General features: G+C 46.1%; 56 protein-coding genes and 5 tRNA genes (1 of these 61 running past the window's edge). 47 read left to right on the plus strand and 14 right to left on the minus strand.

From position 1 onward, the window contains the following. Nucleotides 1–85: 85 nt before the first annotated feature. Nucleotides 86–661 (minus strand): oligoribonuclease, encoded by a 576-nt coding sequence (gene orn / locus AC9UC2_RS03980; RefSeq protein WP_509525472.1) that lies wholly within the window; start codon nt 659–661, stop codon nt 86–88. A gap of 101 nt (nt 662–762) precedes the next feature. On the opposite strand from orn, the gene pstC reads away from it, so the two are divergent. The 4 genes from pstC (at nt 763) to AC9UC2_RS04000 (ending at nt 4,956) form a co-directional block, all read left to right on the plus strand. Continuing rightward, on the plus strand, nt 763–1,755 hold the full coding sequence (gene pstC, locus AC9UC2_RS03985) for a phosphate ABC transporter permease subunit PstC (RefSeq protein WP_509525475.1): 993 nt from the start codon (nt 763–765) through the stop codon (nt 1,753–1,755). Next, entirely contained in the window at nt 1,752–2,801 is a 1,050-nt protein-coding gene (gene pstA, locus AC9UC2_RS03990) for a phosphate ABC transporter permease PstA (RefSeq protein ID WP_509525478.1), read from the plus strand. The genes pstC and pstA overlap by 4 nt, the downstream gene beginning before the upstream one ends. Nucleotide 2,802: 1 nt before the next feature. Further along, nucleotides 2,803–3,693 carry a phosphate ABC transporter ATP-binding protein gene (locus tag AC9UC2_RS03995; protein WP_509525481.1) on the plus strand — a complete coding sequence of 297 codons (891 nt, stop codon included), beginning with the start codon at nt 2,803–2,805 and terminating at the stop codon, nt 3,691–3,693. A gap of 114 nt (nt 3,694–3,807) precedes the next feature. Further along, nucleotides 3,808–4,956 (plus strand): substrate-binding domain-containing protein, encoded by a 1,149-nt coding sequence (locus AC9UC2_RS04000; RefSeq protein ID WP_509525483.1) that lies wholly within the window; start codon nt 3,808–3,810, stop codon nt 4,954–4,956. Between the two features lie 95 nt (nt 4,957–5,051). On the opposite strand, the gene AC9UC2_RS04005 is transcribed toward AC9UC2_RS04000, so the two are convergent. Next, nucleotides 5,052–5,125, minus strand: a tRNA-Arg gene (locus tag AC9UC2_RS04005). 56 nt (nt 5,126–5,181) lie between these two features. Between AC9UC2_RS04005 and ettA the strand changes: the two genes are divergently transcribed. From ettA to AC9UC2_RS04030, 5 genes are read left to right on the plus strand one after another with little or no spacing between them, the layout of a single operon-like run. Further along, nucleotides 5,182–6,849, plus strand: coding sequence for an energy-dependent translational throttle protein EttA (ettA, locus tag AC9UC2_RS04010; protein WP_509525485.1), 1,668 nt, complete (start codon nt 5,182–5,184; stop codon nt 6,847–6,849). After that, nucleotides 6,849–7,223, plus strand: a complete 375-nt coding sequence (locus AC9UC2_RS04015; RefSeq protein ID WP_509525487.1) for an acyl-CoA thioesterase — start codon at nt 6,849–6,851, stop codon at nt 7,221–7,223. The genes ettA and AC9UC2_RS04015 overlap by 1 nt, the downstream gene beginning before the upstream one ends. 2 nt (nt 7,224–7,225) lie before the next feature. After that, entirely contained in the window at nt 7,226–8,902 is a 1,677-nt protein-coding gene (locus tag AC9UC2_RS04020; protein WP_509526153.1) for a glycoside hydrolase family 13 protein, read from the plus strand. Beyond that, complete coding sequence (locus AC9UC2_RS04025; RefSeq protein WP_509525489.1) at nt 8,902–10,107, plus strand: MFS transporter; 1,206 nt, start codon at nt 8,902–8,904, stop codon at nt 10,105–10,107. The genes AC9UC2_RS04020 and AC9UC2_RS04025 overlap by 1 nt, the downstream gene beginning before the upstream one ends. 9 nt (nt 10,108–10,116) lie before the next feature. After that, complete coding sequence (locus AC9UC2_RS04030; protein ID WP_509525491.1) at nt 10,117–10,491, plus strand: globin; 375 nt, start codon at nt 10,117–10,119, stop codon at nt 10,489–10,491. On the opposite strand, the gene AC9UC2_RS04035 is transcribed toward AC9UC2_RS04030, so the two are convergent. Next, nucleotides 10,479–11,027 carry a mechanosensitive ion channel family protein gene (locus AC9UC2_RS04035; RefSeq protein ID WP_509525494.1) on the minus strand — a complete coding sequence of 183 codons (549 nt, stop codon included), beginning with the start codon at nt 11,025–11,027 and terminating at the stop codon, nt 10,479–10,481. The two genes, AC9UC2_RS04030 and AC9UC2_RS04035, sit on opposite strands and share 13 nt — an antisense overlap. A 120-nt stretch (nt 11,028–11,147) precedes the next feature. Here AC9UC2_RS04035 and AC9UC2_RS04040 point away from each other — a divergent pair, with 120 nt between their 5' ends. Further along, on the plus strand, nt 11,148–11,663 hold the full coding sequence (locus tag AC9UC2_RS04040; RefSeq protein ID WP_509525496.1) for an HNH endonuclease: 516 nt from the start codon (nt 11,148–11,150) through the stop codon (nt 11,661–11,663). An 18-nt stretch (nt 11,664–11,681) separates the two neighbouring features. Continuing rightward, nucleotides 11,682–11,852, plus strand: coding sequence for a hypothetical protein (locus AC9UC2_RS04045; RefSeq protein ID WP_509525498.1), 171 nt, complete (start codon nt 11,682–11,684; stop codon nt 11,850–11,852). 14 nt (nt 11,853–11,866) lie between these two features. Here AC9UC2_RS04045 and pepN read toward each other — a convergent pair whose 3' ends face one another. Continuing rightward, nucleotides 11,867–14,404, minus strand: coding sequence for an aminopeptidase N (gene pepN / locus AC9UC2_RS04050; protein WP_509525501.1), 2,538 nt, complete (start codon nt 14,402–14,404; stop codon nt 11,867–11,869). 56 nt (nt 14,405–14,460) lie between these two features. Between pepN and trmB the strand changes: the two genes are divergently transcribed. Beyond that, a complete protein-coding gene (gene trmB / locus AC9UC2_RS04055) occupies nt 14,461–15,120 on the plus strand; it encodes a tRNA (guanosine(46)-N7)-methyltransferase TrmB (RefSeq protein ID WP_509525503.1) in 660 nt (219 codons plus the stop codon). Here the strand turns inward: trmB and AC9UC2_RS04060 are convergent. Beyond that, a complete protein-coding gene (locus AC9UC2_RS04060; protein ID WP_509525506.1) occupies nt 15,117–15,572 on the minus strand; it encodes a ribose-5-phosphate isomerase in 456 nt (151 codons plus the stop codon). The genes trmB and AC9UC2_RS04060 overlap by 4 nt on opposite strands. Before the next feature lie 90 nt (nt 15,573–15,662). Next, a complete protein-coding gene (locus AC9UC2_RS04065) occupies nt 15,663–15,953 on the minus strand; it encodes a hypothetical protein (RefSeq protein WP_509525509.1) in 291 nt (96 codons plus the stop codon). Nucleotides 15,954–16,188: 235 nt separating this feature from the next. On the opposite strand from AC9UC2_RS04065, the gene AC9UC2_RS04070 reads away from it, so the two are divergent. Further along, nucleotides 16,189–17,286, plus strand: a complete 1,098-nt coding sequence (locus AC9UC2_RS04070) for a hypothetical protein (protein ID WP_509525511.1) — start codon at nt 16,189–16,191, stop codon at nt 17,284–17,286. 6 nt (nt 17,287–17,292) lie between these two features. Here the strand turns inward: AC9UC2_RS04070 and AC9UC2_RS04075 are convergent. After that, nucleotides 17,293–17,366 (minus strand) — tRNA-Gly (locus AC9UC2_RS04075). 72 nt (nt 17,367–17,438) lie between these two features. Here AC9UC2_RS04075 and AC9UC2_RS04080 point away from each other — a divergent pair. The 31 genes from AC9UC2_RS04080 (at nt 17,439) to AC9UC2_RS04230 (ending at nt 48,420) form a co-directional block, all read left to right on the plus strand. Beyond that, nucleotides 17,439–17,514 (plus strand) — tRNA-Pro (locus AC9UC2_RS04080). 40 nt (nt 17,515–17,554) lie between these two features. Continuing rightward, entirely contained in the window at nt 17,555–18,850 is a 1,296-nt protein-coding gene (gene tig / locus AC9UC2_RS04085) for a trigger factor (protein ID WP_509525513.1), read from the plus strand. A 128-nt stretch (nt 18,851–18,978) separates the two neighbouring features. After that, nucleotides 18,979–19,575: an ATP-dependent Clp protease proteolytic subunit gene (locus tag AC9UC2_RS04090; RefSeq protein ID WP_509526155.1), complete on the plus strand. Its 597-nt coding sequence runs from the start codon at nt 18,979–18,981 to the stop codon at nt 19,573–19,575. Next, nucleotides 19,575–20,195 carry an ATP-dependent Clp protease proteolytic subunit gene (locus AC9UC2_RS04095; RefSeq protein ID WP_509525516.1) on the plus strand — a complete coding sequence of 207 codons (621 nt, stop codon included), beginning with the start codon at nt 19,575–19,577 and terminating at the stop codon, nt 20,193–20,195. Before AC9UC2_RS04090 ends, AC9UC2_RS04095 begins: the two co-directional genes overlap by 1 nt. A 16-nt stretch (nt 20,196–20,211) precedes the next feature. Further along, nucleotides 20,212–21,465: an MFS transporter gene (locus tag AC9UC2_RS04100; protein ID WP_509525518.1), complete on the plus strand. Its 1,254-nt coding sequence runs from the start codon at nt 20,212–20,214 to the stop codon at nt 21,463–21,465. Between the two features lie 47 nt (nt 21,466–21,512). Further along, nucleotides 21,513–22,799 (plus strand): ATP-dependent Clp protease ATP-binding subunit ClpX, encoded by a 1,287-nt coding sequence (gene clpX / locus AC9UC2_RS04105; RefSeq protein ID WP_509525521.1) that lies wholly within the window; start codon nt 21,513–21,515, stop codon nt 22,797–22,799. A gap of 15 nt (nt 22,800–22,814) precedes the next feature. Beyond that, the gene (locus AC9UC2_RS04110; protein WP_509525524.1) at nt 22,815–25,397 is read left to right on the plus strand and encodes a valine--tRNA ligase; all 2,583 of its coding nucleotides are present in this window, start codon (nt 22,815–22,817) and stop codon (nt 25,395–25,397) included. Then, nucleotides 25,394–26,740 (plus strand): bifunctional folylpolyglutamate synthase/dihydrofolate synthase, encoded by a 1,347-nt coding sequence (locus tag AC9UC2_RS04115; protein WP_509525526.1) that lies wholly within the window; start codon nt 25,394–25,396, stop codon nt 26,738–26,740. Before AC9UC2_RS04110 ends, AC9UC2_RS04115 begins: the two co-directional genes overlap by 4 nt. Next, the gene (locus tag AC9UC2_RS04120; RefSeq protein WP_509525529.1) at nt 26,737–27,072 is read left to right on the plus strand and encodes a DUF4233 domain-containing protein; all 336 of its coding nucleotides are present in this window, start codon (nt 26,737–26,739) and stop codon (nt 27,070–27,072) included. The genes AC9UC2_RS04115 and AC9UC2_RS04120 overlap by 4 nt, the downstream gene beginning before the upstream one ends. 12 nt (nt 27,073–27,084) lie before the next feature. Further along, on the plus strand, nt 27,085–27,504 hold the full coding sequence (gene ndk / locus AC9UC2_RS04125; protein ID WP_509525532.1) for a nucleoside-diphosphate kinase: 420 nt from the start codon (nt 27,085–27,087) through the stop codon (nt 27,502–27,504). A 36-nt stretch (nt 27,505–27,540) separates the two neighbouring features. Next, nucleotides 27,541–28,578, plus strand: a complete 1,038-nt coding sequence (locus AC9UC2_RS04130) for a rod shape-determining protein (RefSeq protein ID WP_445822159.1) — start codon at nt 27,541–27,543, stop codon at nt 28,576–28,578. 12 nt (nt 28,579–28,590) lie between these two features. Then, nucleotides 28,591–29,514 (plus strand): rod shape-determining protein MreC, encoded by a 924-nt coding sequence (gene mreC, locus AC9UC2_RS04135; protein WP_509525538.1) that lies wholly within the window; start codon nt 28,591–28,593, stop codon nt 29,512–29,514. 5 nt (nt 29,515–29,519) lie between these two features. Beyond that, a complete protein-coding gene (locus tag AC9UC2_RS04140; RefSeq protein ID WP_509525542.1) occupies nt 29,520–30,041 on the plus strand; it encodes a rod shape-determining protein MreD in 522 nt (173 codons plus the stop codon). 23 nt (nt 30,042–30,064) lie between these two features. Next, a complete protein-coding gene (gene mrdA, locus AC9UC2_RS04145; protein WP_509525545.1) occupies nt 30,065–32,131 on the plus strand; it encodes a penicillin-binding protein 2 in 2,067 nt (688 codons plus the stop codon). Then, entirely contained in the window at nt 32,128–33,288 is a 1,161-nt protein-coding gene (gene rodA / locus AC9UC2_RS04150; RefSeq protein WP_509525547.1) for a rod shape-determining protein RodA, read from the plus strand. The genes mrdA and rodA overlap by 4 nt, the downstream gene beginning before the upstream one ends. A gap of 153 nt (nt 33,289–33,441) precedes the next feature. Further along, nucleotides 33,442–35,622 carry an Rne/Rng family ribonuclease gene (locus tag AC9UC2_RS04155; protein ID WP_509525549.1) on the plus strand — a complete coding sequence of 727 codons (2,181 nt, stop codon included), beginning with the start codon at nt 33,442–33,444 and terminating at the stop codon, nt 35,620–35,622. 75 nt (nt 35,623–35,697) lie between these two features. Beyond that, entirely contained in the window at nt 35,698–35,967 is a 270-nt protein-coding gene (gene rpsT / locus AC9UC2_RS04160; RefSeq protein ID WP_509525551.1) for a 30S ribosomal protein S20, read from the plus strand. A 32-nt stretch (nt 35,968–35,999) separates the two neighbouring features. After that, nucleotides 36,000–37,880, plus strand: a complete 1,881-nt coding sequence (gene lepA / locus AC9UC2_RS04165) for a translation elongation factor 4 (protein WP_509525553.1) — start codon at nt 36,000–36,002, stop codon at nt 37,878–37,880. Beyond that, nucleotides 37,880–38,998: a radical SAM family heme chaperone HemW gene (gene hemW, locus AC9UC2_RS04170; RefSeq protein WP_509525556.1), complete on the plus strand. Its 1,119-nt coding sequence runs from the start codon at nt 37,880–37,882 to the stop codon at nt 38,996–38,998. Before lepA ends, hemW begins: the two co-directional genes overlap by 1 nt. Before the next feature lie 14 nt (nt 38,999–39,012). Continuing rightward, nucleotides 39,013–39,747 (plus strand): HrcA family transcriptional regulator, encoded by a 735-nt coding sequence (locus AC9UC2_RS04175; RefSeq protein ID WP_509525558.1) that lies wholly within the window; start codon nt 39,013–39,015, stop codon nt 39,745–39,747. Further along, complete coding sequence (gene dnaJ / locus AC9UC2_RS04180; protein ID WP_509525560.1) at nt 39,748–40,848, plus strand: molecular chaperone DnaJ; 1,101 nt, start codon at nt 39,748–39,750, stop codon at nt 40,846–40,848. It begins immediately after the preceding gene. Next, complete coding sequence (locus tag AC9UC2_RS04185) at nt 40,848–41,558, plus strand: 16S rRNA (uracil(1498)-N(3))-methyltransferase (RefSeq protein WP_509525562.1); 711 nt, start codon at nt 40,848–40,850, stop codon at nt 41,556–41,558. Before dnaJ ends, AC9UC2_RS04185 begins: the two co-directional genes overlap by 1 nt. Before the next feature lie 4 nt (nt 41,559–41,562). Beyond that, a complete protein-coding gene (locus AC9UC2_RS04190; protein ID WP_509525565.1) occupies nt 41,563–41,910 on the plus strand; it encodes a histidine triad nucleotide-binding protein in 348 nt (115 codons plus the stop codon). Nucleotides 41,911–41,928: 18 nt separating this feature from the next. Beyond that, the gene (locus AC9UC2_RS04195) at nt 41,929–42,909 is read left to right on the plus strand and encodes a PhoH family protein (protein WP_509525568.1); all 981 of its coding nucleotides are present in this window, start codon (nt 41,929–41,931) and stop codon (nt 42,907–42,909) included. Continuing rightward, nucleotides 42,910–43,347: an rRNA maturation RNase YbeY gene (gene ybeY, locus AC9UC2_RS04200; RefSeq protein ID WP_509525571.1), complete on the plus strand. Its 438-nt coding sequence runs from the start codon at nt 42,910–42,912 to the stop codon at nt 43,345–43,347. Then, nucleotides 43,344–44,621, plus strand: coding sequence for a hemolysin family protein (locus AC9UC2_RS04205; protein WP_509525574.1), 1,278 nt, complete (start codon nt 43,344–43,346; stop codon nt 44,619–44,621). Before ybeY ends, AC9UC2_RS04205 begins: the two co-directional genes overlap by 4 nt. A gap of 15 nt (nt 44,622–44,636) precedes the next feature. Next, the gene (locus AC9UC2_RS04210; RefSeq protein ID WP_509525576.1) at nt 44,637–45,422 is read left to right on the plus strand and encodes a fumarylacetoacetate hydrolase family protein; all 786 of its coding nucleotides are present in this window, start codon (nt 44,637–44,639) and stop codon (nt 45,420–45,422) included. Beyond that, nucleotides 45,422–46,894 carry a glutamate--tRNA ligase gene (gene gltX, locus AC9UC2_RS04215; protein WP_509525578.1) on the plus strand — a complete coding sequence of 491 codons (1,473 nt, stop codon included), beginning with the start codon at nt 45,422–45,424 and terminating at the stop codon, nt 46,892–46,894. Before AC9UC2_RS04210 ends, gltX begins: the two co-directional genes overlap by 1 nt. Nucleotides 46,895–46,932: 38 nt before the next feature. Further along, nucleotides 46,933–47,004 (plus strand) — tRNA-Gln (locus AC9UC2_RS04220). Between the two features lie 34 nt (nt 47,005–47,038). After that, a tRNA-Glu gene (locus tag AC9UC2_RS04225) sits at nt 47,039–47,114 on the plus strand. A 76-nt stretch (nt 47,115–47,190) separates the two neighbouring features. Next, entirely contained in the window at nt 47,191–48,420 is a 1,230-nt protein-coding gene (locus AC9UC2_RS04230; protein WP_509525580.1) for an acetyl-CoA hydrolase/transferase family protein, read from the plus strand. Here the strand turns inward: AC9UC2_RS04230 and AC9UC2_RS04235 are convergent. The 4 genes from AC9UC2_RS04235 to AC9UC2_RS04250 form a co-directional block, all read right to left on the minus strand. Beyond that, the gene (locus tag AC9UC2_RS04235; protein ID WP_509525582.1) at nt 48,413–49,297 is read right to left on the minus strand and encodes a BadF/BadG/BcrA/BcrD ATPase family protein; all 885 of its coding nucleotides are present in this window, start codon (nt 49,295–49,297) and stop codon (nt 48,413–48,415) included. The genes AC9UC2_RS04230 and AC9UC2_RS04235 overlap by 8 nt on opposite strands. A gap of 2 nt (nt 49,298–49,299) precedes the next feature. Next, nucleotides 49,300–50,115 carry a carbohydrate ABC transporter permease gene (locus AC9UC2_RS04240; protein WP_509525584.1) on the minus strand — a complete coding sequence of 272 codons (816 nt, stop codon included), beginning with the start codon at nt 50,113–50,115 and terminating at the stop codon, nt 49,300–49,302. Further along, nucleotides 50,112–50,987: a carbohydrate ABC transporter permease gene (locus AC9UC2_RS04245; protein ID WP_509526158.1), complete on the minus strand. Its 876-nt coding sequence runs from the start codon at nt 50,985–50,987 to the stop codon at nt 50,112–50,114. The genes AC9UC2_RS04240 and AC9UC2_RS04245 overlap by 4 nt, the downstream gene beginning before the upstream one ends. A 95-nt stretch (nt 50,988–51,082) precedes the next feature. After that, the gene (locus AC9UC2_RS04250) at nt 51,083–52,381 is read right to left on the minus strand and encodes an ABC transporter substrate-binding protein (protein WP_509525586.1); all 1,299 of its coding nucleotides are present in this window, start codon (nt 52,379–52,381) and stop codon (nt 51,083–51,085) included. Between the two features lie 158 nt (nt 52,382–52,539). Here AC9UC2_RS04250 and AC9UC2_RS04255 point away from each other — a divergent pair, with 158 nt between their 5' ends. Beyond that, nucleotides 52,540–53,217, plus strand: a complete 678-nt coding sequence (locus AC9UC2_RS04255; RefSeq protein ID WP_509525588.1) for an N-acetylmannosamine-6-phosphate 2-epimerase — start codon at nt 52,540–52,542, stop codon at nt 53,215–53,217. Here AC9UC2_RS04255 and AC9UC2_RS04260 read toward each other — a convergent pair. Beyond that, nucleotides 53,214–53,936 carry a GntR family transcriptional regulator gene (locus AC9UC2_RS04260; protein WP_509525590.1) on the minus strand — a complete coding sequence of 241 codons (723 nt, stop codon included), beginning with the start codon at nt 53,934–53,936 and terminating at the stop codon, nt 53,214–53,216. The two genes, AC9UC2_RS04255 and AC9UC2_RS04260, sit on opposite strands and share 4 nt — an antisense overlap. Nucleotides 53,937–53,975: 39 nt before the next feature. Between AC9UC2_RS04260 and AC9UC2_RS04265 the strand changes: the two genes are divergently transcribed. Beyond that, on the plus strand, nt 53,976–55,010 hold the full coding sequence (locus AC9UC2_RS04265) for an SIS domain-containing protein (protein ID WP_509525592.1): 1,035 nt from the start codon (nt 53,976–53,978) through the stop codon (nt 55,008–55,010). Here the strand turns inward: AC9UC2_RS04265 and nagA are convergent. Further along, entirely contained in the window at nt 55,003–56,097 is a 1,095-nt protein-coding gene (gene nagA / locus AC9UC2_RS04270; protein WP_509525595.1) for an N-acetylglucosamine-6-phosphate deacetylase, read from the minus strand. The genes AC9UC2_RS04265 and nagA overlap by 8 nt on opposite strands. A gap of 9 nt (nt 56,098–56,106) precedes the next feature. Further along, nucleotides 56,107–57,015: an oxygen-dependent tRNA uridine(34) hydroxylase TrhO gene (gene trhO / locus AC9UC2_RS04275; protein WP_509525598.1), complete on the minus strand. Its 909-nt coding sequence runs from the start codon at nt 57,013–57,015 to the stop codon at nt 56,107–56,109. A 39-nt stretch (nt 57,016–57,054) separates the two neighbouring features. Between trhO and AC9UC2_RS04280 the strand changes: the two genes are divergently transcribed. Beyond that, a protein-coding gene (locus AC9UC2_RS04280; protein ID WP_509525600.1) for a UbiA family prenyltransferase crosses the window boundary here: on the plus strand, nt 57,055–57,671 show its 5' portion. The gene runs 241 nt beyond the window's last position; the window shows 617 of its 858 coding nt (coding positions 1–617); its start codon is at nt 57,055–57,057; its stop codon lies beyond the right edge, outside the window.

Raw genomic sequence — 57,671 nt, forward strand, 5'->3', positions numbered from 1 at the left:
GCTCGAACCCGCGACATCCCGGACCACAACCGGGTGCTCTACCAGCTGAGCTACGTCCACCATGAGTTGCTAAGTCTACCCGCTGTTACGCGGTGGTTGGCTCCTCATTTTGTGCTGAGATAAAGACTGCTTGGCGGTAATAAGCCAACTCTGCGATTGAATCTTGGATGTCACCTAGGGCGCGGTGGTTGCCGGTCTTTGCAGGGGCGGCAAAGTACGCCTTCGGAAACCATCTGCGCGTTAACTCTTTTATTGAAGACACATCAACGGTTCGATAGTGCAGGTAATCATTTAGCAACGGCATATCGCGTGCAATAAATGAGCGGTCAACACTGACCGAATTTCCTGCCAGTGGTGATTTTCCTGGTTGTGTGGATGCACTTTCTAAATATGCAATGACCTTGGCTTCTGCTTCTTGTACTGAAATGCCGTGTGGAATTTCTGTAATCAGGCCAGAAGTGGTGTGCATTTGTGTGACAAATTCATTCATGCCAGCAAGCTGTTCTGGTGTGGCTTTGATGACAACATCGACGCCTTCGCCGATGACATTTAAATCTGAGTCAGTCACAAGGACGGCGATCTCGACCAGGACATCTTTTTCAAGGGAAAGCCCGGTCATTTCGCAGTCGATCCAGATCAGGTTGGCTTGCTCATTGGGCATAGGGGCAACCATAAGGGGAAAGGGGTGATTTCACCTTTTGTTAACCTTCTAGACACCTTCGGTCTATGTAAAAAAACCCAAGTATGTACAAGATTCGGGTCATGACATTGATGGAAAATCGGTCGGCTGCCATCCCCGAGCCACGCGAGGTTACGACTAAGCCTCGACGCTCAGATCAAGTCTTTCGGGCAGTAGTAACAGTCGGTGGAATGTCTTCTCTGGTCATTCTGGGTTTGATCGCACTTTTCTTATCAATCAAAGGTTTCAACGTTCTAAAGGTTGAGCAGCTTTCCTTCATTACCGAATCAAAGTGGGAAGTATTGCAAGATGCTGAAGGCAAAATCGCAGAGAGCACCTTTGGCTTAGCTGCAATGCTCGTTGGAACTTTCCTTTCCGCCTTAATCGCGGTAATCATCGGGGTTCCAATCGCTGTATTAAGCGCTTTGTATTTAACTTTTTATGCTCGTGGTTCGGTAAAGAAATTTCTTGTATCTCTGATCGATCTTATGGCGGCATTTCCTTCGCTGCTGTTTGGTTTCTGGGGCTTCATAGTGTTAATGGGCAGTGCGGAATATTGGGCAAAACTTCTAAACAAGTATCTAGGTTTCATTCCTTTACTCGATGTACCTGCGCCTATCTTTGCGCGTTCGCCATTTATTGCCGGCGTTGTTCTTGCAATCATGATTATTCCAATCGTTACCGCAATTTCGCGCGAAATTTTTGATCAAACTCCATTAGATCGAATTCAAGCGGCTTATGCATTAGGTGCATCAAAATTAGCAATGATTCGCGCAGTGGTCATTCCTTATGGCCGTGGCGGTGTTGTTGGTGGTGCCATGTTGGGACTTGGTCGCGCCATGGGTGAAACCGTTGCTGTGTATACCGTTCTTAATGTTGTGTATCAGATTAACTGGCAAATTTTGTTTGGTGCAGGTGGAAACGTTGCTTCACTGATTTTGTTGAAGTTCGGCGAAGCTGGCCCAGAAGAGGTTGATGCGCTGATGGCTGCAGGTCTAGTCCTGTTCTTGTTAACGCTTGTGGTCAATGCAATCTCCGATATCTTGATCAATACATTTGGGAAAAAAGGACGATGACACAGACAACTATTCCCACCCCTCAAACTCCTTGGGCGACCACAATCCAACAACGGTTAAACACAGCTGGATTGATTTTGTTAGGTGTTGTATTTGCGGGAGTCGCTGTAAAGACCACCGGGCTCAGCGGAAAACTAGGGTTTGCTATTTCATTTTTTGTCATCGCTTCCACGCTCATTTTCCTTCAGCAGCTACGTTTGCGAGATTTAGCAGCAGCTAAGGATTCATTGCTCAGCAGCTTTGCTTCATTAGCAATTGTGCTTACGCTGATCCCAATTGTCAGTATTGTCTCGACAGTTGTTGTACGGGGCTACAAAGGCATCCACTTCGGAATGTTTACTGAGGACATGACAATGGCATCTGTAAATGACCCGGTTACAGCGGGCGGCTTGCTGCATGCCTTGGTCGGCACGATCATTATGGTTGGTGTTGCGCTGTTGATTAGTTTTCCAATCGGTTTGTTAACCGCACTTTATTTAACAGAAATCCGCGGCAAGTTGGCCCGCCCAATCAAGTTCCTTGTTCAAGCAATGAGCGGTGTGCCCTCAATCGTTGCAGGCCTTTTTATTCTCTCAATTCTGGTTATCCCAGTGACACAAGAATTAACCGGCCTCATGGGTTCAATGGCCTTAAGTATTTTGATGATTCCAACAATTGCGCGCACAGCTGAAGAAATGCTTTTGCTAATTCCAAATGAACTTCGCGAAGCTGGTGTTGCACTTGGTGCAACTCAGTGGCGCACAGTCTCTGGCGTAGTTGTTCCTGCAGCCCGTAGCGGATTGGTAACAGCAGTAATTTTGGGTGTAGCCCGAATCATTGGTGAAACCGCTCCAATCTTGCTTGTTTCAGGTGGTGCTGATGCCTTGAACTTCAATCCTGCATCAGGTCCAATGGGCTCCTTACCTTTCTATATCTGGAAGGCGTTTTTAACCGGCGGCACTGAAGAGGCCTATGCAAGAGCATGGGGCGGAATGTTGATCTTGCTAATTTTGATTGTTCTCTTATTTAGCCTTGCACGTTACTTTAGCGGAAGAAAGGTTGGCTGAAATGTCATCTACCGAGAATTCAAATAACGACAACAACATGGAGAAAAAAATGCAAGCAACAACGCCATCATCACTAGCGTCTGTCGCAGGTAACCGCGAACAGCGTGTACCAGGGACTAACTTGCTAGGGACTGGATTAGAGACACGTGGCGTCCATGCGTGGTTCGGCAAGAAGCATGTTCTCTCTGATGTGTCACTTGATTTTGCTGCCGGAACTGTAACTGCGCTGATTGGACCTTCTGGTTGCGGAAAATCAACCTTTATTCGCACTCTAAATCGCATGCATGAATTCATTCCAACCGCAGCTTTAGCAGGCGAAGTTCTCTTGGATGGCCAGGACATTTATGCCCCTGGAACAGATGTTACAAAGATTCGTTTGCGTGTTGGAATGGTGTTTCAGAAGCCAAACCCATTTCCATCTATGACTATTGGTGAGAATGTTTTGTCAGGACTAAAGCTTGCTCAGTTAAAGAGAAGCAATACTGATGATTTGTTGGAATCTTGCCTTGTTCGCGCAGGATTATGGAGTGAAGTTAAAGATCGCTTAGGCGAGCACGGTGGAGCTCTCTCAGGTGGACAGCAGCAACGTTTATGTATTGCTCGTTCATTGGCGGTTGAGCCTCAGGTACTTCTGATGGATGAACCTTGCTCGGCACTAGATCCTGGTTCTACCTTCCGAATCGAAGAAACTATTTCTGAATTAGCAAAAACCATGACCATCGTCATCGTTACCCACAATATGCAGCAGGCCGCACGTGTATCGGACTACACCGCCTTCTTCTTATCTGATGGTGGACCTGGCGTAATGGTTGAAGCTGCGCCAACAAGCAAAATCTTCTCTTCTCCTCAGGATAAGCGCACAGAAGATTACGTAACAGGACGTTTCGGCTAACACCTATTGTTCACATAAGGTAAGGGATTTGTTAACTTGTTCCTTGCTTTCGCTTAACTCTTTCTGACTACTTTCGTAGATGTAAAGGTTTTACCCTCCTACGAAAGGTTGTTCATGAAGTTTTCTAACAAGGTTAAGGCGATTGTCCTTGCCGCAGTAGTTGCAGTTTCTGGCGCAACGCCAGCTCACGCCGTTGATCTTGCGGGATCAGGCGCATCATTTGTTGTTCCTCTAGTCGAAGCTTGCAAGGCAGGCTTTGCTAAGAAGACTGGACATTCATTTGTTTACACATCAACTGGTTCCGGTACAGGTAAGAACAACTCTGACAACGAAATCGGCGATTTCTGGTTTTCAGATTCAGCACACACAGGTGCTAAGAAGCGTTCAACAATTTTCCATGCACCAATCGTTGCTGCTCCAATCGCAGTACTTGTAAACCTTCCAGCAAAGAAAGACATCTATCTTTCTGCTGACACAGTTGCAAAGATCTTCGCTGGTCAAATCACTCAGTGGAATGACCCACAGATTGTTGCGGACAATAACCGCACAGTGAAGTCAGTTATTTACCGCAAGGATGCAAACGGAAATGCTCGTAAGGATTCAAAGGGCAATCCAATCGTCCTTCGCAATGCAACAAAGTCAATCATTTACACACTTCCAAATAAGCCAATCAAGGTTGTGTTCCGTTCAGATACATCAGGAACAACTAACAACTTCACTCGCTGGATGAGCGGCAATGCTGCAACAGTTTGGAACAAGCCAGCTAACGATGCATTTACAACAGCTTTCCCTGGCAACATCAACGACACAAAGAACATCGGTCGCATCGTTGGTGCAAATGGTTCACAAGGTGTAGCAACTCTTGCTTCAAAGACTCCTTACTCAATCACATACGCAGAGAAGCAATGGGGAACTTCATTTGGTCTCCGTGCTGCACACATTGGTAACGCATCAGGAAGTTTCACACTTCCAGATTCAGCTGCTGTATCAGCGTTCTTGGGTGAGGCTAAGCAAGCTGCTGACGGAATCGTTACCTACGACTACGGCACAAAGGTTCCAGGAGCGTACACTCTTGGAATTATTAGTTACATGTTGCTAGAGACCTCATACAAGAACAAGGAAAAGGGCAAGGCTGTAGTTGAGCTTGCTGAGTACTTGCTCTCACCAGAGTGTTCACTAGGTGCAGCCTCAACTGGCTTTGTCGTGGTTGAAGGAACATTCCTAGAAAAAGCGAAGCAATTAATCGCTCGCGCAAACAAGTAATCTAAAACTCAATAAATAAATAAAAGAACCCAGGGCCACGAGGGTAGCCCTGGGTTCTTTTATGCTTCAAAGTTAACAATCACGAACAGAGTGTGCGCGCCTGGCAGGAATCGAACCTGCGACAACCCGCTTAGAAGGCGGGTGCTCTATCCGACTGAGCTACAGGCGCTTGTAGGAGGGTCGTAATGCATAGTCTACCCGCCACTACCACTAAGGTTTCATTCCATGGCTGAGTTCATTTACACGATGAAGAAGGCGCGTAAAGCGCACGGTGACAAGGTCATCCTTGATGACGTCACGATCATGTTTTATCCCGGCGCCAAGATCGGCGTTGTTGGACCCAACGGTGCGGGTAAATCCACCGTCTTACAAATCATGGCCGGATTACAGCAACCATCAAATGGTGAGGCATATCTGACTCCTGGCTACACAGTTGGAATTTTGTTGCAAGAGCCAGTTCTTGATGAGACAAAAAATGTAATTGATAACGTTAAAGAGGGTGTGGCTGAAACTGTTGCGATGCTTGCGCGCTTTGATGAAATCAGCGCCGAGATGGCAAACCCTGATGCAGATTACGACAAGTTGTTGGCTGAAATGGGAGAGTTGCAAGAGCAGCTTGATCACCGCAATGCGTGGGAATTGGATTCTCAGTTAGAGCAAGCAATGGATGCACTTCGTTGCCCACCGGCAGATGCAGATGTTTCTGTTTTATCTGGTGGAGAAAAGCGTCGCGTTGCTTTATGTAAATTGTTGTTGCAAGCGCCAGATTTATTGCTTCTTGATGAGCCTACAAACCACTTGGATGCAGAATCTGTTTTGTGGCTTGAACAGCATCTCAATAAGTACGTCGGCGCAGTTGTAGCGATTACGCACGATAGATATTTCTTGGACAATGTTGCGCAGTGGATTCTTGAACTAGACCGTGGGCGTGCTTATCCGTATGAAGGAAATTATTCGACTTACCTTGAAACTAAAGCAGCACGCCTAAAGGTTGAAGGTCAAAAAGATGCAAAGCGTGCAAAGCGTTTGGCTGAAGAATTGGACTGGGTTCGCCAAAATGCAAAGGGTCGCCAAGCTAAGTCAAAGGCGCGTCTTGCACGGTATGAAGAGATGGCGGCCGAAGCAGACAAGATGCGCAAGTTGGACTTTGAAGAAATTCAAATTCCACCTGGCCCACGTCTTGGAAATGTTGTTATTGAAGTTAACAACTTAACTAAGGGCTTTGGAGATCGCGTTCTTATTGAAGATCTCTCATTTACTTTGCCACGTAACGGAATCGTCGGAATCATCGGTCCAAACGGTGCAGGTAAAACAACACTATTTAAGACTTTGATGGGTATGGAACAGCCAGATTCTGGCGCAGTGAAAATTGGTGAAACGGTAAAGATTTCATATGTTGATCAGAGCCGTGGTGGTATCGATCCTAAGAAATCTTTGTGGGAAGTTGTTTCAGATGGCAATGACTTTATTAAGGTCGGCCAAGTTGAAATGCCTTCACGCGCCTATGTTTCTTGCTTTGGTTTCAAGGGTCCAGATCAGCAGAAAGCTGCCGGAATCCTTTCAGGCGGAGAACGAAACCGTTTGAACTTGGCGTTAACTTTGAAACAGGGTGGAAATCTTTTACTACTGGATGAGCCAACGAATGACCTTGATGTTGAAACCTTGGGATCACTTGAAAATGCGCTGCTGGAATTTCCAGGGTGCGCAGTTGTGATTTCCCACGATCGTTGGTTCCTGGACCGTGTAGCAACCCACATTTTGGCCTACGAAGGTGATGCGAAGTGGTTCTGGTTTGAAGGAAACTTTGAAAGTTATGAAGCAAATAAAACTGAGCGCTTGGGCTCTGAAGCATCACGCCCTCATCGCATGACATATCGAAAGCTGACTCGTTAATGAAATCGCAGAACAAACAGTATGTTCGTTGGGGCGATCTTGATGCATTTGGTCATGTAAACAATGCAACATATTTGGTCTATGCCCAAGAAGCTCGCTTCGCATGGTCGAAAATGCTCGAGATGGTTGTTGCTAGAGCTGAAGTAGATTTTATTGCACCGATTTATACAGGCGATATTTATCTCGACATCGAAATCTGGGTACATTCCATTGGAAACTCATCTTTTGGTCTTACTTACGAAATGAAGAATGGTGATGAATTAGTCGCTCGAATTAAAACAGTTCAAGTAACAGTCTCTATGGATACAAAGAAATCTCGGCCCATCAATGATGCTGAGCGAGAGTTCCTAACTAAATATCTCGAAACGGAGTAATGATGAGCACGTTGGCTTCACGCGAAGAGCGCCCTTGGTGGAGAGATGCTGTTACCTACCAAATTTATCCACGCTCATTTGCTGATTCAAATGGTGATGGCATCGGCGATGTCGAAGGTATTCGTTCACGTCTTCCTTACTTACATTCATTAGGTATTGATGCAATTTGGATTTCTCCTTGGTATCCATCACCACAACATGACCATGGGTATGACGTTTCTGATTACATGGATATCGAGCCAGCGTATGGAACTTTGGCTCAGGCAGAACAGTTGATCAAAGAAGCACATGATTTTGGAATTAAATTAATCGTTGACATCGTTCCCAATCACACATCAAGTGATCACAAATGGTTCCAGGAAGCATTAGCTGCAAAGCCGGGATCAAAAGAACGTGATCGCTATATGTTCCGTGATGGAAAAGGTGAAAATGGAGATTTGCCTCCCAACAACTGGGAAGCAGTTTTCGGCGGACCTGCATGGCATCGCATCACTGAAGCTGATGGCACACCAGGTCAGTGGTACTTACACCTGTTTGCAGTCGAACAACCAGATTTGAATTGGGAAAACCAAGAAGTAAAAGATCACTTAGAAGATGTTTTGAAGTTTTGGTTGGATCGCGGCGTTGATGGTTTCCGTATCGATGTCGCACACGGCATGGTGAAGGAAGCTGGCCTGCCAGATATTCGCATTGATCCAACCGCAACGATGCTTGGTACAGAGCACAAACCATTCTGGGATCAAGAAGGCGTTCACGATATCTACCGTTCATGGCGCAAGATTTTTGATTCATACCCAGGAGATCGCATGGCAGTTGCTGAAGCATGGGTAAGTCCAGCTTCACGCATCGCTCGATATGTTCGATCTGATGAGCTTCAGAACTCGTTTAACTTCGAGATGTTGACAACATTGTGGGATGCAGCAGAGATTAAGAAGAAGATTAATAACTCAATTGAAGCGTTAGCCGAAGTTGGAGCTCCTACATCATGGGTGTTTAACAATCACGATGTTGTTCGCTCTATTGATCGCTTGGATCTAGGGCTAACCAATCATGGTGATACAACTCTGTCTCGCCAAGGCGATGCATCAAAGTTGAACATTGCTCGCGGAACGCTTCGTGCACGCAGTGCAACGTTGATGACACTGGCACTTCCGGGTGGTACTTATCTGTACCAAGGTGAAGAAATTGGTTTACCCGAAGTTCGTGATTTACCTGAAGATCGTTTAACTGATCCTCGTTGGAAGATGAGTGGTTTCCAAGATCGTGGTCGCGATGGTTGTCGCGTTCCATTGCCATGGTCTGCTGATCCAAAGGGTGGATTTGGTTTTTCAACTAATGATGCTTTGAAACTGAATGAAACCTGGTTGCCGCAATCACCATGGATGGGCAAGTACGCAGTGGATACACAAGATGGTGTTGAAGGTTCAACGCTAACTATGTATCGCCAAGCACTTGCGATTCGCAAGACCGAAGCAGGTCTTGGTGATGGCCCAATGGAATGGATTGAAGCAGGCAAAGATGTAGTCGCATTCGAGCGTCCAGGAGATTTTGCCTGCTACATCAACTTTGGTGCACCAATTCAATTGCCAAGCAATAGCCAGATTCTTGTTGCAAGTGGGCCCGTAACAGGACACACATTGCCAACTGATACCGCTGTTTGGGTGCGCTTAATTCCATAATGCCAAATTCTGCGCTGCAACACAGAACCGTAAGGGTTCTTGCCAGCGCGCAAGTTTTGAGCGGTGTTGGAGTTGCCGGAACGGTTGCAGCTGGATCACTTCTTGTTTCATCGATCACTGATTCAGAAACTCTTGCTGGTCTTGCACAAACAAGCGCCGTTCTGGGAGCAGCAGCTTTAGCGTTGCCACTTGCGCGTTTAACCGCGCGCGGCGGACGCCGATTGGCTTTATCAGTTGGCTACATCGCAGGTGCAATCGGTTCGGTGTTTGCAATTCTTGGTGGCGCACAACGCAACATCTTTTTGATGTTACTCGGAACCTTCATGGTTGGAGCAGCATCTGCAGCTGGTTACCAAGCTCGATTTGCGGCAATCGATCTATCAACTGACCAAACCCGCGCGAAACAACTGTCCTTTGTTGTATGGGGTTCAACAATTGGAGCAGTAACGGGTCCTAACCTGATGCAGCCTGCAGGAAACTTGGCTGAGAACTTTGGTCTACCGCGTTTGGTTGGGCCGTATTTAATCTCTGCTGCGACTTTGGGATTGGCAACAATTGTTATTGCAATGTTTCTTCGACCAGATCCTTACTTAGTTGCCAATAAAGAATCGGTAAAGAAGCTAGAAAAGGGTGACACCAAGAAAGCGTTGACACACATTCGCAATAACCCCACAGCACTTTTTGCCATTCTTTCAATTGCTATCGGTCACGTTGCCATGGTGTCAGTGATGGTGATGACACCTGTTCATATGGCACATGTTGATGTGACGCTAACTGTTATTGGTTTGGTAATCAGTATCCACGTTTTAGGTATGTACGCGTTTTCTCCACTTGTTGGAGCACTCAGTGATCGACTTGGACGCGTGCGGGTTATTCAAATTGGAATCCTGACCTTGCTTCTTTCAACTGTTATTTCGGGCTTTGCCCGTGCAGATGATGCGTACACACTTGGTGTCGGGTTATTTCTTCTTGGACTGGGGTGGTCATGCACACTGATTGCTGGATCTGCGCTTTTATCTGAAAGCGTTGAAACAGAATTTAGAGCCTCATCACAAGGTGCAAGTGATTTAGTAATGAACCTGTCAGGTGCAGCAGGGGGCGCCGTAGCAGGATTAATCATTGGAACACTCAGTTATGGATGGCTTTGTTTCTTTGCTGCTGTTCCAGTGCTGGCTCTTGGCCTACGCTCACTTAAACTCCGCTAGCCTTATTCCATGAGCACTTTTTACGAACAAGTTGGCGGAGAAAAGTTCTTTGCCGATCTTGTTTCTCAGTTCTATGCAGTAGTTGCAACGGATCCCATTTTGCGTCCGATGTACCCCGAAACAGATATGAAGGGTGCTGCTCAACGTTTGCAGTGGTTTCTAGAACAGTATTGGGGCGGACCAAGTACATATCAAGAAAATCGCGGGCACCCACGTTTGCGAATGCGTCATGCACAATTTCAGATCACCGAAGAAGCTCGTGATGCGTGGTTGAATGCAATGCACCAAGCAGTAAATGGAATCGCAATTGACGCGGCATTAAAGGCAGAGCTTTGGATCTATCTAGAAATGGCAGCTAACTCTTTAGTTAATCAGCCTGATTGAGATTGATTTCCAACTTTTAGAATTTCACCGTTGCGTAAGTACCACAAAGTTCCTTGACCATCGCGAACAGTTGTAACGCGCAAACCAACCTTTTCAACAACGCCTTCAACTTCCAAGACAGAAATGGTGTCGCCTACTCCGTATTGATCTTCAATCAACATAAAGATTCCAGACAAAATATCGCGAACCAAAGTTTGCGCACCTAGACCAAGTGCAACACCAACAACACCGGCGGATGCGATCAAAGGCCCTAAATCAAAACCAAATTCTCCCAGTGCCATTGCAATCGCGATGATCCATGTTGCTGACTTTAGGGTTGCAGTGAGCACTCCACCCAAAGTGGTCGCACGTTCTCTTTGACGAGCAACAATGTTGCGCGGTCCTGGAACTAAATCAGCTGCCGCCAATTTGGCCATAGCGCGTGCAATTGCCCGTGAACCAAAGGACTGAATCAGGGTAGCTGCCACAAGGATGGTTAGAACTCGAAGGGGAGTACCCGCCATCCAGTCCAGAAATTCACGCACGTTGTCACTCATAATGATGAGACTGTATCCAAATATTTACCTAAAAGCCCTCATCAAATACCCACGCGGTCGGGTGTTTTGGTGCAAGATAACCCAATCGGCACGAGCCACGCGCCAGATCGGGAGCGATTGATGTCGCGCACACTAGTTCTTAACGCCACCTATGAACCACTGGGTGTCATCACAGATCGTCGCGCGCTCATTTTGGTTCTCAATCACAGAGCAACAATGGTTGAAGATTCCGGCGAAGTTTTACGTTTTGCTGGCGGGCAAATTTCATTGCCATCAGTAGTCCGACTTAATAAATTTGTTCGAATTCCATATCGTCATGCAGTACCACTTTCACGTCGTGCAATATTTGCGCGAGATGGTGGCCGATGCGTTTATTGCAGCGCACCTGCTACATCGATTGACCATGTGATTCCGCGTAGTCGTGGCGGTGGGCACAATTGGGAGAATGTCGTTTCAGCATGCCACAAGTGCAATCACTTAAAGGCTGATAAACACTTGAAGGAATTAGGTTGGCGTTTAAGGACTCTTCCACGCGAGCCAGTTGGAGCGGCATGGCGAATCCTTGGAACTGGTCGCACAGATCACAGATGGTTGCAGTATCTAGAACCATTTGGTGTGGCAGCGGCAACGGCATAGATAAATTACACTTTCGCCATGAACAACAACGAAGGTCCAATTGTCGAGTACCCAGGAATGTCAGTTCTGGAAACTGTTGTAACTTTTTTCGTGGTTCCAACAATCATGTTTGTTGTGATCTCAGTTCTTGCTTACGCGATGTCAAAGCCTAGAAAGGCCAAGACATCTTCGATCACAACGATCGAGTAGTTCTTTCTCTAGGCTTACTTATCTAGAGCTTGAACCTTAAGTGCACGGATTACGCCGTCTTGTGACTCTTTAACCAATTTACGAAGCACAGCTGGCGAATCTTTTCCAGCACCTGCTAACCAAGCATTGGTTGCATCAACGGTTGATTGCTTCACAATCCAGTTTGGATAGAAACCAGTTACATACTTGGCTGCGCCTTCATATGATTTTGATTCCCAAGCCTTGATCAAGTTTTCAAAGTACAAAGCTACAAAGGGTTCTAGAAGATTACGCTGGATTGGTCGCTGGAAACCAACAGTCAATGCGGTGCGAACCGAAGTAACAATGTCTTCGTTTAGCACCTTATTAAAGGCGTATGCCTTGGCTTCGCTATTTGGCATTGCTGCTAAGCAAGTTTCATAGGCAAGGTTTCCAGTAGTTGTGTTGTCCTTTGCAAGTTCTGCCTCTAGTTCAGCCTTTGTTGTTGCACCACGCTCTGTTAGCGCAATCAAGAAGTACCAACGAAGATCTGCATCAACCTTTAGCCCTGGCGCACTTCCATTAAGAAGTTCACGGACCTTTGCAGTTTGTTCTGATGTTTGAGCGTTGACTGCAAATGCACGCGAAATAAGAAGCTGAAGATCACTTCCCGGGGCAGAATTTTGAGTTAGTGACCACAGACCATTTGCTAGCTTTTCACGGTATGCATCCCGATTTGAATCCTTTGCATATGCTTCAACTGAAGTACCCAACTGAGTCAAAACAATGTTTACGATCGCATCATCGGTTTCACCTGCAAGACCGTTAAGTGCGATTTCAAGGAAGTCTGCAGCAGAGATTTCTGCATCACGATGCATGTCCCAAATAGATGCCCAGCACAAAGCGCGAGCTAGAGCATCATCAAACTTGCCCAGATGAGTCTTTAGCGTTGCAATTGAACGAACATCAAAACGCAATTTTGCATATGAAAGGTCGCGGTCATTGATGAGCAATAGATCTGCAACCTTTTCTCCTGCTAGCTCGGCAACAACAGTGGATGTACCAGCAATATCTAGTTCGACAGATTTACGAAGCTTTAATGAGTCGCCGCTGATGTCATACAGACCAACTGCTAAACGATGAGGTCGAAGCTCTTTTGAATCTGCTGGAACTAACGGAGTCTCTTGCAAAATTGTGACGCTCTTGTATGCATCGCCTTCAATCTCTAAAGCCGGACGTAATGTATTTACACCAGCGGTTTGTAGCCAGGTGTTTACCCAGCTATCAAGCTTGCGACCACTTGATGCTTCTAGTTCAACGAGCAGATCTTCAAGGGTTGTATTTCCCCATGCATGCTTAGCAAAGTACTTCTGAAGTCCAGCAATAAATTGTGGGCGGCCAACGTGTGCAACTAGTTGGTGCAAAACCGAAGCACCCTTTGCATATGTGATTCCATCAAAGTTTGCGTTAACCGCTTCCATATCAACCATGTCGGCGATGATTGGGTGGGTAGATGACAATTGATCTTGACGGTATGCCCAGTTTTTGCGAGCAGAGTTAAATTCAGACCAGGCACCCTTAAAGCGAGTTGATTCAGAAAGTGCTAAATATGAAGACCATTCAGCAAATGATTCGTTAAGCCATAGATCATCCCACCATGACATTGTGACCATGTCACCAAACCACATGTGAGCCATCTCGTGCAGAATTGTGTTTGCGCGGGACAGGTATGCCTTATCTGGCATGTGGCTGCGGAACACCAATACATCTTCGCGGAAAGTAACTGCTCCTGCGTTTTCCATTGCACCAAAGTTGAAGTCAACAACTGCAATCTGGTCATACTTTTCAAATGGATACGCCAAACCAAAAGTCTTTTCGAAGTATTCAAAACCTTGCTTAGTAATCAGAAAAATATCTTCTGGATCTAGATACTGCATCATTGACTTGCGGCAATAAATTCCCATTGGGATCTCTTTTTGACCCTTGTAAACATCATGGACAGATGAGTAAGGGCCAGCGATCAAAGCGTCCAAGTATGTTGAGATGCGGGGCGTGGTTGAGAACTTCCATTCAACCATGTCGCCCTTTGCAACCTTTGATTCAACTGGGTTATTTGAAACCGCTTCCCAGTGACCCGGAGTTGTAACGGTTAATGTAAATGTTGCTTTTAGTGCAGGTTGATCAAAGCAAGGGAACATGTTTCGAATATGTGCGGTTTCGCCTTGCGAATACAAGTAAACCTCACCGTCGGAGGGATCAACAGACCGCTGTAAACCTTCACCAGATTTTGAATACTCAGCCTCAATTTCAATTACCAAAAGATTGTCAGCAGCCAGGTTTGTTAAGAAAATGCTTTCGCCATCAAAGTTGCTTGTATCAACTGCAACACCATTAAGGGTTGCGCTGATTACTGAGCGACCAACGGCATCAATGAAGGTTGCATATCCAGGCTTGTTACATGTGAATGAAACCTCAGACTTTGAGTAAAAAGTTTCCTCGCCCTTTGTGACATCAAGGGTTACGACATAACTATTTACATAAAGATGGTCCGCACGCTCTTTAGCTTCGGCACGGCTCAAATTCAGACCTGGCACTGGTATCTCCCTTTGGTATTTTGTAGGTTCTTATCCAACCATGACACAGTTGCCCCATGGAACGCCCTTCGGTTCGTAGCTACAGCATCCGAGGCTCCCGAATTACTGAAGCCCAGCGAGCAGCCAAAGATGCTTTGCAGCAGGTTCACGGAATTGAGTTCAAGCAAGAGCAGATAAATATTCCAGCGATTTTTCCATCCAGCGACAAAGTAATCATGGAGATCGGCTTTGGAATGGGTGAGGCCACCGCAATCATTGCAAAGAATCACCCCAACAATGGCTACATCGCAGTTGATGTTCACCCACCCGGAATCGGCAAGCTGCTAGTTCGCATAATTGAGAACGATTTAACAAACCTGAAAGTCATCGAAGAAGATGTTCACGTTGTTCTGCAACACATGATCGCAGATGAATCTCTTGATGGCATTCACCTTTTCTTTCCAGATCCATGGCCAAAGAAAAAGCACAATAAGCGTCGAATAGTTAATGCAGAATTTTTAGCGCTTATCCACCCAAAGATTAAAAAGGGTGGATTTATTCACATCGCTACAGATTGGGTTCCATACGCAGTAAGCATTCAAGAAGTTTTTGCAGGTTCAACTTTGTTTACTGGGGGAGTCATCGATAAGCCCGATTGGCGACCAGTTACGCGGTTTGAAGGACAAGGAATTGATAAAGATCATGCCGTCAACGACATGCTGTATGTAAAGGCTTAAAGCGAACCTTCGTTTTCATACTTAGCAATCTTATTAATTCTGCGAACATGGCGCTCATCATTTGAAAAAGGCGTTTCAATGAAGGCATCGATAATCGCTTTGCAATCTTCGATTGAATGCATACGTCCACCGATTCCAACAACATTTGCATTGTTGTGATCGCGGCCAAGCTTTGCCGTTTCAACGCTCCACGCAAGCACTGCGCGCACACCCTTAACCTTGTTTGCCGCAATCTGCTCTCCGTTTCCAGAACCACCTAGAACGATTCCTAGAGATGCTGGATCAGCCACAGTTGCAATCGCTGCCGGAATACAAAAATCTGGGTAATCATCTACGGCGTCATATTCATGGGGCCCGTGATCTTTAACTTCATGACCGTTGCTTTGCAAGTACTCAACGAGCGCTGCTTTTAATTCCAAACCAGCGTGATCGCTACCAATATGAATGCGCATGTGCGCATCTTGCCACGACAAGAGAAAAACCCGCCAAGTGATTACTCACGTGGCGGGTTTTTCTACTTTCAAATAGAAAGTTTCTAGATATTAAGGACGTGGACCCTGTGGACCCTTACCGTGCTTTGCGCCTTTATTTGGGTTTGCAGCTTTCTTAGCAGCGCGCTCTGCCTGCTTGGCTGCACGAACTTCATCAAACTTCTTTGAAATCGCATCGGCTTGTGCCTGTGTGATTGTTCCTGCCTTAACTAGATCAGCAAGGACTGTTGCCTTAACTAGTCCTTTGTTTGCTCCGTCATGCGCTGATGCAACTCCGACTGATCCTGTGGTGAGTGCTGCAATAGTGATTGCAATTGCTGCGATTCTTTTCTTTGATGACATTTCATGTCCTCTCGATAGTTTTTCTTGTCCCTGACCCCTCGTCATTGACTACCTGTAATCAACAGGTTCATGCTGAGAATTTTAACCACTGACCCTGTGTAATGTGGCAGAGAATTAATCAATTTCTCCTTGGGTTACCCCTACATCACTGCGTAAGTCTCATTCGGGAACCCTTATTCATTAAGGATATTCACAGATTCACACTTAAATCCCCACACAGAAATTTTGGTGATCCATGAAAACCAGCAAATCCTTATTAGTCATCGCTGTTGCTCTATCTGTAGCAATTATTCCATCTGCAATCGGAGCAGAAAAGATGAGCACTAAAGCTGCCGGTCCGTCACCGACAACTGTTGTTAATACCATTCGTAGCGGTGCAGGAGTACCAGCCAAGACGTTAGGCATAAATGGTGATTTCTACATTGATACAAAAAACTTAAATCTATACGGCCCAAAAACTAAAGGTGTTTGGAAGATTACAACTTCGCTACGTTCCCATGAAGTTCCAGTTGTCTCAAACATAATTGGAGAATCTGGTGCGAAAGGAGAGATAGGTGCGAAAGGAGAGACGGGTGCGAAGGGAGATAAGGGCGCTACCGGTGATAAAGGCGCAACTGGTTTGAATGGAACACAAGGAATTCCTGGAGTTGTGGGTGCAACTGGTTTCACTGGTGCAACAGGACTTCAAGGTGCAGGAGGCGCAACTGGTTTCACTGGTGCAACAGGACTTCAAGGAATTCAAGGAGTTGCGGGTGCAACTGGAGTAGCTGGTGCAGCAGGCACTGCAGGAACACAAGGTGTTGAAGGCGCTAAGGGTGATACTGGTACGCAAGGCATTCAAGGCATTCAAGGTATAAAGGGTGAGACTGGTACAGCTGGCGCTAAAGGTGATATCGGAACAACAGGTGCCGCAGGAACTTCTGCGAGCTCAATTTCATATTTTGTTGATCTTGGGACATGGATGATTGCAACAAATCTCAAACCAGGAATAAGTGATTCCTCAATTTTTGTTACCTTAGAGACCGGGTCTTACACATTTAGTATTTCGGTCGATGGGACTTTTGCACCCGAGACTGCAGTGGCTATGTATATTGGAATGCAAGTTATTGCTAGCGGTGGAAGTATGGATTTCCAAGTATTCACTTCAGATGCGACGACTTACATAAATACTCTTGATCAACGTCACTACCAATTTATGATTATTGGAAAAATCGTTTGTACGTCAGCCACAACATTGAAATTGCGCGCTACTGACAAGCGTGGTTTAACCAGTGGGAACATGCTGAGTTTCACTGGGAGAGCCTTGATAAACAAGGTTGGATCTATCGGATAAACAATCTGGAGCGGGTGACCGGGATCGAACCGGCATGGCCAGCTTGGAAGGCTGGGGCTCTACCATTGAGCTACACCCGCAGGTGTATGGGCTAAAGGTACTGGGTCGGTAATCAGAGTGCGAAATCTGGTTTAGACTCCATCCTTGCGCCTCGGGGCGTAGCGTAGTGGCTAGCGCGCCTGCTTTGGGAGCAGGAGATCGGGAGTTCGAATCTCCCCGCCCCGACCAGTTTGTCTCGGTAATCATCACTTCCACCTAGGAGTAATTAGTGAAAAGTTCAGTAGAAGTTCTATCTCCAACTCGCGTTCGTCTTGATGTTGAAGTTGCTTATTCTGAGCTTGAATCACATGTAGCTAATGCATATAAAAAGGTTGCATCACAGGTAAACATCCCGGGATTCCGTAAGGGAAAAATTCCTGCATCAATGATCGATCAGCGCGTGGGTCGCGGAACTGTAATCGATGAGGCAATCAACTCAGCTCTTCCAGAGTTCTATGGTCAAGCAGCTCGTGAGCACAAGGTTGCAGTCATTGGACGCCCAGAAGTTGATGTTAAAGAGTTTGTAGATAACGACAAGCTTGTTTTTGCCGTCGAAGTTGATATTCGTCCAGAAGTTGTATTGCCAGATTTCTCAAAGATCACAATTGAAGTTGATAACGTAAAAGTTGAAGACTCAGATGTAGATGAGCAAATCGAATCATTACGCACACGTTTTGGAACGCTTACAACTGTAGAGCGCGAAGTAAAGATGGGTGATTTCGCAACTCTTGATATGACTGCATACATTGATGGCGCTGAAGTTGATGGCGGTCAAGCAAATGATATTTCTTACGAAGTTGGCTCAGACAAAATGATTCCAGGTCTTGATGAGATCTTGATCGGCATGAAGGTCGGCGACGTAAAGCAGTTTGAAACTGAATTAGTTGGACAGCAAGAGGGCGAAAAGGGCGAAGTTAAGGCAACCGTTAAGGCTGTTAAGGAGCGCGAGCTTCCACCAGTTGATGACGCATTTGCCAAGCTGGCATCAGAATTCGACACACTTGCTGAGTTAAAGGCTGACTTTGTAGTTCGTCTAGAGCGTGTAAAGAAGATGGAACAGGGCGCACAAGCACGTGACCGTCTAGTTGAAAAGCTTCTTGCAGACAATGAAATTCCAGTGCCAGATAACTTGGTTGAACTTGAGGTCAATGATCACCTTGAAGGCGAAGGCCGCATGGAAGATGCAGAGCACCGCGCCGAAGTTGATGGTCAGGTCCGCTCGTCCTTGAAGTCAGATTTCCTACTTGATGCAATCGTTCAGGCAGAAGATGTTCAGATTACCGAGATCGAATTAACTGAATACTTGGTTCGCACATCACAGCGATATGGAATGGCGCCACAGCAATTTGCTGAGGAGTTGCAGAAGGCTGGACAGATTCAACAGCTCGTTGCCGAGGTAACTCGCGCAAAGGCGTTGGCATCAGTTCTCGGACGCATCACAGTTAAGGATGCATCAGGCAACGTTATTGATCTGGAAGCGCTCGCTCCTAAGGCCGACCCAGCAGATCTAGTCGAAGAGGCTTAATTTCTCGCTTTAGTGCTTTTAAGGTCCAATCGCTCCGCCGTGAGCGAACACAGCCAAGTTCACGCATGTAATTCTCCTAATCGGGAAGCATTTCCTCTGCTTAATTGTTAGGGTCAGTACAGGAAAAAATACAGGAGGCAATTAACGTGGACACAGACAGCAAGATGAAGGACCAGATTTACAACCGCCTACTTGAAGAGCGAATTGTTTTCTTGTCAGGTGAAGTCCGCGACGACATGGCCAACATGGTCTGTGCTCAGCTACTTCTACTTTCTTCACTAGATACCAAGAAAGATATTTTCTTGTACGTCAACTCTCCAGGTGGATCGGTAACAGCTGGAATGGCCATCTACGACACTATGGAATTAATTCCCAATGATGTTGCAACAGTTACCTTTGGAATGGCTGCATCAATGGGCCAGTTCCTTCTTACATCAGGTACCAAGGGCAAGCGTTATGCAACCAAGAGCTCACGTATTTTGATGCACCAGCCACTCGGTGGAATTGGTGGAACAGCAATTGATATTCGCATCCAGGCAGAGCAGATGGCTATTACTAAGCAGACTCTGTCAGAACTGAACGCACTTCACACAGGTCAGACTCTAGAAAAGATTCTCGCAGACTCAGATCGCGACAACTGGTTTAACGCAGAAGATGCAAAGGATTATGGCTTTGTTGATCATGTCGTTACTTCATTGGGACAAATCACGGGAGGAAAAGCGTAATGAAAAACATTCAAGAAATTACTTCACGCTACGTTCTTCCTACTGTTGAAGAAAAAACTGCTTATGGATACAAGCGTCAAGATCCATACACAAAGCTATTTGAAGAGCGCATTATTTTCTTAGGCCAGCCAATTGATGACACCGTTGCAAACGATGTTATGGCACAGCTTTTGACTCTGGAATCAATGGATCCAGATCGCGACATCATGATTTACATCAACTCACCTGGTGGATCATTTACCGCGCTAACAGCTATTTATGACACCATGCAGTTTGTTCGCCCAGACATCAGCACAATTTGCTTGGGTCAAGCAGCATCTGCAGCAGCGGTAATTCTTGCCGGTGGAGCAAAGGGCAAGCGCTACGCACTTGAGCACTCACGTATTTTGATCCACCAACCTTCATCAGAAGGTGGCGGACAAGCATCTGATATCGAAATCCAAGCTCGCGAAATCGACCGAATCACACGTTTGCAGGAAGATCTTCTTTCACGCCATGTTCTAAAGACTGCTGAAGAAATTCGCAAAGATATTGAGCGTGACAAGATTCTTACAGCTAACGAAGCTGTTGAATACGGAATCATCGATCAAGTTCTTGCTTCACGTAAGGCCAAGAAGTAATAACTTCTAACTTTTAGTGAAACTATTTGAGCCGGGCTCCCTTTGGTCTTACAAGGGGTACCGGCTCTTTTGGTTTTCTAATGCAATCTTTGTTTTAGGTGCATCCGCTTTTCCTATTGCACTTGTCGTAACAGTTCTCGACGCTGGTGGTACAGCCACAACATTAGGTTTAATTCTTGGCGCACGAATCCTGTCGGCAGTTGTATTTGCTCCATTTGCAGGGGTTTGGGCTGATCGTTTACCGCGCAAAACAGTCATGATTGCTGCTGATCTCTTTCGATCGTTGATTGTGTTTGTGATGGTGTTTATTTCTTCGCCTTCGCTACCTGGATACTTGTTAGGAATTGCTGTCTTTCTGATGGGTGTTGGTGATGCATTTGGTGCAGCGGCAGCGGGTGCGATTATTCCTAGCCTTGTTCCAGATGAAAAGTTAAATGCAGCAAACGTTGCACGAAACATTGTCACAAGGAGCGCAACGATTGTTGGCCCAGGAATTGGCGGCGCATCAGTGTTCTTAGTCGGTAGCCGCCTTACTTTTATCTTTACAGCAGTTGCTTTTGCAATCGGTACTTATTTTCTCTATAAAATCAAAGAGGATATAAATATTGATCAACCCGACCGCGAACACTTTTTCCTTGAACTTCGTGAAGGCATGCGCACCGTTCGTGATATTCCATGGATTGGTGCCATGATTGTTATGGTTTCTTTTCAATTGATGGTTGTGCTTGCTGCTGAAACAGTTTTGCTTCCTATTGTTTCGCGACGAGAATTTGGCACCGATACCGCCTATGTATTGTCGGCAGTTGCATTTTCTGTTGGCAGCATCATTTCGGCTTTGCTCTGCGTGAAGATCAAGGTTAAGCACGAAGGCTACGTTTCAATATTTGTCTGGATGTTCATCATCATTGCTCCACTTGCACTTGCCTTTCCAGTTTCTGAAGTATTTATTGTCATCGCATATCTTTTAGCTGGTTTCTCGGTGGGACCATGGGAGGCATGGTGGTCAGCGGCAGTCCAAAGAGAAGTTCCTCGACACTTACTTGGTCGAGTCTTTTCAATCGATCACATGGGCTCGGCTGGTTTAATGCCAGTAGGTATGGCGTTAATTGGTCCGGCGGTAGCGTTTTTTGGCGAGAAAGAACTACTCATTGGGGCTTCGATCTTTCACGTATTGTTTAGTTTTGTAATCCTTCGTGTTCCCGGAGTTAAGGATATGAAGATGCCAAAGAAGGAAATCGATACTGATTATTCTCACGGCGAACAGAAGTAAGCGTAAAAACCCAAGCGTAAAACTGCTCCAGAATCTAAACTTTAGCCATGACAAGAATCGGTGAAACTAGCGATCTGCTGAAGTGTTCCTTTTGTGGCAAGACTCAGAAGCAGGTTAAGAAACTTATTGCCGGTCCTGGCGTTTACATCTGCGATGAATGTATTGAACTCTGTAATGAAATCATCGTCGAAGAGCTCAGCGAGGCGAACTCCCTTGGGTTATCAGAACTTCCAAAGCCGCAAGCAATTTTTGAATTCTTGGATCAATATGTAATCGGACAAGATCGCGCGAAGAAGTCTTTGTCGGTGGCGGTCTACAACCATTACAAGCGCGTACAAAGTGGCGACAGCGGTCGTGAAGATGCAATTGAATTAGCTAAGTCAAATATTTTGATGCTCGGACCAACAGGTTGTGGCAAGACGCTTATGGCACAAACTTTGGCTCGTATGCTCAATGTTCCATTTGCAATTGCAGATGCAACAGCATTGACTGAAGCAGGTTACGTCGGTGAAGATGTTGAAAACATCTTGCTCAAGCTTCTACAAGCTGCTGATTACGATGTTAAAAAAGCTGAAACTGGAATCATCTACATTGATGAAATTGACAAGGTTGCGCGTAAGTCTGAAAACCCATCAATTACTCGCGATGTATCAGGTGAAGGTGTTCAGCAAGCGCTCTTGAAAATTCTTGAAGGAACTGTTGCATCTGTTCCACCACAAGGTGGACGTAAGCACCCACATCAAGAGTTCATTCAAATTGATACGACCAATGTTTTGTTTATCGTCGGTGGAGCTTTTGCCGGACTTGAAAAGATCATCGAATCTCGCGTTGGCAAGTCAGGCGTTGGCTTTAATGCAACTTTGCAAGATGCAGCAGATAAGAATCGTAAAGATATCTTTGCCGACGTTATGCCTGAAGATCTTTTGAAGTTTGGAATGATTCCTGAATTCATCGGTCGTCTTCCAGTACTTACTAGCGTTGAAAACCTTGACAAGCCTGCATTAATGCAGATTCTGACTGAGCCAAAGAATGCATTGGTAAAGCAATACCAACGCCTCTTTGATTTAGATCATGTTGAGCTCGAATTTGATGCTGAGGCATTAGATGCGATTGCAGATCTTGCTCAAGAACGTGGCACTGGTGCACGCGGACTTCGCGCAATCATGGAATCTGTCCTATTGACTGTTATGTATGACATTCCAAGCCGTACTGATGTCGAAAAGGTGATCATCACCAAGGAGTGCATCACATCCGGGGGAGCGCCAACATTGATTAATCACACAGGCCCAAAACGCTCACGCGGACAAAAAGGTCAAGAGGAGAAGAGCGCATAATCTAGACTGCGCACTATGTCTTCAAGCCGTGAATTAGCCTCAACATTTTCTCCTTCGGAGATCGAGGCTCCGCTGTATCAAAAGTGGGTCCAAGCCGGCTATTTCACCGCTGATGCAACTTCAAGTAAAGAAGCTTTCTCTATTGTTTTGCCGCCTCCAAATGTGACAGGTGTTTTACACATTGGTCACGCCTTAGATCAAACTTTGCAAGATTGTTTGTCGCGCATGAAGCGCATGCAGGGATTTGAAGTTCTTTGGTTACCTGGAATGGACCATGCAGGAATTGCAACTCAGAACGTTGTTGAAAAACAATTAGCTGCAGCAGGTCAATCTCGTCATGATTTAGGGCGCGAAGAGTTTGTGAAAAAAGTTTGGGAATGGAAAGAGGAATCAGGCGGTGCGATTCTTGAACAGATGAAGCGACTTGGCTCATCTGTTGACTGGAGCCGTGAGCGATTCACCATGGATGAAGGTATGTCCAAAGCGGTTGTTACTATTTTCAAGCGTATGTATGACGCAGGTTTAATTTATCGAGCTGAGCGAATTATTAACTGGTGCCCTCGTTGCTTGACGGCTCTGTCAGATATCGAAGTAGAGCACAGTGATGATGCAGGCGAGCTAGTTTCTATTCGATATGGCGAAGGTGATAACGCAATCGTTGTTGCAACAACTCGTGCCGAAACCATGTTGGGTGATACGGCAGTTGCGGTTAATCCAGATGATGCCCGTTATTCACACATGATCGGAAAGACCGTAAAGGTTCCATTGATTGATCGTGAGATCCCAATTGTTGCTGACGAACACGTTGATCCAGCATTTGGAACAGGTGCGGTAAAGGTAACTCCAGCCCACGATGTGAATGACTTTGAAATTGGGCTGCGCCACAACCTGCCAAACATCGTCATCCTGGATGCCAATGCAAAGGTGGTTAACACCAATAGCGCATTTGATGGTTTAGATCGCTTTGATGCGCGTAAAGCTGTTGTTGAAGCACTACGCGCAGAAGGACGCATCGTTGCCGAAAAGCGTCCTTACATGCACGCGGTTGGTCATTGTTCTCGTTGCGATACAACGGTTGAGCCACGTTTATCTAAGCAGTGGTTTGTAAAAGTAGAGCCAATGGCAAAAGCATCAGCAGATGCGGTGCGCAGTGGTGCGGTAAAGATTGAACCTGAAGCTCTTGCTCCACGTTATTTTGAATGGGTCGACAACATGCATGACTGGTGTATTTCACGTCAGTTGTGGTGGGGTCACAGAATTCCCGTTTGGTATGGACCAAATGGTGAAGTACAAGTTGTTGGTCCCGATGAAACAGCACCTGCTGGTTGGACACAAGATTTAGATGTTCTAGATACCTGGTTCTCATCTGGTCAATGGGCATTTTCTACACTTGGTTGGCCGGAAAAGTCTGCTGATTTAGCCAAGTTCTATCCAACATCAGTGTTGGTAACTGGTTACGACATTTTGTTCTTCTGGGTTGTTCGCATGATGATGATGTCTACCTTTGCAATGGATGGCGTTCCACCATTTAAAACAATCATGTTGCACGGTTTAGTTCGTGATCAGTTCGGCAAGAAGATGTCTAAGAGCCGTGGAAATGTTATTGATCCATTGGAATTCATGGACAAGTACGGAGCCGATGCGCTGCGCTTTACTTTGGCACGTGGTGCAAACCCAGGAACTGATCAAGCACTTGCTGAAGATTGGATCGGAGGCTCTCGTAACTTTGCGACAAAGTTATGGAATGCAACTCGATTTGCCATGATCAATGGTGCGACAGTTTCAGGTGATCTGCCTGCACTTGATTCGCTCAATGCGATTGACAAGTGGATCCTGAGCCGTTTATCTGAAACCGTTTCGGAGGTAACTGAGCTTCTAGAAAAGTATGAATTCGCCAGAGCTTGCGAATTGATGTACCACTTTGCTTGGGATGATTTGTGTGACTGGTACCTAGAACTTTCAAAGGAAGCTTTTGCATCAGGAAATGCTGAAGGTACCAAGCGAGTTTTGGGTCATGTTCTAGATCAACTATTCCGCTTAATGCACCCGGTAATGCCATTTATTACCGAGCAAATGTGGACCACGCTAACCGGGGGAGAGTCCTTAGTTGTTGCACAGTGGCCAACTGCAAATGCGGCACATGTTGATAAGAAGGCCGAAGCACTTGTGTCTCAGCTACAAGAGATCATTACCGAAGTTCGTCGCTTCCGCAATGACCAAGGCATTAAGACTTCACTGAAGATTCCTGGTCGCATTGTTGCCACTGGAGACATTGCCAAGTACGCATCAGCAGTTGCTTTTGTGGTTCGTATGGAACTAGGAGAAATCACACCCAGCGCAAAGTGTGAAGCTGCCGGAGTAACAATTGAATTCGATCTAACAGGATCAATTGATGTTGTTGCAGAACGTGCGCGTCTTGAAAAGGATTTAGCAACAGCCATCAAAGATAAGCAAACAGCGGAGGTAAAGCTGAACAATCAAGGCTTTATGGCCAAAGCTCCAGAAAATGTGCTTGTCGAAATTCGCGAACGTTTAGCCAAGACAACCGCTGACATTGAACGAATTACTGCCGCACTTGCAGCATTGCCACAAGCATGATGATTTCACCTGATGATCAAGAGCGCGTAGACGCAATCGAACAAGCTTTGCTTGCGCGTTGGCCTGAAACACGCATCGCGCCATCGACTGAACGTATTGCAGCTCTAGTAGATATTTTGGGTTCACCACAGCTGACATATCCAACAATTCACATTGGTGGAACCAATGGCAAAACAACAACTAGCCGTATGGTTGATGCTTTGTTATTTGCACATGGTTTGCGCACAGGACGCTTTACTAGTCCACACCTAGAAACGTATCGCGAACGAATTTCAATTAATGGCCAGCCTATCGATCCTAAGGAATTGATATTTTCCTATAACGATATTGCCGCGTATTTGGATTTAATGGATTCAAAATTTGAGCATCCCATTTCATTTTTCGAAGCAGTCACAGCCCTTGCCTTTGCAGCTTTTGCTGAACACCCAGTAGATGTTGGTGTCATCGAAGTTGGTATGGGCGGACAATGGGATGCAACAAATGTTGTCGATGCCGATATATCTGTAATCATGCCTATCGGCTTTGATCACATGGAGTATTTGGGCCACACCCTGCATGAAATCGCCTCAACCAAGGCTGGAATCATTAAAGAAGGTGGCTTTGTAGTCCTTGCCCAGCAAGAGCCAGAGGCGGCAAAAGAGTTGATCCGTAAAGCTGCCGAAGTCGGTGCGGATGTTGTTAGAGAAGGTGTGGAATTTTCAGTTCTTTCGCGCGCGGTTGCAGTGGGTGGACAGTTACTTACGATTCAAGGAATCCATGAAACATACGATGAGATTTTCTTGCCATTACATGGACGCCACCAGGCAGCAAATGCTGCCGCAGCGCTAGTTGCAGTCGAAGCTTTCTTTGGAGATCAACCGCTAGATATTGATGCGGTTCGCGTAGGTTTTGCAGCAGTCACATCACCTGGGCGTTGCGAAGTTGTTCATCGCGATCCAACGGTAATTTTAGATGCTGCGCACAATCCACATGGTGCAAAGGCGTTGGCTGAGACTTTGCTTAACGAGTTCAATTTCGACGAAATCATTGCAGTCGTCGGAGTCTTCGGGGATAAGGATGCAACAGGCATCTTTCAAGAGTTAGAGCCAATCGTTGATCATGTCATCGTGACGCAGAGCTCTTCTTCGCGCGCAATGGCGGCGGCAGAGCTAGAAAAAGTTGCATCTGCAGTTTTTGGTTCAGATCGCGTTTTTGTGGTTTCAGATTTAAACTCAGCACTAGATAAAGCAGTCACCGATTCGATACGACCACTCAGTGAAGACACAGTTGGAATTCTTGTCACCGGTTCAGTTGTAACAGTTGGCGAAGCTCGTACTTATTTGAGAAGGAAGTTTGCACAATGAAGGTTCTTGGAGCTTCGGTCTTAATTGCTGAAAGCATGACTTTAGGTTTTGCGATTTTGATTGCGATGAAAGATCAGTCTGCGGCCGCAATTATTTATGGGTGTGTAGTTTCCTTCCTGTTATTTGTTGCAGCCGGCCTTTTGCGCTTTCCGGGTGGATTTGTATTCGGTTCATTGCTGCAGGTTGCGATGATCGCTTTTGGATTCGTCGAGCCATCCTTCTTCATTATTGGGGTGGTTTTGATTGCGCTCTGGGTGGCCGCCATCATCGTGGGCCGCAAGGGTGAGGCCGCGCGCGCTGCCTTGCTGGCTGCAGGGCCTAAAAAACCCTAATAGACTAGGCACGTGAGCACAGAGAAAACACTTATCCTGGTTAAGCCCGATGGCGTTCGCCGCGGATTAATCGGTGAAGTTATTTCCCGAATCGAAACTAAAGGTTATGCAATCGATGCGGTGCGTATGTTGCAAGCAGATACAGCGTTACTTGAAAAGCACTACGCCGAACATGTTGGAAAACCATTTTATGAGCCACTTGTTGAGTTCATGATGTCAGGACCAATTGTTGCGATCGTTGCATCTGGTAATCGCGTAATCGAAGGGTTCCGTTCACTAGCGGGAGCAACAGATCCAACCGTTGCCGCACCCGGAACGATTCGCGGAGATCTAGCTCGTGACCAAGGCACCAAAGTTATGCAGAACCTAGTTCACGGATCAGATTCACCAGAATCTGCAGCACGTGAAATTGCAATTTTCTTTCCCAAGTAATTCATTCCCCAAGAACAAAAAGCACAAGGAGTAAAGATGTCACAAGGAAGCAGAATGTCATTCATCGGTCGCGATATGGCCGTTGACCTAGGCACAGCGAACACGCTTGTTTATGTTCGCGGACGTGGCATTGTTTTGAACGAGCCATCAGTAGTAGCTGTAAACCAAGACACCGGTGGAATTTTGGCCGTTGGTATTGAAGCGAAGAAGATGATCGGCCGTACTCCTGGCAATATTGTGGCTATCCGTCCGCTTAAGGATGGTGTGATCGCTGACTTTGATACAACAGAGCGCATGTTGCGTTACTTCATTCAAAAGGTTCACCGTCGTCGTTACCTGGCTAAGCCGCGTATCGTTGTGTGCGTTCCTTCAGGTATTACAGGTGTGGAACAGCGCGCAGTAAAGGATGCTGGTTATGCAGCTGGCGCACGTAAGGTGTACATCATCGAAGAGCCAATGGCAGCAGCCATCGGTGCTGGCCTTCCAATCCACGAGCCAACCGGAAACATGGTTGTAGACATCGGTGGCGGAACAACTGAAGTTGCAGTTATTTCTTTGGGTGGAATCGTGACTTCACTATCTATTCGTGTAGGTGGAGATGAGCTAGATCAGTCCATTATTAACTGGGTTAAGCGTGAATTCTCACTGCTTTTGGGTGAGCGCACAGCAGAAGAAATCAAGATGGCTATCGGATCTGCTTACCCACTAGCTGGCGAAAATGATGCTGAAATTCGCGGTCGCGATCTCGCAACAGGTCTTCCAAAGACAATTGTTGTATCGGCTGCAGAAATTCGTAAGGCACTTGAAGAGCCAGTGAACTCAATTGTTAACGCAGTTAAGAGCACCTTGGATAAGACTCCACCAGAGCTTGCATCAGATTTGATGGACCGCGGAATTGTTCTCACCGGTGGTGGAGCACTTCTTAAGGGTCTTGATGAGCGCCTTCGCAAAGAAACCGGAATGCCTATTCACATTGCAGAGCGTCCATTGGATGCAGTTGCTGAAGGTTCCGGAAAGTGCATCGAAGAGTTTGAAGCTCTTGAGAAGGTTCTAATCTCCGAGCCACGTCGATAAGGCCAAGTTTTAATGCGTAAGGGCGGTGAAGGTCGCGCACGTTTGTTGTTAGTGATCTTGATTGTCACCTCGCTATTTCTAATTACCTTAGATCTACGTGGCGTGAAGGTGCTTGAAAGTTTTAAGCAGGGAACTCAGACGGTTCTTTCTCCATTCCAGCGTGCTGGTGCTGCGGTCCTTAATCCTGTGAAGAACTTTTTGTCCGATGCCACCCAACTTGGTCGTACTGGAAATCAAATTGAAAAGCTAGAAGCTGAAAATGCCGAGTTGAAATTGCAGCTTCTAAATCGCAAGAATGCTGATGGCCAACTAGAACAACTAGAAAATATTTTAGATTTGGCAGGTACTGCTGGCTACAAGATCGTAAATGCCAAGGTCATTAGCCAAGGTTCAAGTCAGTCTTTTGCTCAGACAATAACTATTGATTCCGGTAGCAATGCTGGAATTAAGAAAAACATGACAGTGCTGTCGCAATTTGGTTTAGCCGGAGTTGTTAAGGATGTGTATCCAAACTCAGCGCTGATTCAACTTGCTAGTGATTCAGCCTTCAAAGTAGGCGCACGAATTGCTGGATCCCAGCAAATAGGCATTCTTTCGGGGCAGGGAAATCGTTCAGCGACCCTGCAATTGCTTGATAATTCAACGACAGTAAAGGTTGGCGATGTCTTGCTTGCCCGTGGAAGCATTGCAAACCGTCCCTTCGTTCCAGGTGTTCCATTGGGTTATGTGAGCCAAGTAGATAATTCTGCGGGAGCAGTCGCACAAACAGCGACGATTCGCTACTACACAAATTTTTCAACCTTAGGGGTTGTGGCAGTTGTTGTCAGTGGTCCAACATCTGATCCAGGTGATTCCTTAGTTCCTAAAAAGCCTCAAGTGACACCGATTCCTACCGTTACAGTCACTGTTACTCCGTCACCTACTGTAAACAACTAATTTCTATGCTTACTCGTCAGATCTCAGTTGCAACGCCAATATTCTTGCTGATCTTTTTAATTCAAGAAGCGGTTGTCTCGCAGTTTCGTTTACCTGGTGGAGGATTTTCGATTTTATTGATCTTCGCTTTAACGTGGGCGGTTTTAAGTCAACCTGAAGTTGCTGCAGTAATTGGCTTTTCATCTGGAATCTTGATGGATCTGTCGCAGAGTGCAAGCGGACCCTTTGGTCAATGGACTTTGATTATGTTGCTGGCAGGGTATGCAATTTCTTATATTGGATACGGTGATGACAATATTCATGCAAACGCGATTGGAATTGTTTTCTTTATCGTTATTGCCAATTTCTTTGTTGAAATCGCCTATTTACTGACCGGAGCATTACTTGGAGTATCCATCGGTTCTCTTGGCCAGATAGTAATCACATTATTTGGAATGAGCCTTTGGGCGCTGTTAGTTTCACCAATCATGCTTCCGATATTTACTCGTTTGCATGCTTTGATTTTTGATTCGCGGGCATCGCTGTGAACAGTAGATCTCGCCTAGCTTTAATGGTTGTTCAGATTTTGATTGTTTCTTTGATGGCCGCACTCTTTGGTCGCCTCTTTTATTTGCAGGTTGCAGCAGGTCCTAAGTACAAAGAAGCAGCGTTAAGCATTCAAAGTCGAGATGTTGTGGCACCTGCCAATCGAGGCTTGATTGTTGATGGCTATGGTGTGCCGTTAGCAATGAATAAGGCTGGTTTAGCCATCACAATTGATCGAATCGCTATCGACAAGCTGGAAGATAAAGGCGCAGATGTTATGAAGCGCTTAGCCAAGCTACTTAAGTTGCAGTACAAAGATGTTTACCAAAATACTCGTTTGTGTGGAGAGCTTCCGCCGGGACAAAAAGCTGGTTGCTGGCAAGGTTCTAGGTATCAACCGATCCCAATTACAAAGTCTGCAGATCCAGATATTGCGTTACAGATTGTTGAACGCGCAGATGAATTCCCTGGCGTAGATGCACAGCCTGTTGCAATCCGAAGTTATCCAAGTTATTTGGATGTAAATGCGGCTCATGTACTTGGCTATGTTGGACCATTGACCGAAAGCGATCTTTTAGCTGGAAATGGCAAGCAGTATTTCCGCAGTGAAACAATTGGTAAGTCTGGTTTAGAAATTCAATACGATTCATTTTTACGTGGCGAACCAGGAATTAGAACAGTTATTGTCGATCGCAAGGAATCAGTTACACGTGAGAGTCAGAATACGAAGCCTTTGCCCGGTGATCATCTAGTTACTAGCCTTGATGTTCGCTTACAGGCAAGTGCTGAAAAAGCTCTTAAGGATGCCGTCCTTCGTGGCCGTGCAAATGGCTACACCTCTGATTCAGGTGCTGCAGTTGTTATGGATATTAAGACTGGAAGAATTTTGGCACTTGCGTCCTATCCGACCTATGACCCAAATGCATGGGAAACGGGATTAACGGTTCAGCAAGCTGAAGATCTATTTAGCGAAAAGAAATCTGTTCCAGCCCTTAATCGTGCTTTGCAAGGTTTGTTTGCTCCTGCTTCAACTTTCAAAGTTGTATCCCTGCTTGCTGCAGCAAATGCTGGGTATGACGTAAAGGCCAATTACAAGTGTCCTTCAGAGGTCCAGGTCGGTACACGTACCTTCAGGAACTTCGATAGTAAAAACCAAGGCACCATGAATATGTATAAAGCCATGGCGGTTTCATGCGACACCATTTGGTATCAAATCGCCTTTGATGAATGGCTTCGGGATGGTGGATTAAGGCCTAAATCCAACCCTAATGATTACTTCTTTGAGGCCGCCAAAGCTTTCAACATCACGCAAAAGGTCGGAATTGATCTTCCATCTGAATCAACATCACGTCTTGCCGATCGTGATTATAAGAAGAGCTGGTACCAGCAGAACAAAGATTTCTATTGCAACTATAAAGAGCGTGCAACAAAGGCGCAGCAAACTCCTTTCTTGCTTCAATTGGCTGCAGAAAATTGCGTTGATGGAGACAAAGTTCGTGCCGGAGATGCAGTGAACTTTTCTATCGGACAAGGTGACACAGTTATGACGCCATTGAAACTAACTCAGATGTATGCAGCAATTGCTAATGGTGGAACGATTTGGCAGATGATGGTTGCAAAGGCGATCGTTAAAACTGATGGCACAGTAGTTAAGACATTTACTCCTCAAAAACTTGGAACGGTAAAAGCTGCGCCATCGCTTTTGGCTTTCTTACGTGGATCTTTGCGTGAGGTAGTTGTTAGCGGTACAGCTGCAGGTGCATTTGCTGGATTCCCAGTTGAGGTCAGTGGCAAGACAGGAACTGCCCAAGTTTTTGGTCGAAATCCCAATGGTTCACTTAAAGATGACACGTCCTGGTTTGCATCGTATGCACCAACTAAGAACCCACGGTATGCAGTTGTCATGATGGTTGGTCAAGGTGGTTTCGGTGCATCCACATCTGGTGTCGGTGTCAGGCGTATTTATGAATCCCTCTTTGGCGTGGTCGGTAACAAGCTAGTTCCTGGCGCGGCGTTATTTCCTGAAGGCAAACCTCCGAGCCAATTACCTAAGATTTCACCAGCAACAAAACCTAAGGAGGCGAGCAAGTGAGTCAGATTCACGCACGCCAAAGGTTGTATCGACGTAGCCGTCAATCATTGTTTAATGGCTGGGATCCAGTATTGACCGCAGTTGTAGCTTTGCTTTTAATCATTGGCACGCTTTTGGTCTGGTCAGCAACACGTGATTGGTACACACGCAATGGATTAGATGGGCAGTATTACTTAAAGCGCCACAGTATAAATATCTTGATTGGTGGTTTATTGGCGTACGGAACTACGGTCATTGATTACCGATTACTAAGGGCGTACACACCTTTGTTGTGGGGTGCCGGAGTACTGGGCTTAGTTATTGTTTTGATTCCAGGCTTAGGTGCTGAAATTAATGGTGCGCGTGCATGGATTGCTTTACCTGGTGGTTTTCAAATTCAACCTGCAGAGCTAGCAAAGATTGCAATCATTATTGGTATGGCGATGATTTTGTCAGAGCGAGGGCATGACAGTAATGAACCCAGCAGTAAAGATGTTCTACAAGCTTTAGTCGCTGCTGCTATTCCAGTGCTTCTGATAATTGTTCAGCCCGATATGGGAACTGTTTTGATTATCTCTGCCGCGGTTGTGACAATCATCGCCGTTTCCGGTGCTCCCGCCCGCTGGGTGGTCGGTTTATTGCTGCTTGCAGTTTTAGGCGGATTTGTTGCAGTTAAGGCAGGTGTAGTGAGTGAGTACCAGGTAAAGCGCTTGCAAACTTTTGTTGACCCAAACGCCGATACCCAAGGTGCGGGATATCAATTGCGTCAGGCACGCATCACTGTCGGTTCAGGTGGATTGCTCGGAACTGGTTTGTTTAACGGTCCACAAACAAGTGGCCGCTTTGTTCCAGAACAACAGACAGATTTTATTTTTACTGTAGCGGGCGAAGAACTTGGTTTTGTTGGTAGCGGATTGATTTTGATTTTGTATCTCATATTGTTGATACGGGCATTTTCAATCGCTCGACGAACATCAGATCCCTTCGGGCGACTGGTATGTACCGGCGTTATTGCATGGTTTGCTTTCCAGATATTTGAAAACATTGGAATGACTTTGGGGCTGATGCCGATGACCGGAGTTCCGTTGCCATTTATTTCCTATGGAGGATCATCGATGTTTGCCACCTTGATCGGATTTGGCCTCTTGCAGAATGTTCACGCTCGTTTACGCGGGTAAATAGGCAAATCAGCCCCGCTCTGCCATAATTAAGCCACCAGTTCAGCGCGGCTCGCGATCAATCGCGATACAAGCCCAGCGCGAACGGTACGGAAAACCCAACAGGATTTTTTAAGAAGATAGCTCCGCAAGGGGCATAAAGGATTTGGTGCCATGGCGATTGAGCCTAAAACACCGCGCAAGCGTGCGGTTAAGAAAGCATCGGCAAAAGCTGATGCTCCAGTTACTGAAACAACTGAAGAAAAGAAGACAACTCGTAAGAAGGCCGCAGCAATTCCGGTCCCTATTTTTCAAGCAGCACCTGAAAAGCCAGCTGCAAAGAAAGAAACTGCAAGCAAGCCAGCTAAGAAGTCGGCAGGTAAGAAAGCCACATCGCAGGGTGATAGCGCTGAACCAAAAGAGGCTGCAGAGAAAGTTACTAGCACCGAAGGCGCTGGATCTGATTCTGAAGAGCGCGGTAACCGTAATCGCCGTCGCCGTCGTGGTGGCCGTGGTCGTCGCAAGCCAGGTTCTTTAGACGCAACAAATACAGAAAATTCTGACGAAGATTCAAGTGAAGAAAGTAGCGATGAGGATTCAGCAGAGGGTGCAACTTCAACCCGCCGCCGCCGTCGCCGTCGCGCAACTGGCGAAGGCGTAACACCCGGAGAAACCATCGAAGAGGATGGCGTCATAACCGTTGTTAAGGTTCGCGAAAAGCGCGAGCGACCAGAGCGTCCAGCACGTACAGATCGTAATGACCGCAATAACCGTAACCGTCGTGATCGTAATGACCGTAATGATCGTTACGACCGCAATGACCGTGGTGGACGTAGCGAATACCGCGAGCCATACCGCAAGCGCGGAACAATTATTACTGATGGGGAATTCTTAGCTCGTCGCGAAAATGTTGACCGCGAAATGCTTGTTCGTCAGATTGCAGATCGCACCCAGATCGCCGTTATCGAAGATGGCGTCATGGTCGAACACTATGTAAACCGCAATAGCAATGTTTCTTACGTTGGAAACGTTTACCTAGGTCGCGTGCAGAACGTTCTACCTTCTATGGAAGCAGCTTTCGTTGATATCGGTAAGGGCCGTAACGCAGTTTTGTACGCAGGTGAAGTTAATTGGGATGCTGCAGGTATCTCTGAATCACAGCCACGAAAGATCGAAACTGTTTTAAAGACTGGCCAGCCAGTATTAGTTCAAGTAACTAAGGATCCAATTGGCCAAAAAGGTGCACGTTTAACTAGCCAAATTTCACTACCTGGGCGACATGTTGTCTTTGTTCCTGGTGGTGGAATGTCTGGAATCTCAAAGCGCCTTCCTGAAGAAGAGCGCACACGTTTGAAGTCGATTTTGAAGAACTTAATCCCTGAAGAATCTGGCGTCATTGTTCGCACAGCAGCTGAAGGTGTTAGCGAAGAAGATCTAACCAATGATGTCGCACGCTTGAAGGCTCAATGGGAAGACATTTATGCAAAGAGCCAGAATCCAAACTTCCACGCGCCTGCTGCTTTGTATCAAGAGCCAGACTTAGCTGTTCGAGTTATTCGCGATATTTTCAATGAAGATTTCCGCAAGCTAACTGTTCAGGGCGCAACTGCTTGGGATGAAGTCACAAGTTACCTTGGATTTATTGCACCAGAGTTAACTCAGAAAATTGAGAAGTACACCGGAAACGGCGATTTGTTTGCTGACTTCCGCGTTGAAGAACAACTTGCAAAGGCATTTGATCGCAAGGTGTATCTACCTTCTGGTGGATCACTTGTTATCGACCGTACCGAAGCAATGGTTGTTATTGACGTTAACACCGGTAAGTTCATCGGTAAGGGTGGAAACCTGGAAGAGACAGTTACTAAGAACAACTTGGAAGCTGCAGAAGAAATTGCACGCCAACTTCGTCTGCGCGACTTAGGTGGAATCGTTGTTATCGACTTCATCGATATGATTCTTGAATCAAACCGTGAAGCGGTATTGCGTCGATTAGTTGAATGCCTTGGACGCGATCGCACGAAGCACCAGGTCGCAGAAGTTACTTCACTTGGTTTAGTTCAGATGACACGTAAGCGTGTTGGCCAAGGACTGATTGAAGCTTTCTCAACTACATGTGATTCATGTAGCGGACGCGGAATTCATATTCATATGGAGCCAGTAAAGATGAAGGCACCAATGCCTCAGCTTGATACGCCTTCATCACAGCATGAAGATGCCGATGAAAAGGACGCAACCGAGCACGAATTCCATGAATCGTTGAATTCAGAGCCCGTGGCAGCTGAGCCAAAGGTCGAAGTAAAGGCCGGTGGGCGAAAGCGCCGCCGCGCATCATCCTCAGGAATCATTACCGCATAACAGGAGCCCGATTTGAGCATCAGAGCTCAAATCGGTACCCTTACCCCTCAACCTAAAGTTCGGAGAACTACGCACGTGGCAAATATCAAGTCTCAGATCAAGCGCATCAAGACCAACGAGAAGGCACGCCTTCGCAACAAGTCTGTGAGCTCATCTATCAAGACCGCCGTCCGTAAGTTCCGCGATGCTGTCGCTGCAGGCGATTCAGCTGCGATCACGACAGAGCTACGCGCTGCATCACAGTCACTAGATGTCGCAGTGCAAAAGGGTGTTCTTCACAAGAACTCAGCAGCTAACAAGAAGTCTTCAATGGCTAAGGCAGCTGCCAAAGCCGGCGCACGTTAATCCCTTTACTAATTTAAAGCGAGGCTAGGTTCATGCCTGCAATTTCACTTGCTAAGGCGCCACAACCAGCAGCAACCAATCCGGCGCAGATTCGTAACTTCTGCATCATTGCCCACATTGATCACGGTAAATCAACTCTTGCCGATCGCATGTTGGGCATTACCGAAGTTGTAGAAGCTCGCAACATGCGCGCGCAGTATCTAGACCGCATGGATATCGAACGCGAACGCGGAATCACAATTAAATCCCAAGCGGTTCGTTTGCCGTGGCGTTCATCTTTAGATGGCCAGGAATACATCTTGAACATGATCGATACTCCTGGACACGTTGACTTTACTTACGAAGTATCGCGCTCGCTAGCAGCATGTGAAGGCGCGGTTTTGCTCGTCGACTGCGCACAAGGAATTGAAGCCCAGACTCTTGCAAACCTTTATCTAGCGATGGAAAACAATCTAACAATTATTCCAGTGCTCAATAAAATCGATCTGCCAAATGCACAACCAGAAAAGTTTGCGGCAGAGCTTGCCAAGTTGATTGGCTGCCAACCAGAAGATTGCTTACGTGTATCTGGAAAAACTGGCGATGGCGTTGCAGATTTATTGGACCAAATTGTTGCCCAGATTCCGGCACCAGTAGGAGATCCAAATGCACCAGCACGTGCATTGATCTTTGATTCTGTGTATGACTCATACCGCGGTGTTGTTACTTATGTTCGTGTAGTCGACGGACATTTATCTCCACGCGAACAAATCCAAATGTTTTCTACTGGAGTTCGCCACGAAGCGCTAGAAGTTGGTGTTATTTCTCCGGAACCAATTGCCGGCAAGGGCCTTGGCGTAGGTGAAGTAGGTTATTTAATTACAGGTGTAAAAGATGTTCGACAATCACGTGTTGGCGACACAATTACGACTTATAACAATCCAACTAAGTCGGCACTGTCTGGCTATAAAGATCCAAAGCCAATGGTGTTTTCTGGTTTGTTCCCACTAGATGGTGCAGATTTTCCTATCCTTCGCGAAGCGCTAGATAAGTTACAGCTCAACGATGCTGCACTTGTTTATGAGCCAGAAAGCTCGGCCGCTCTTGGTTTTGGTTTCCGTTGCGGTTTCTTAGGTTTGCTTCACATGGAAATCGTGCGCGAGCGACTAGAGCGCGAACACAAACTGAACCTTATTTCTACCGCTCCTAACGTTGTGTACAACGTCAATATGGAGGATGGCAAGCAGGTACGAGTTACCAACCCATCAGAATTTCCAGATGGCAAGGTTGCTGCTGTATTTGAGCCAATTGTTAAATCAACAATCCTGGCTCCTTCTGATTTCATCGGAACGATCATGGAGCTCTGCCAAGATCGCCGCGGCGTTTTGTTGGGTATGGATTACATCTCTGAAGATCGCGTTGAGATTCGCTATGACTTGCCGCTGGCTGAAATCGTTTTCGATTTCTTTGATCAATTGAAGAGTCGCACCAAGGGTTATGCATCATTGGATTATGAAGAAAAGGGCGATGCCGAGGGAAATCTGGTCAAGGTCGACATCTTGTTACAAGGTGAAGCGGTTGACGCATTTAGCGCAATTGTTCACCGCGACAAGGCGTACGCATATGGCGTGATGATGACCGGAAAACTTCGCGAACTAATTCCTCGTCAACAGTTCGAAGTTCCTATTCAGGCGGCAATCGGTGCTCGCATTATTGCCCGTGAAAGTATTCGTGCTATCCGTAAAGATGTTTTGGCTAAGTGTTATGGTGGAGATATTTCACGTAAGCGTAAGCTTCTAGAAAAGCAAAAAGAGGGTAAGAAGCGCATGAAGATGGTGGGACGCGTTGAAGTGCCACAAGAAGCTTTCGTTGCAGCCCTTGCTACTGATGCAGATATTGAACAGATTAAGGCTGCTCGCAAAGCAGGGCAATAATGCTCTCTTTTTATGTACATATTCCGTACTGCATTAAGCGCTGCGGCTACTGCGACTTTAATACTTACACTCCATCAGAGCTACAAGATGGTGCAACGCTAGAAATCGTTAGCAACGATTACATTGATGCTGTTTTGCGCGAATTAGATGCCGCTCCAACAGATGTTGTCCCAACAATATTCTTTGGTGGCGGTACGCCATCGTTGCTACCAGCCGATGATTTGGGCCGGGTGATTGCCGCGGTTAAAGCACGTAATGGTTTGGCCGCTGACTGTGAAATCACGCTAGAAGCCAATCCAGATTCAGTAACGCAAGAGAAGTTGGCCAGATACCTTGAAGTAGGTTTTAATCGAATTTCATTTGGAATGCAATCTGCAAAGCCACATGTTTTAGCCGCGCTAGATCGAACCCACAATCCAGCCAATGTTGAAAAAGCAATCACTATGGCAAGGGCTGCAGGTTTTCAATCAATCAGCGTGGATCTGATTTACGGAACACCAGGTGAAAGCCTAGAAGATTGGCGCGAGACAGTTCAGGCCGCGCTGTCCTTGGATATCGATCACATCAGCGCTTATGCATTAATTGTTGAAACCGGAACTAAGTTAGCTGCACAAATCAAGCGCGGGGATTTAACAATGCCCAACGATGATTTGATGGCAGATATGTACTTATTGGTGGATCACATGTGTGAAGCCAAGGGTTTAACTTGGTATGAACTTTCAAATTGGTCAAAACCAGGACACCAATGTCGCCACAACATTGCTTACTGGCAGAACAAGAATTGGTGGGGACTAGGACCAGGTGCGCATTCACATGTTGACGCGCGACGTTTCTGGAATGTTAAACACCCAACTACGTATAAGCAAAAAGTATTTGCTGGAGAATCACCAGTGTTAGACAGTGAACAGCTGACTAAAGAACAAATCAAAGATGAATCAATTTTGCTCGGAATTCGCATGCGCGAAGGTCTTGCTTTAGAGCTGCTAGAACCTATGCAAATGGAGGTATTAGCGGTGTATCGTGAAAATGGCTTTGTCGAACTGCGTGATGATCGCGTTGTCTTGAGCCCTGCGGGGCGCTTGATCGCAGATCGAATCGTGCGAGAAATAACTATCTAGTACGCTTAGCGCAAATGTCATCACGTCGTCTTGAAATCCTCCGCGCAATTGTCGATGAGTACGTTGCGACCCAAGAACCTGTCGGCTCAAAATCTATTGCCGATCGCCATGGTCTAGGAATTTCACCTGCCACGATTCGAAATGAAATGGCTGTCCTTGAAGATGAAGGTTTGATCATTCAGCCTCATACAAGTGCTGGTCGCATTCCAACTGATCTTGGCTATCGCGTATTCGTAGACAAGTTGGCAACAGTTAAGCCGTTGTCAGGTGCCGAACGCCGTGCGATTGAAACTTTTCTTGAGGGTTCAAATGACTTAGAAGAGTTGCTCAAAAAGTCTGCAAAGTTATTGGCAGATATTACAAAGCAGGTTGCTGTTGTTACCTACCCAATTCTTGGAGAGCAGCCAAGCCGTGACAAGATGGCAATTTCTGGCACTGCGCATTTAGCACGATCAGGTGACAATATGGGCTTAACCCTTTCACCGATCCTTGAAGCACTTGAAGAACAAGTTGTTTTATTAAGTTTGCTCAATGAAGTTCATCCAACTGTGCACGTTCGAATCGGTAGTGAGCAGACTGAAGCAAACCTACAAGCAACTTCCTTAGTAACTGTTGGTTATGGCATGGAGTCAGCACAAATAGGTGCAGTTGGTGTTCTAGGGCCTACCCGAATGGATTACGCAGGTTCGATTGCAGCAGTTGATGCAGTTGCTCGTTACGTTGGTCGCTTCATTAATGAAGGTGCATAAGTGGCTGATCATTACCAAACTTTAGGTGTTTCTAAGGGTGCAACAGCTGATGAAATTAAAAAGGCGTATCGCAAACTTGCCCGCGAACTGCACCCTGACGTAAATCCTGATCCTCATACTCAAGAAAAGTTCAAAGAGGTCACCGAGGCTTACGATGTTTTAAGTGATCCACAAAAGCGTCAGAGCTATGACATGGGTGGCAGCGGATTTGGTGGTGCCAACTTTGGTGGTGGATTTAGCGACATCATGGATGCATTCTTTGGTGGCGGTGGATCTCGTGGTCCACGACCACGCACACGTGCAGGTCAAGATTCACTTATTCGCATTCAAGTAGATCTGAATGAAGCATGCTTTGGAACAGAACGCGAAATCACCGTTGATTCTGCCGTAGTTTGCCCTAAGTGCACCGGCACAGGATGTTTAGATGGCGATCATCCAGAAGTTTGCCTTAGCTGTAAGGGACGCGGTGAAACACAACAAGTAGTGCGTTCAGTTATTGGCCAAGTAATGACATCGCGTCCATGTAATGCCTGCCAAGGATATGGCAGCGTTATCAAGAGTCCTTGTCGTGAATGTGCTGGCGAAGGTCGCGTACGTAGCCGCCAAACAATTGATGTAAAGATTCCAGCCGGTGTTGAAACTGGAAACAGAATTCAAATGTCTGGCCGCGGAGAAGTTGGTGCTGGCGGTGGACCTGCAGGAGATCTCTACGTAGAAATCGTTGAAGAACCTCACCAGTACTTAGTTCGTGAAGGTGACACGCTGCACATGCAATTAGACATCAGCATGGTGGCAGCATCACTTGGCACGACAGTCACAGTTGAATCACTTGATGGTCCAGTTGATGTAAACATTAAATCGGGAACACAAAGCGGAACACCTGTTGTTATCAAGGGTAAAGGAATGACCCGTTTACGCCGCGGGGATCGCGGTGACTTGGTCGTACATATTGAAGTTAATACGCCAACAAAACTGAGCAAAGAAGAAGAAACACTGCTTCGTAAATTCGCTGAAATTCGTGGTGAAAAATCCAGCGATGCTCATGTTAAAGGCCAAGATGGTTCAATCTTTGGCAAGATCAAGGGAGTGTTTAACAAGTAATGTTCACACTCTTTTTCGTAGAGGATCTACCTACGACAGTGGGCGCACATTATGAATTTGCTAATGAGGATGCCAACCATGCAATTCGTGTTTTGCGAATGCAACCTGGCGCTGAATTCATGCTTAGCGATGGTAAAGGCACCTGGTCACAAGTAAAGGCCATTGAAGTTTCCAAGAAATCTATGCAAGTGCAAGTGCTTGATTCTGGTTACCAAGAGGCGTTAGCAACAACGATCACAGTTGTGCAGGCACTTCCCAAGGGTGATCGTGCAAAAGAGGCGATTGAGCTTTTAACTGAATCCGGTGTTGATCGAATTGTTCCGTGGGTAGCCAGCCGCAGCATTGGGAAAGGCACCGATAAGTTTGCAATCACAGCACGTGAAGCAAGTAAACAATCTCGTCGCTTTAGAATCCCAGAAGTCACAGAAATTGCAACAACATCACAAATTTGTGAAGCAATTAATTTAAGCGATTTAGCAATTGTTTTCCACGAAAGTGCAACCCAAAAACTGTCAGATCAAGTTTCTTCGCACAACGTGCAAACCCTTTTGATCATTATTGGACCCGAAGGTGGAATCACTGATGAAGAGCTTGCTGCCTTTGAAGCAGCTGGTGCAAAGGTTGCTTTGATGGGTCGCCCTATCTTGCGTTCGGCGCACGCTGGTATCGCAGCGGTTTCGGCAGTTTCTGCACTTTTGAAGGTATGGTAATTACGTGGCTTTAGATCCCAACTGCATCTTCTGCAAAATTATTGAAGGTGAAATCCCCGCTGACATCGTTCTGCGCAACGAAAACGTGGTCGCATTTAATGATCTGAATCCGCAAGCACCAACCCATGTTTTGTTGATTCCAACGCTTCACACTGAAAACGCGGCAGGGGTTGCTCGCAATAGCGCGACCATTACCGCAGACCTTTTCTTGGCCGCAGATCAGATCGCCAAAGAGCGGGGACTAAACGGCTACCGAACTGTCTTTAACACCGGCGAAGACGCTGGCCAAACGGTTTTCCACGCTCACCTGCACCTTTTGGGCGGGCGTCCGATGGCATGGCCACCCGGTTAAAGATAGATTTACCCGCATATGGAGCGAACGCTAATCACCGTACCTACCGCCATTCCTATGGTTGCTGTGGTTGGTCCGCATGATGACAATCTACGAACAATCGAAGCGGCATTTCCTTCGGTCAACATCACTGTTCGCGGAAATGAAATCACTTTACGTGGCCCACACGCCGATTGTGCGAGGCTAGAGAATCTATTCAGCGAGCTGATGGTTGTTATTCGCAGCGGCAATATTTTGAATGTGGACGCAGTTACTCGCGCCATCGAAATGCTAGAACATGAACCAGTTGATCACCCAGCAGAAGTTATGTCGCTTAACATTGTGAGCAACCGTGGACGAACAATTCGCCCAAAGACTGCAAACCAAAAGCGCTACGTTGATGCAATTGAAGATCACACAATTACCTTCGGAATTGGCCCAGCTGGTACCGGTAAGACTTACCTTGCAATGGCGATGGCAGTTGCTGCGTTAAATGCCAAGAAGATCAACAGAATAATCTTGACCCGTCCTGCAGTTGAAGCAGGGGAACACCTTGGTTTCTTGCCAGGAACTCTTAGCGAAAAGATTGATCCATACCTGCGCCCATTATTTGACGCGCTGCATGACATGATCGATATCGATTCAATTCCACGCTTAATGCAGTCAGGTGTTATCGAAGTTGCACCTCTTGCTTATATGCGCGGTCGCACATTAAACGATGCTTTTGTGATTTTGGATGAAGCTCAAAACACCACACCGGAACAGATGAAGATGTTTTTAACTCGTCTTGGCTTTGGTTCAAAGATGGTTGTTACAGGAGATGTAACTCAGATCGATCTACCTAATGGTCAAAATTCAGGTCTTCGCGTGATTAGAGATATCTTGAAAGATATTGATGACATCGCATTCCTGGAACTAACCGCCGAAGATGTTGTACGCCACCGCTTGATTGGCGACATCGTTAGGGCTTATGACAAATTTGATGAACAACGACAAGCATTGCGTCCGATTCGGAAATAAATGACAATTGAAGTTACTAATACTTCAGGCCAGCTAGTTCCAACCGCTGAAATGACCTCCCTGATGACACACGCAATGACTGCGTTGGATCTAAATCCTGATTGCGATTTGAACATCGCTTTCGTGGAAGATGATTACATGACCGAGCTTCACATCAAATGGATGGATGAGCCAGGAACTACTGATGTTTTGTCATTTCCAATGGATATGCCTGAAGAACCAGGTGAAGCGGTAACTCTTGGGGACATTGTGATTAGCCCAGTTGTTGCCGCAGCTCAGGCCTTAACCCAAGGACATTCAACTGAACACGAGATTTACATCTTGGCTACACATGGTTTGCTTCACATTATTGGTTACGACCATGCTGACAAAACCGAAGAAAAGGTTATGTTTGAACTACAGGAAAAAATAGTCACCGACTGGGAAAAGAGATCATGAGTCCGATAGCAATAGTTAGCATCATTCTTCTGCTTATGTTTGCAGGGTTTCTTGCCGCGAGCGAATCAGCACTTACTTCAATTTCACGTGTGGTGATTGATGAACTAGAAGGCAAGCGCGGGGGAGCATTGCTGCGTAAATACAGCGCCCAACCCGCTCGCTACCTCAACGTAATTCTGCTTGTTCGCAAGCTCTGTGAATTCACTGCAACGGTATTGCTGGCGGTTATTTTGCTGCGCAATTATTCGTCAGCCCAAGCTATGGCGCTAACCGTTGCAATCATGGTTGTGCTTTCATACGTTGTCGTAGGTGTCGGACCTCGAACTCTAGGCAAGCAACAGCCACACAAATACGCGCGCTACGGAATCATCGTGGCCTACGGAATGGCTTTCTTATTGGGCCCAGTTACAAAGATTCTTATTTCAGTTGGAAATGCTTTAACGCCAGGTAAGGGTTTTCGTTCTGGTCCATTTACCTCTGAAGCCGAACTTCGTGACTTGGTAGATCAGGCACATGAACGTGGCTTAGTGGAATCTGATGAGCACGAGATGATTCACTCGGTATTTGAACTAGGTGACACTATTGTTCGGGAACTCATGGTGCCACGTACCGACATGGTGTGGGTGGAAAAAGATAAGAGCTTGCGTCAAGGTTTATCGCTAGCTTTGCGAAGCGGATATTCACGTATCCCAGTTATCGGCGACAGCATCGATAACATTGTTGGAATTGTGTATGTGAAAGATCTAGCAAAGCGAGCCCTGGATCATCACGAAGCCGAGCAGAGTGAAACAATTGAAATGCACATGCGCCCTGCCAGCTTTGTACCTGAAATTAAGATGGCAGATGATTTGCTAAAGGAGATGCAGAAGAACCAGATTCACCTTGCAATCGTTGTCGATGAATACGGCGGCACCGCTGGAATCATCACAATTGAAGACATCATCGAAGAAATTGTGGGCGAAATTGAAGACGAATTTGATGATGCTGACGAAGAGTTTGTCTGGCTTTCAGAAGATAAGGCCCGTGCACGAGCATCGCTACACATTGAAGATTTAGCTGATGAACTAAAGATTGAAATTGAAAAAAGCGATTATGAAGATATTGACAGTGTTGGTGGATTAATGGCGCAGAAATTAGGCCGAGTTCCAATCGCTGGATCGACTATTTCTTGGGAAGGTTGGGCAATCACTTCAGAGCGCCCACAGGGGCGTCGACGCAGAATTTCATCTGTCTTGGTTGAACGGCTTGAAGAAGAGATTGAAGACGCCGAGTAACGATAGAATTGTGCAATGCGCATTGTTCGATTCACCCCCGGTCCTGACGCTGGCTTAGGCCAAGATCCCCTCTTTGGCGTCCTTGAAGACGATGCGACCATCAGCATCATCAGCGGAGATCCAATTTATTCAGGCATCCAAAAGACTGCCGCGAAGATTGAATTAAACAAGGTTCGCCTATTAGCGCCCATCATTCCTAGATCAAAGGTTGTTTGCGTTGGCAAGAACTACGCCGATCACGCAGCTGAAATGGGTGGGGTAGTTCCTGACGAGCCAATCATTTTCTTAAAGCCAAACACATCTGTGATCGGTCCTAACGACACAATCGTGTGGCCAGATATGTCAGAGCGCATCGATCATGAAGCCGAGCTTGCAATCGTTATTGGTCGAATTTGTAAAGATGTACCAATAGAACGTGTTAACGATGTGATCTTTGGTTACACAATCGCAAATGATGTAACTGCGCGCGATATTCAAAAGAAGGATGGTCAATGGACCCGTGCAAAGGGCTTTGACACCTTTTGTCCAATCGGCCCTTGGGTTGATACCGACTTTATTCCTGGCACTCAAAAGATCACTGCAACAATTGCAGGCGAGCTAAAGCAATCTGCCCAGATTAGCGACATGATCTTTGATGTTCCAACAATTGTTAACTTTGTTTCTCGTGTAATGACGCTGTTACCAGGTGACATCATTTTGACCGGAACCCCAGCGGGTATCGGCCCAATGGTCGCTGGTGAAAAAGCAACTATGGCTATCGAAGGTCTTGGCGAACTAACTAACAAGGTGAGTGCAAAGTAATGTCGCTAGATAATTCTTCAACACGAGTAAAAGTTCGCTTCGCACCATCTCCAACCGGTGATCTACATGTCGGAAACATTCGCACCGCTTTGTTTGATTGGGCCTATGCCAGACACACTGGTGGAACGTTCTTGTTCCGCATCGAAGATACCGACACTACTCGCGTTACAGATGAGTACATCAACGCAGCAATCGATACTTTAAAGTGGCTCGGCCTAGATTGGGATGAGGGCCCAGAAGTTGGTGGCGATAACGGTCCTTACCTTCAGTCGCAACGTTTAGATATCTATGCACATTGGGCGCAAAAGTTTCTCGATCAAAAGGATGCTTACCATTGCTACTGCTCACCTGATGAATTAGAAGCAGTTCGTGAAGCACAGCGCAAAGCAAATGTCGCACCTGGTTACAACGGACATTGCCGTGATCTAACGGATGCGCAGATCGCTGGCTACAAGGCAGAAGGCCGCGGGGCAGTAGTGCGTATGCGTATGCCTGATGGCAGCACAACTTTCACCGATTTAATTCGTGGAGACGTCACCTTCGATCACAACTTTGTTCCTGATTTCGTGTTGGTTCGCGCGGATGGTTCACCTCTGTACACATTGGCGGTTGCAGTCGATGACGTCTTGATGAAGGTGACACATGTTCTGCGCGGTGAAGATTTACTGTCATCAACTCCACGCCAGATTCGCGTGTACCAGGCGATGGGCGTAAAGCTTGAGGATTACCCAGTGTTTGCTCACCTTCCATTTGTTATGGGTCAGGACAATGCAAAACTTTCAAAGCGCAATGGCGAAGTTTCTATCGCGTGGTATCGCGAAATGGGCTTCTTGCCAGAGGCGATCTGTAATTACTTAGCTCTGCTTGGTTGGTCTCCCGGAGATGATCTAGAGAACATCACCATGAAGCAGCTAACAGAAATGTTTACCGTTGAAAAGGTTCACAGTTCACCCGCCCGTTTTGACATGAAAAAGCTAGAAGCAATCAATGGTGACAAGATCCGTGCGTTGACGCTGGATGAATTCTTGAAGTGGTCCTTGCCATTTTTGACAAAGGCAGATGTCATCACAGGTACTGATGCCGAAATCGCATTGGTCAAGAAGGCGCTTCCGATTATTCAAGAGCGAATCATCATGCTGAATGAAGTTCCAAAGATGCTCAAGTTCCTGTTCACCAAGAACTTTGCCGTAGAGGCCGAATCTGTTTCAAAGATTACCGATGATGCTTCTAAGGAGATCTTGAAGCGTTCAGTCAAGGAGCTAGAAACAGTTTCTGATTGGACCCATGCAAACATCGAAGCTGTGCTTCGTGCATCATTGATTGAAGAGATGGCATTGAAACCTCGTATCGCATTTACCGCATTACGTATTGCGACCACTGGCAGCACAATTTCGCCACCGCTTTTTGAATCAATGGAATTACTGGGTAAAGAGGCCTGTTTACTGCGTATTAACGCGGGATTGGCGCTCTAAAACCGCTGGTATTCTTTGCCATTGCAAGGTGCAGACCTTGGGGTATGGGGTAATTGGCAGCCCTGCTGATTCTGGTTCAGTAAGTCTAGGTTCGAGTCCTGGTACCCCAGCGCAGTACAGATGTAAAGAAAAAATATGGACTAGGGCCCCGTCGTCTAGCGGCCTAGGACTCTGGCTTCTCAAGCCAGCTACGAGGGTTCGAATCCCTTCGGGGCTACCACTGATATCTCTCTTCTCACACAGCAAATGTGCGAGAAGAGAGATTTTTGTTTTGCATCGCGCGATAGGTTTAATACATGCGAGTGATCAATACAGAACAACTAAAAAGTATTCTTGCTAATTTGCCAAGTAATCCACGAATCATTGCATCTGGAAACTTTTCTACACCAAAGATCTTGCTTTCAATAGCAGATGAGGTAATCCCCGAATTCAAACTTCATATGCTAAACGCCCATGGCAGCGGAATTCCAGATCGCACAGGTATTACCTACGAGAGCGCATTTGTAGGTCCTGCAATGCGCAATCACGCACGTCTGGAATACATTCCATCACGTTTATCTTTACTTCCAGTTTTGATTCGAAATTTCTATCGCCCAGATGTTGTTTTCATTCACACATCACAGCAACGCTTTGACACAGTAAGTCTTGGTACCGAAGTAAACATTTTGCCCCGTGCCATTGAAACCGCCAGAGCACATGGGGGATTGGTTATCGCCCAATCCAACAAGCAGATGCCTTACACATATGGCGATGCCCAGATATATGAAAGCGAGATCGATTACTTAGTAGAAGTCGATGAACCGCTTCAAGAGAAGCCAGCAACGCAAATCACAGATGTACAGGCTGAAATCGGCAGCCGTATTGCGGCTTTAGTTGAAGATCATTCAACGTTGCAGTTAGGTATTGGCGGAGTACCGGACGCGGTTTTGTTAGCGCTAAAACAACGTAAAGGCCTGCGCATCTGGACTGAAATGTTTTCAGATGGCGTACTAGAGCTTTCAACGGCTGGAACTCTAGATGACGAGATCTTGATTACCGCATCCTTTATCTTCGGCAGCCAAGAGCTGTATCAGTGGTTGGATTTAAACAAGAAGGTTCGTATGTTGCGCACAGAGCGCACCAATGATCCAAGCCAGATTGCGCGTCAAGCAAAGATGACATCGATCAATAGCGCATTGGAAGTTGATCTCTTTGATCAAGCAAATGCCAGCCATGTGCGTGGAAAGATTTATAGCGGCTTTGGTGGTTCAACCGATTTCATTGTAGGAGCGCTACACAGCCGCGGTGGTCAGTCATTTGTTGCCCTGCCTTCGTGGCATCCCAAGGCAGAAGTTTCAACAATCGTGCCTCGCTTACAAGCCAATGTGACACATTTTCAACACTCATTTGTTGTTACTGAGCAAGGTGTAGCCGCCTGCTTTGGTCATAGCCAAAACGACCAAGCCTTAAACATTATTAAGAACGCGGCGCATCCTTCGGTTCGCGAAGAGCTAACCACAAAAGCTGCTGAGTTCGGTCTTATCTAGCCCACATCAACAGCGGGGGCGCATCTTCATGCATGTTCTGCGCAATCCACGTCGCACCATCTAGGTTATCTCCAGCAGATTGAACAATTACTGCATTAGGTAATTTCGCGTTGATCTCTAAAGCGATCTTAGTTGAATATGAAGCGTTTTTGGCAGGTCCGCCTTGAATGACAATTTCTGGTGAATCAGCTTTACTTCCACCGCATCCATACCAGGTTGCAATAACTGTTTGTGCCAGTAAGTACGCACCTTCATCAACAATTGCAGTTGCAGTTGAAACACCTGCATCAGCAGCCTCTAGAACTTTTCTTGCCGAATTAATCGCCAGAGTTGCTGCATCTGAGCTGTCTTTTACTGTCAGTGAATCAAAAGCAGCACATTCATCTGCAAAATATTTAAGCATCTCGATATCTTCGCCTCGACCCTGACGAATACCTAGCGCTTTAGTTATTCCATTCTTACCTAACCAGAAACCGCCACCTTCATCTCCGTATGTACTTCCCAGACCATCGCGGTGGGCAAATTTACCTTCACGGCCTCCGACACTGACTACTCCGCCGCCAATGGACAAAACAACACCATTGCGGCCATTAAGTGCGCCAACAAATCCGGCAAGCCCATCATCAATTACTGCAACTGCGGTCGAGTTAAAATATTTTTTACATAACTGTCCGTATTTTTCTGGTTGGGTTACAACACCATTAAATCCAGTACATGAAAGTGCGATTTCATCAACAGATATGTTTGGAAGCTTTGAAAAAATTGCTTCAAAAGAATCTAGGACTGTCTCGCCGTTTAGCTTTCCTCGGGAGGATTGCGTCGTAATTCCTTGATATCTGATCCGTGACCCAGATTGGCCGAGATCTACGACAAGCATTGTTACCCCTTAACCGCTCCAGACGATAATCCCTTGACGAGATACTTTTGAGCCGCAGTTGCAAATACTAGCGGTGGAAGGATTGATAGACAGACAGCTGCTGAGATATCGCCCCAACGGACCCCATAGGAGGTCACAAAGTTAGCCGCTCCCACAGTTACAGGTGTGGCTTCACTTGAAGTCAGCACCACTGCAAAGAGGTAATCAGACCATGAGAATAGGAAAGTCAAAACACCAACAGCAGCAAGTCCCGGTCCCATTAAAGGCAGAATGATTCTCCGCAAAGTCATCCAAATAGATGCCCCATCGACCGCAGCTGCCTCTTCTATCTCAATTGGCATCTCACGAATCGCACCAGCAAATACTAAGAGCGCCAATGTCATGTTAATAAATGAGTTCGCCAAAATTAACGCCAAAGGTGAATCGATTAAGTTGTAGGCGGTAAATAACTTGTAGAAAGGAATTACGAAAAAGATTGCGGGTGTAATACGTAGAGCCAAAGCGAGCCGCAGCAACCATGGCCCTCCAAAACCTAATCGAACGATGGCATATGAGGCAGGGAAACTGACCAATATAGTTAGAGCAACAGTACCCAGCGAGATGACGATGCTATTTCTAAAGAAGCTAGGAAAGTCATAACCTGCCGCACCGAGAGCATTTCTATAGTGCGTCCAATCGGCATCAAACTCCCAAACGAAGGGCCCAGAGGCAATTGCTTCATCAGTACGAAGGGATGTATAGAGGGCTCCAAAAAGTGGAATCAAGAAAATGAAGACTATGCAACTTGCTGCTGCGGTTACTCCCCAGTTTTTCTTCATTTCGATTTCTCGGTTCCCAAATTGAATTGCTTAATTATGAAAGGCATAAATGGTGCCAGAATCAAAACAAGAACTATTGCTGCTGAAGCGGCTAATCCGAAGTCACCAAAGATGAATGCCGTCTTATAAATATAGATTCCTACCGTCTGAGTAGAAGTTCCTGGTCCTCCGCCGGTCAGGATATAGATTGAATCAAAAGTACGGATTGAATCAAGAATTCTAAGTAAAAACACGATAGCAAGTGCTGGCTTAAGAATTGGCATTGTTATTCTGAATAGAGTTTGGCGCTTGTTGGCTCCATCAATGGCTGCAGCTTCATAAATCTCAGAGGGCATATTCTGTAATGCGGAGTAGGTTAGAAGAAAGGTGAAGGCTGTAAATTGGATTACATCAAGAACAATTAGAGATAAAAAGATATTGTTCTGATCAAATATTGAATAACTTGAGCCTATGATTTTCAAAAAACCTGGTATCACGCCAATGTTTTCATTCAGTATCAAACGAAACATCACTGCCATAAGAGATGGTGCAATCATGATAGGAATGAGCATCAAAGAGAAAAGAATCTTCTTACCTGGGAATACGCGATCAAACATAAGTGCTAATGCAAATCCTAGAATTAGCTCCACAATAGATGCAGTGAAAGCGAATATCAGTGTAAAGCGGATGGCACTCCAAAAATTAGGTTCCATCAGTAGGTTTCTGTAATTTTCGAGACCTACAGGGTAGGTTTCGAAATCACTGAGAATGTCATGCGTCATTGAGGTTTGAAAACCAAGGTACATAGGCCAAACAAGAAGCCCTGCGAGCAAGATCAAGAGAGGCGCGGAAAGTAGCCAACCCGCAATTTTACGTTCCCTACCAAATGTCATTGACACTTCAAATCACCCCCTTTTCACAAAAAGAAATCTAGTGGCTGGTCACAACAACCAGCCACTAGATCCTGTGTCCCCTTAAGACGCGTACTTTACTTTTGGAGTTTCTTTATTGCCTCATCTGCTGCTGCTGCAACATCTGCTGATGTCTTCTGACCAGACCAGGCTGGGCTTAGTACTTCAGCAAGCGCTGCGTAGATATCGAACTCACGAGGTCCTGCTGAGGCGGAGTAACCAAACTTGCCTGCATACTCGATGACGTTCGCAAATGATGCATTCTTGGAGACCATGCCCTTAAGAATTGTAGGCATTGATGGAACTCCTCCTGCTGTTGCATAAGTTCTCATAGCTGGAACAGTTGCAAGATGGGCCATCCACTTTGCAGATGCAGCTTGATTCTTTGAGAACTTGTTTAGACCAACAGCTAGAGCGTGAACGTGTGTTCGCTGACCCTTGCCTGGTGGTGGTGCAATACCGACCTGATCCTTAGTTGCGCCAGTTGTGCTCAACTCGGAGTAAGCGGCATTCCATTGAAGTGCAATCGCTGCATTTCCTGATGTTAGAGCTGCATTTGTCTCTGCATACTCCCATTGTGATGAGTCAGGTGAAGTAAGGCCCTTTGTGTAGATGGTGTTGTACACATCGATAGCAGCCTTGCCTGTTGGTGTATTTAAGTTTGGCTTGCCGTTCTTCAACCAATTTCCACCCAATCCCCAAAGCACGTCATTCCAGATCATTGTGTTGTACAACAAGTTCTTGGCAGGAAGTGCGTAGCCATACTTAGTTGGTGATTCTGGGTTGTACTTTTGTGTGAAATAAGCCGCTGTAGCTAATGCATCATCCCATGTCCATGTCGCTGGATTTGTATTTGGCTTTAAATCTTTTCCAAGAACAGTCTTAGCGATTGATGTGTACTTATCTGCATTGGCAGATAGTGATGAGATTAAGTCTTTGCGGTAGTACATAAAGTGCAAACTTGTGTCTAGAGGAAGTGCCTTCTGCTTTCCAGCAACCTTGAGTGAGTTAACTGACGCCTTCAGATAAAGACTGTCTTTTACTCCCTTTAGGTCTGAAAGGTAAGGCGCGTGTTGTCCTACTAAGTAGGAAGCTGTGAAGTAAATGTCATATTCAGATGACTTTGCCTTCATCAATGCTGCTTCCTTTGCGAAGGTGTTGTCGCGGCTGAGAAGAATCATCTTCACATTCACGCCATCCTTCTTACCTTGAGAAGAGTTGTAGGCATCTACAACCTTTTGCATTGCATCGCCTTCTGGTCCAGGCCACAAAACCATCTTTACAGTTGTTGCTGCATTTGCATTTGGCAGAACGGCTAGACCGACTACCAAACTGAGCGCTGTGGCTAGCGCAATCGAAGTCTTTTTTAAACGCATTCCATTTCCTTCTTACCCGTCATTTGACGCTAGTGAGGTGTCGATCTGGATTGGTGTTTCACCGCTCTAGACCAGTGAGGCAAAACTATAGTAAGGTTCGGGAAAGTCAAGAGGGCAGGGGGTGCGATTTGGTAACGGAACAGTTACACAATGAGCCTATGGTCGCACCAGTTTTCCTTCTGCTAAAGGGTGGACTTGTGGTTTCGTGCCAGGCCTCCGAAGGAACGCCCATGAATACTCCTGAGTTCATCGCCGCCCAAGCCATGACTGTTGAATTAGCAGGTGCAAAAGCAATTCGCGCCCAAGGGATCGACAATGTTGCACGTGTAGTTAGCTCAGTAAAAGTACCGGTTATCGGATTAGTTAAGAGTTATTCGGCCGACTCGGATGTTTATATCACTCCCACGGTAGAAGATGTTCTGGCTCTAGAAAAAGCTGGTGCGCATATCATTGCGGTCGATGCTACGCAGCGTTCTAGAAATGGTGGGGTATCGCTAGAGGAATTTTTTAACAACGTTAGAAAACATACAAACATACCTTTGTTAGCCGACGTAGATTCCATCGAGAATGCAATCAATGCAGAAGCCCTCGGGTTTGAAGCAATCGCCACAACTTTGAATGGATACACAGATATCCCATCTAATGGTTTGCCAAATATTGATTTAGTAACTGCGATTTCAAAGGTCGTGAAAGTTCCTCTTATTGCTGAAGGTGGATTTGCAAATCCTCAACAGGTCAAAGGCGCTATTTCAAACGGAGCATGGGCGGTTTGTGTAGGAACCGCAATTACTAATCCATATTTGCTAACAAAATATTTTGTAAATGAAGGACTTTAGCTTTCTGCCTGAATACTGTACTTAAAGTCATAACGATCGCCACGCTTTACAGAGTTGCAACGTTCTAGGGCTCTTCCTCGAGCATCATAAGCAACTACGACAAAACAAAGAGCTGCCGATTTGACATCAGTATCTAAAAGATCTGCCTGACGTTTCGTCAGATTTATTGGTGAAACTACACATTCTGCACGCATAACTGGCTTTTCATAGGTGTTTTTTAGTATGTCATACAAGGATTCCGAGAGGTTCTGATCAAGTAAACCAGGGATGAGTGAGGCCGAAATAAACGATTCTTCAAGCGCCATCGGAATCTTGTCGGCAAAACGAACCCGCTCTACTTTGTAAATCGCATCACCAAGAGAAATATTGAGAGAATCTGCAATCGCTTGATCTTTTACCGTTGTTTTAATGGCTGAAACTATCTTTGAACTTGGTGTCATTCCGCGCTCAATAACTTCCTGGCTAAAGGAGACAAATGTCAGCCTCTTGGACATTCGGTGATCAGAGACGAAAGTTCCTAATCCAGGCACAGAATGGATCATTCCTTCTTGCTGTAACGCTACTAATGCTTGGCGCACAGTCATCGCACTTACTTTGTATGTTTTGGCCAAATCCCTTGCCGATGGGATAAGTGAATTCGGTGCCATACGTTGAAAGCGACTACGGAGCTTTTCTCTTAGCTCTACATGCTTCGGTACAGATTTTTTCGGGGCCGCCATGCGCAGAGCGTACTTTAAATTTTGTGGGAAGATAAGCCCATGAGTTCTTTAGGCGCGATTATGGCCGCAGAGATTGCCGAGACCCCTAAGGTCTTTAAGGCAATCTTTGATAACAAAGCTGCATTCAATGCTGTCAAAGATGTATTGGTCGAAGAGAAGATTCAATCCGTACTTATCTTGGCCAGAGGCACATCAGATAACGCAGCCCATTATTTGAAGTACCTAATTGAGACTCAGATCGGTTTACCGGTTGGATTAACTTCACCGTCATCGGTGACTGTTTATGACGCAGAACTGAAATACGCAAACACTTTAATTGTTGCCATTAGTCAGAGTGGTCAGTCACCGGATTTGGTTAAGTTCGCAACCGCAGCCCGTCAGGCCAGTGCATACGTCATCGCCATGACAAATGATGCGAAATCACCATTAGCAACAATTGCCCATAACCATTTTTCACTGCTGGCTGGGCCTGAATTAGCTGTTGCTGCGACAAAGTCATACAACGCCCAATTGCTAGTTTCATACCTATTGGTTGCTGCTTGGACTGGTAAGCAAGTTGATGGCTCGCAAATTATTGCTGAAGCTACCCGACTGGTTAATTCTTCAGATCTAGTAACTCAAGCTGTTCAAGCTGCTTCTAGAGATAAGGAAATCGTAATTCTGGGCAGAGGATTTGCATATCCAAATGCTCGTGAAGCTGCATTAAAAATTCAAGAGACCTGCAAGATTTCAGTTCAGGGTCTTTCAAGTGCAGATTACTTGCATGGTCCAATTTCAGCGCTGACACCACAAACACAAGTTTTTATTGTCGCACCCGCACATATGCCAGCTAATTCAATCACCGAAGCCACCGTGAAGATACGCAAGACAAGTTCACGTATTTTTTGGATTGGTAACGCAGGGGATTCGCACGATACGGACATTGTTCTTGGTGGATCAAACTGTGATGATGAAATTGCTTCAACCATCGTTGATGCAATTGTCCTGCAACGTTTTGCTTTGGAATTTGCCGTTGCTTCTGGTTTTGATCCAGATGCACCAGTTGGTTTATCTAAAGTAACTTTGACTAACTAATTACTGTTACTGAATTGGTAGCGCTGTTGTAACTGAGCAAATCTGCACGCTTTCCTACGGCAATATTTCCCCGATCTTCCAGCCCAAAAACCTTTGCTGGCTGAGTCGAAGTTGCATGCACCGCTTGTAGCAATGACAAATCACAGTGGTTGATAAGATTGGTAAATGCTTGGGAAATTGTGAGCGTACTTCCTGCCAGTTTTTGATTTGAAGTAAGTCGCGCAACTCCATTAACAACTTCAACGGGCAGGGCGCCAATTGTGTAAGTGCCATCGCCATTTCCTGCTGCCGCCATTGCATCAGAAACCAATAAAACTCGCGCACCGAATGCTGCAAAGAGTTCTTGCACCTTGCTATATGGCAGATGATGGCCATCGACAATCAATTCAACTGCTAGTCGTGAATCATTCATGACGAAATTAGCAATCGTTCCGTCTGCATCCTCTTTGTTCATAGCGTTAAGGAAGTGTGTGACTATTGAAGCGCCATTGTCAGTTGCCACAGAAGCATCGTGATAAGCACCTTCAGTGTGTCCAATTGCTGCAAAAACACCCACAGAAACTAGATACTCAATCGCATCCTGGGCGCCGTGAAGTTCAGGTGCAATTGTGACCATCTTGATTGCTCCTTGGCCTACTTCGATTAGCTCTTGAAGCAGCGGTACCGTCGGATCAATCAATAGAGAAGGTTCGTGTGCACCGCATCGAGCATGTGAAAGGAATGGCCCTTCTAGGTGAATTCCAAGAATTTCTCCACGATCATAAAAAGGGACAAGTCGTTGAATCTGCGTCTTCAAATCAGAAATGTTTTCAGTAACAAGTGAAGCTACCAATGAGGTAGTTCCGGTTCTCTTATGGGCAGCGATTGCTGTGTTTATCGCATCAGGTGATGCTGCCGAAAAGTAATGACCTCCGCCGCCATGGCAATGAATGTCAATAAATCCTGGGATTAATACACCATCTACCAAAGAATCTGGATTGTCATGCTTGCCAGAGTTAACAGAGGTGATAACCCCATTTGAAGTTTCAAGCCAAAGATCTGCAACTAAGGAGCCATCCACAACTGCCTGAGTAGCTTGAATGATCACTGTATGAGGTTAACCGATTAGTTCGCGGTTGCGCTTAACTTCGCGCTCGTGATTGCAAGGACGCTCGGTGTGGGTGTCATAGCAAGAATCGCAAAGCAAAACCAGCTGGTGACATTCCGGCTTTTGACAATTTCTAAACTGCTTTGTGGCACCGTTACATTCTGCGCATTCGCCAATCAACTTGGTGTGATCACTGAAATCAATTGTTAAGCGATCATCAAATGTGTATAGAGAGCCTTCCCATAAACCATCATCGCCAAACTTGTTTCCATAGCGAACGATTCCACCCTTGATCTGATAAACCTCTTTAAAACCACGGTTCTTCATTACAACCGACAGGATTTCACAGCGGATTCCGCCGGTGCAGTAAGTAACGATCGGCTTGTCCTTCATGTGGTCGTACTTGCCACTTTCAATTTCAGCAAGAAAGTCATGAGAAGTTTCCACATTTGGAACAACTGCGTCCTTGAACTTTCCGACCTTGGCTTCAAAAGCGTTACGCCCGTCAAAGAAAACAACATCGTCGCCGCGTTCTTCAACTAGCTTGTTAACTTCTTCTGGGCGAAGGTGAACGCCACCACCTATGACACCATTGGCATCAACCTTAATTTCATCTGGGTTTCCAAAGGCAACAAGTTCTGGACGAATCTTGATCTTTAATTTAGGGAAATCCTGTCCAGTTCCATCAGACCACTTGAAATCGATTTTCTTGAAACCGGGATAAGCCTTAGTTGCCTTTACGTACTTCTTAAGGTCTTCCATCTTGCCGCCCAAGGTTCCATTAATTCCATGAGGAGAAACAATGATGCGACCTTTAATTCCGAGGGATTCACATAAAGTCTTCTGCCACAGCTTTACGGCATCAGTATCTGCAATCGGCGCAAAGCCGTAATACAGAATTACTTTGTCCAGATCCATAACCGCATTCTAACGCTTGGGTTGGTTAGACTGAAAACCATGAAAAGACTGCGGGGGTTACTTCAGGCCTGTCACTTCGGCCCTTCCGTGCTTGTTACAACCGTTGCTTTTCTCATTGCTCAAGCGCTGTGGTGGGAAGGCCCCGCCTATGTGATTGCCATTGGCGTTCTGTTGGGACAATTAATCGTTGGCTGGACAAATGATTTACGTGATTACGACGATGATTTAAAACATAACCGTATTGCAAAGCCATTGGTTTCAGGATTGATCACATCAAAGCAACTGCGCACCGCCATCTTTGTTGTTACTCCGCTTGCAGTGTTAGTTAATCTATTTGGACCCTTGGGATTAAAAGGTGGCGCAGTTTATTTACTAGGTATTGCTTTTGGCCTCGCCTATAACTTTTATTTCAAATACACGGTACTGTCACCACTTCCTTATGTCATTGCCTTTGCAGCACTGCCTGCATCGATTGTTCTGGCTGTTGATGAAGTTCCACCGTTGTGGATGATGGCGGCTGGTTCGTTGCTGGGCGTTGCCGCACACATTGCAAATGTGCTGAAGGATTTTGAAGAAGACGGACAATCCGGAATCCGCTCATTCCCGCGCATCATTGGTGAAAAAGCCTCACGATTGTTAATTGCTCTCATTCTCTT

Origin of the sequence: Candidatus Planktophila sp., from assembly GCF_036734405.1 — a bacterium.
Taxonomy (GTDB): domain Bacteria; phylum Actinomycetota; class Actinomycetes; order Nanopelagicales; family Nanopelagicaceae; genus Planktophila.

Bases quoted from the DNA above. Each gene is read 5' to 3' on its own strand.
- orn (WP_509525472.1), bottom strand. From the start codon at position 661: ATGCCCAATGAGCAAGCCAACCTGATCTGGATCGACTGCGAAATGACC.
- pstC (WP_509525475.1), top strand. From the start codon at position 763: ATGACATTGATGGAAAATCGGTCGGCTGCCATCCCCGAGCCACGCGAG.
- pstA (WP_509525478.1), top strand. From the start codon at position 1,752: ATGACACAGACAACTATTCCCACCCCTCAAACTCCTTGGGCGACCACA.
- AC9UC2_RS03995 (WP_509525481.1), top strand. From the start codon at position 2,803: ATGTCATCTACCGAGAATTCAAATAACGACAACAACATGGAGAAAAAA.
- AC9UC2_RS04000 (WP_509525483.1), top strand. From the start codon at position 3,808: ATGAAGTTTTCTAACAAGGTTAAGGCGATTGTCCTTGCCGCAGTAGTT.
- ettA (WP_509525485.1), top strand. From the start codon at position 5,182: ATGGCTGAGTTCATTTACACGATGAAGAAGGCGCGTAAAGCGCACGGT.
- AC9UC2_RS04015 (WP_509525487.1), top strand. From the start codon at position 6,849: ATGAAATCGCAGAACAAACAGTATGTTCGTTGGGGCGATCTTGATGCA.
- AC9UC2_RS04020 (WP_509526153.1), top strand. From the start codon at position 7,226: ATGAGCACGTTGGCTTCACGCGAAGAGCGCCCTTGGTGGAGAGATGCT.
- AC9UC2_RS04025 (WP_509525489.1), top strand. From the start codon at position 8,902: ATGCCAAATTCTGCGCTGCAACACAGAACCGTAAGGGTTCTTGCCAGC.
- AC9UC2_RS04030 (WP_509525491.1), top strand. From the start codon at position 10,117: ATGAGCACTTTTTACGAACAAGTTGGCGGAGAAAAGTTCTTTGCCGAT.
- AC9UC2_RS04035 (WP_509525494.1), bottom strand. From the start codon at position 11,027: ATGAGTGACAACGTGCGTGAATTTCTGGACTGGATGGCGGGTACTCCC.
- AC9UC2_RS04040 (WP_509525496.1), top strand. From the start codon at position 11,148: ATGTCGCGCACACTAGTTCTTAACGCCACCTATGAACCACTGGGTGTC.
- AC9UC2_RS04045 (WP_509525498.1), top strand. From the start codon at position 11,682: ATGAACAACAACGAAGGTCCAATTGTCGAGTACCCAGGAATGTCAGTT.
- trmB (WP_509525503.1), top strand. From the start codon at position 14,461: ATGGAACGCCCTTCGGTTCGTAGCTACAGCATCCGAGGCTCCCGAATT.
- AC9UC2_RS04060 (WP_509525506.1), bottom strand. From the start codon at position 15,572: ATGCGCATTCATATTGGTAGCGATCACGCTGGTTTGGAATTAAAAGCA.
- AC9UC2_RS04065 (WP_509525509.1), bottom strand. From the start codon at position 15,953: ATGTCATCAAAGAAAAGAATCGCAGCAATTGCAATCACTATTGCAGCA.
- AC9UC2_RS04070 (WP_509525511.1), top strand. From the start codon at position 16,189: ATGAAAACCAGCAAATCCTTATTAGTCATCGCTGTTGCTCTATCTGTA.
- AC9UC2_RS04095 (WP_509525516.1), top strand. From the start codon at position 19,575: ATGAAAAACATTCAAGAAATTACTTCACGCTACGTTCTTCCTACTGTT.
- clpX (WP_509525521.1), top strand. From the start codon at position 21,513: ATGACAAGAATCGGTGAAACTAGCGATCTGCTGAAGTGTTCCTTTTGT.
- AC9UC2_RS04110 (WP_509525524.1), top strand. From the start codon at position 22,815: ATGTCTTCAAGCCGTGAATTAGCCTCAACATTTTCTCCTTCGGAGATC.
- AC9UC2_RS04115 (WP_509525526.1), top strand. From the start codon at position 25,394: ATGATGATTTCACCTGATGATCAAGAGCGCGTAGACGCAATCGAACAA.
- AC9UC2_RS04120 (WP_509525529.1), top strand. From the start codon at position 26,737: ATGAAGGTTCTTGGAGCTTCGGTCTTAATTGCTGAAAGCATGACTTTA.
- AC9UC2_RS04130 (WP_445822159.1), top strand. From the start codon at position 27,541: ATGTCACAAGGAAGCAGAATGTCATTCATCGGTCGCGATATGGCCGTT.
- mreC (WP_509525538.1), top strand. From the start codon at position 28,591: ATGCGTAAGGGCGGTGAAGGTCGCGCACGTTTGTTGTTAGTGATCTTG.
- AC9UC2_RS04140 (WP_509525542.1), top strand. From the start codon at position 29,520: ATGCTTACTCGTCAGATCTCAGTTGCAACGCCAATATTCTTGCTGATC.
- mrdA (WP_509525545.1), top strand. From the start codon at position 30,065: ATGGTTGTTCAGATTTTGATTGTTTCTTTGATGGCCGCACTCTTTGGT.
- AC9UC2_RS04155 (WP_509525549.1), top strand. From the start codon at position 33,442: ATGGCGATTGAGCCTAAAACACCGCGCAAGCGTGCGGTTAAGAAAGCA.
- lepA (WP_509525553.1), top strand. From the start codon at position 36,000: ATGCCTGCAATTTCACTTGCTAAGGCGCCACAACCAGCAGCAACCAAT.
- hemW (WP_509525556.1), top strand. From the start codon at position 37,880: ATGCTCTCTTTTTATGTACATATTCCGTACTGCATTAAGCGCTGCGGC.
- AC9UC2_RS04175 (WP_509525558.1), top strand. From the start codon at position 39,013: ATGTCATCACGTCGTCTTGAAATCCTCCGCGCAATTGTCGATGAGTAC.
- AC9UC2_RS04185 (WP_509525562.1), top strand. From the start codon at position 40,848: ATGTTCACACTCTTTTTCGTAGAGGATCTACCTACGACAGTGGGCGCA.
- AC9UC2_RS04195 (WP_509525568.1), top strand. From the start codon at position 41,929: ATGGAGCGAACGCTAATCACCGTACCTACCGCCATTCCTATGGTTGCT.
- ybeY (WP_509525571.1), top strand. From the start codon at position 42,910: ATGACAATTGAAGTTACTAATACTTCAGGCCAGCTAGTTCCAACCGCT.
- AC9UC2_RS04205 (WP_509525574.1), top strand. From the start codon at position 43,344: ATGAGTCCGATAGCAATAGTTAGCATCATTCTTCTGCTTATGTTTGCA.
- AC9UC2_RS04210 (WP_509525576.1), top strand. From the start codon at position 44,637: ATGCGCATTGTTCGATTCACCCCCGGTCCTGACGCTGGCTTAGGCCAA.
- gltX (WP_509525578.1), top strand. From the start codon at position 45,422: ATGTCGCTAGATAATTCTTCAACACGAGTAAAAGTTCGCTTCGCACCA.
- AC9UC2_RS04230 (WP_509525580.1), top strand. From the start codon at position 47,191: ATGCGAGTGATCAATACAGAACAACTAAAAAGTATTCTTGCTAATTTG.
- AC9UC2_RS04235 (WP_509525582.1), bottom strand. From the start codon at position 49,297: ATGCTTGTCGTAGATCTCGGCCAATCTGGGTCACGGATCAGATATCAA.
- AC9UC2_RS04240 (WP_509525584.1), bottom strand. From the start codon at position 50,115: ATGAAGAAAAACTGGGGAGTAACCGCAGCAGCAAGTTGCATAGTCTTC.
- AC9UC2_RS04245 (WP_509526158.1), bottom strand. From the start codon at position 50,987: ATGACATTTGGTAGGGAACGTAAAATTGCGGGTTGGCTACTTTCCGCG.
- AC9UC2_RS04250 (WP_509525586.1), bottom strand. From the start codon at position 52,381: ATGCGTTTAAAAAAGACTTCGATTGCGCTAGCCACAGCGCTCAGTTTG.
- AC9UC2_RS04255 (WP_509525588.1), top strand. From the start codon at position 52,540: ATGGTCGCACCAGTTTTCCTTCTGCTAAAGGGTGGACTTGTGGTTTCG.
- AC9UC2_RS04260 (WP_509525590.1), bottom strand. From the start codon at position 53,936: ATGGCGGCCCCGAAAAAATCTGTACCGAAGCATGTAGAGCTAAGAGAA.
- AC9UC2_RS04265 (WP_509525592.1), top strand. From the start codon at position 53,976: ATGAGTTCTTTAGGCGCGATTATGGCCGCAGAGATTGCCGAGACCCCT.
- trhO (WP_509525598.1), bottom strand. From the start codon at position 57,015: ATGGATCTGGACAAAGTAATTCTGTATTACGGCTTTGCGCCGATTGCA.